Below are 57,671 nucleotides of genomic sequence, written 5' to 3'. Positions count from 1 at the left end.
AACTAAGTTTATAATATAAGAATAAACATAGTATAGAAAAGAATGCTGAAATTAGGTGAGCTATTTGAAAACAATTACTTGGAATCAACAAGTAGTCAAGAAAAACAATACATCTCTTGTCTTTCGTACTGTTACTCAACAAGAACCGATTTCAAGAGCTGATATTGCACAAGCATCAGGTTTAAATAAAGCAACCGTTTCCTCCCTAGTCAATGAATTGCTAGATAAACAACTTGTATATGAATCTGGTCCAGGGGAATCAAGTGGTGGTCGCCGTCCTGTCCTCTTACATTACAATCATGCTGCTGGCTATTCAATCGGGATTGATGTGGGTGTAAATTACATTTTAGGGGTTGTAACAGATCTAAAAGGAAAAATCATAGCTGAACATCATGTAAATATGAAAAATTCTTCTTTCGAATTTGTTATGGAACAAGTAAAAGCTACAATTCAAACTTTAATGAAGGATCTCCCAAACAGTCCTTACGGAGTTGTTGGAATTGGCATAGGAATACCAGGTATTGTTGATAAGCAAGGAAAAGTATTACTTGCCCCAAATTTAGGCTGGAAAAACTGTGATATTAAACAGCCTATTGAAAAAGAATTCGAGCTTCCAGTTATCATAGAAAATGAAGCAAACGCTGGTGCATACGGTGAAAAACAATTCGGGGTTGGCAAAAAGTCCAACGATATAATTTATGTAAGCGCAGGTATCGGAATTGGTGTAGGATTAATTTTAAATAATAATTTGTACCAAGGTTTAAGTGGGTTTTCTGGTGAGATGGGCCATATGGTCATTCAAATGAATGGTGCACCTTGCAGCTGTGGCAGCAAAGGTTGTTGGGAAGCATATGCATCTGAACATGCGCTTCTTAACAAAGCCGGAGTAGAAAAGGATGCTACCCTTGAATTATTGATAGAATTAGCCACAAAAAATGATGTAAATGCAATTGAGTTATTCAAAGAAATCGGACAATATTTAGGTTATGGTATTAACAATATCATCAATACCTTTAATCCTGAACAAATCATCATCGGAAATCGTCTAGCAATGGCAAAAGAATGGATTGAGCAACCGCTATTAGATATCGTGTATTCTCATGCTCTTTCCTTTCAACAAAAGGACTTACAAATAAATTTCTCAGAGCATTCAACCCATTCAGCTGCTTTAGGAGTAGCCGCATTTACTGCTGAGAGCTTTATTAATCGAGAATTAAAAGAATATTAATTTTTATTGCTGGTTTGTATCGTACAAGCCAGCTTTTTATTTTTGGCTGTTTTCGCAAACTTTGTTGCTATATAACAAGTATTGGTGAAGGTTGATTTCTGCTCCAGGATGCTCGCTTTCCGCGGGGCGGGCGGTGAGCCTCCTCGGCGTAAACGCCTGCGGGGTCTCACCTGTCCCGCTATTCCCGCTGGAGTCTCGCACCTTCCGCGCCAATCAACCTAAAACGTTTTTTCTTCAGGAAACTATTAAAAAAACAACAATCTTTTAGAAAAGAGCCTTATTTTTAGATTGGATTTTGTTAATTAATCCTTATGGAAGCATTTCATTGCAAAGTCGTATAACTCCTCAAATTATTGAGGATAAAAAACAAAAATCCGGCTTCCAAAAGGAAACCGGATTGATTGGTAAAATAAGGTGCCGCGATTGCCGCATCAACATTATAGAGTTTTAAACCACCACTCCTAAAAGTGGGTGTTTGCAGAAGGTTTCATATCTTCCTCTACGCAATGAAGGCTTGATATTCCGACTTCAATATAAAACTCCCTATATCAGCTTAAAGGTTAAAACTTTATAAAAAATGCGAACAGCGCAGCTTGTATTGTTATAATACTAGATTTGCTAGATGAATGCAAGAGTATTTTTATCAAATAGCTAATTTGCCTTTTTACCATCTAGATCCACTTGGATTTGGACATCTCTTAATTGAAAACTTCGCTCTGTATTCTACAAGGCATCCACTATGCGTGCATGTTGTACCATAAATTAAAGATGGACAAGACTTACATAAAGTCATTCTTTGTTCAAACAATTCATTTGAAACCATTTGGCTTTCATGTACCTTGCTTTTTGAAAGGATTTGATCAATTTCTTGTTTTTTTATGATGACGTTTCTTGTACAACTTTTACAAACATTGGTAGCCATCAGATCAACTCTTCCTTTATTGATTATCCAATTGTTAACAAAACTACTGACATTGGCGGTAAAGTAACATCTAATTGGTCATTTTCAATTGAAGCTTGAGTAAACTCAGTTGGTATAACCACTTCTGGTTGCTCGAATGTATTGTGAGCATCAATCGTATCAGCTGTAAGGATTGTACCTGTTAGGCTTGAAATTTGCTCAGCAATTCCACGAAGCTGAATTGATAATGATGCAGATTCCTTGTGATCGATATTACATAAGCTAATATTTACTTTTCCATCTTTATCTTTAGATGCTGAAACCGTTACTTGTGGCACTTCCTGGTCATTGTATTTATAGCTACCAACTGTAGCGTCAACTGATAGAAGTGTTGCATCCTGATGAACCTTGTACATATCGAACACATGATAGGTCGGTGTCAGAATCATTTTATCCCCTTCAGTTAACACCATTGCTTGTAGAACGTTTACAGTTTGCGCAATATTTGTCATTTGGACGCGATCACTATGCTTTTGGAAGATATGGAAGTGAACTGCAGCAACTAATGCATCACGAATGGTATTTTGCTGATAAAGGAATCCTGGATTTGTTCCTTGTTCAACATCAAACCATGTTCCCCATTCATCGATAATCATCCCAACACGTTTTTCTGGATCATATTTATCCATGATTGTACCGTGTTTCGTAATTAATTCGTCCATATGAAGTGCTTTTTGCATCGTAATGAACCATTCATCTTCAGGGAAGTTAGTTGCGGAGCCCTTTCCTGTCCAGAATTCACCTGGAATTGTATAATAGTGCAGGCTTAAGCCATCCATTAGACGACCAGCTTCCCGCATTAATACCTCTGTCCAATTATAATCATCTACATTTGCTCCACCAGCAATTTTATAGATTTTATTATCACCATAGTTTCTTACATATGTTTGATAACGGCGGTAAAGGTCAGCGTAATACTCAGGGCGCATATTCCCACCACAACCCCAGTTCTCATTACCTACACCAAAATATTTTACATTCCAAGGCTCTTGTCTACCATTTTCTCCACGCCAGTTTGCCATTGGAGATTCACCATCGAATGTCATATACTCTACCCATTCAGACATTTCTTGAACAGTACCACTACCTACGTTTCCACAAATATATGGTTCACAATCTAGCAATTCACATAACAGCATGAATTCATGTGTTCCAAAATGGTTATTTTCAACCACACCACCCCAGTGAGTGTTAACCATACGTTTACGTTCACTTCTAGGACCGATTCCATCCTTCCAGTGATATTCATCGGCAAAACAGCCACCAGGCCAACGAAGCACTGGAATGTTAATTTGTTTTAGTGCTTCCAAAACATCATTTCGTATTCCTTTAGTATTTGGAATCGGTGAATCTTCTCCAACCCAAATCCCTTCATAAATACACCGACCTAAATGTTCTGCAAAATGACCATATATATTACGGTTTATCGTTCCTTTTTCTACATCTGCATTAATAACGATTGAATTTTTCATCTATTAGACCTCATCTTTCTTTTATAATGTTATGAAAGTAAAGAAAGCAACGAGATTGGATAATTAATTGAAGAATGAAAGTCAATCTCGTTACACTTTTTCTGTTCTAATTATTTAAAAATAACATCGTTCCAGCGTAATTCATTTTTAAATGCATGTTTATTTGTATCATTATTTATTAGTACACATTCAATTCCAACAAGTTCAGCCCAATCTCTTAATTGTTCCGTTGTTACTTTATAAGAGAATACAGTATGGTGTGCACCACCAGCGATAATCCAATTCTCAGTACCTTCACTTAGTGATGGTTGTGGAGACCAAAGGACTCTTGCAACTGGTAGGTTTGGCAATTCAATTTCAGGTTGCACAGCATCAACTTCATTGACAACTAGACGGAAACGATGTCCTAAATCAATAATTGATGCGTTTAATGCTGCACCAGTTTTCCCATCAAAGATCATGCGAGCTGGGTCTTCTTTCCCACCAATTCCTAATGGATATACGGCAATTTTCGGTTTTGTAGCTGAAATGGTTGGACAAACTTCAAGCATATGTGAACCTAATACAAGCTCATTACCTGGTTCAAAGTGATATGTGTAATCTTCCATGAATGACGTGTCTTCATTATCTGCAACGATTTTCAATGTACGAAGCAATGCAGCTGTTTTCCAGTCGCCTTCTCCGGCAAATCCATATCCTTGTGCCATTAAGCGTTGAACAGCAAGTCCTGGTAATTGCTTCATACCATGCAAGTCTTCAAAGGTAGTTGTGAATGCTGTATAATTTCCTTCCTCTAAAAATGCTTTCATTCCTAACTCAATTCTTGCTTGGTAACGAATGGATTCACGAACAGCAGATCCTTCAACCAATCCTTCAGGTACAATGTCGTATTCTCTTTCATAATCTACCATTAGCTGATCTACTTCATGTTCCGTTACATCATTCATTCGTTGAACTAGATCACCGATCCCAAAGCCATCAACTGTCCAGCCAAGTTTAATTTGTGCTTCAACTTTATCGCCTTCAGTTACAGCCACATTGCGCATGTTATCCCCGAAGCGTGCAACTTTTAGGTGTTGACCTTCAGAAAATGCAACAGAAGTGCGCATCCAGCTACCGATTTTGCTTCTTACATCACTGTTTTCCCAATGACCAACAACAACTTTTCTTTTAACATTCAGTCTGCTGCCCATAAAACCAAATTCACGGTCACCATGTGCAGATTGGTTTGTGTTCATGAAATCCATATCAATGCTATCCCAAGGGATATCACGATTAAATTGAGTATGAAGATGTAGCATTGGTTTTTGAAGAGCTGTAAGTCCAGCGATCCACATTTTTGCAGGAGAGAATGTATGCATCCATGTGATAATGCCAGCACAATTCTCATCTGTATTTGCTTGTAAACATAATCTACGGATTGAATCTGCTTCTTTTAATACTGATTTAAATACAAGTTTATATGTAACCGAAGGGTCACGATCAAGCGCCTCTGTAATAACTCTTGAATTTGCCTCTACTTCTCTGATAGTTTCCTCTCCGTATAAGTCTTGACTTCCTGTTACAAACCAGAATTCATATGGTTTAACTGTTAACATGTTCATTTCCCCCTAGTCGATTGGATTATTGATTTACTTTTGAATCTTTTTGACCATAATACGCATTTGCACCATGCTTGCGTAGATAATGCTTATCTAGTAAGAATTGATCAATTGGATCAATTCCAGGATTCAATTGATATGTGTGTAAGGCCATTTTTGCTACTTCCTCTAACACAACAGCATTGTGCACCGCTTGCATAGCATCTTTTCCCCAACAAAATGGTGCATGTCCTGAAACTAATACACCCGGCATCGCTACTGGGTCAATTCCACCTGTTTCAAAGGTTTCAATAATGACATTTCCTGTTTCTAGCTCATATGCACGTGTAATTTCATCCTTTGTTAATGTTCTTGTACAAGGGATTTCTCCATAATAATAATCTGCATGTGTTGTTCCTAACGCTGGAATGGAGCGGCCTGCCTGTGCCCAACTTGTTGCCCAAGGTGAATGTGTATGAACAACTCCACCAATTGTAGGAAATGCTTTATAGAGTGCTAGATGTGTTGCAGTATCTGAAGAAGGACGCATGTCACCATCGACAATTTCTCCTTCTTGATTCACAACTACCAAATCTTCTACTTTAAGCTCATCGTAAGGAATACCACTCGGTTTTATGACGACAAGACCTTTTTCACGATCAATGCCACTTACATTTCCCCACGTAAACGTTACCATTTGATACTTAGGTAAAAGTAAATTTGCTTCAAGTACTTGTTGTTTTAAAGCTTCAAGCATCTTAATCTCTCCCCTCTTTTTAGAAGGGTGGAGCAGCTGGGTAAACTAGTCCACCACAAATTGGTTTGATTTATTTTTTGATTATTGTGTAATTTCAGTTTTAGCTTGAGATACGCTTGCTTTCTTGATTTTTTTCAAGTTCTTCATTACGTTGTTTTCACCACGGCCAAAGTAATCGTACAGACGTGCGTATTCCGTAAACAACTGATCATAAATTTGCGCATTTTGTTGTTTTGGTTGATAAATATCGTCTTTTAATCTAGCCATTTCTTTTGCAGCGTCTTTTATATCATCATATCCACCGCGCTCTTTCCCAGCAGCAACAGCTCCAAACATTGCTGATCCCAATGCTGGTGTTTGAGATGATGCAGATATTTTAATGTCCATTTTTAATACGTCAGAGTAAATTTGCATCATTAGTGCATTTTTCTCAGCAATACCACCACATGCATATACTTCATTTATTGGAACACCGCTATTTCTAAAAGCTTCAACAATTGTACGTGTTCCATATGCAGTAGCTTCGATAAGAGCGCGATAGATTTCTTCAGGCTTTGTAAGCAAGGTTGCCCCTAATAAAACACCTGTTAAATCGGCATCAACCAGTGTTGAACGGTTACCATTCCACCAGTCTAATGCAATTAAACCGCTTTCACCTACTTGAAGCTGAGCTGCTTTTTCCGTTAATAACACGTGAATGTTAACGCCCTTTGCTTCGGCTTCCTCATAATAGCTTGCAGGAACACAATTTTCAGTAAACCATTCAAAGTGATCCCCTACACAGGACTGACCTGCTTCATAGCCCATTAACCCAGGAATTACGCCATCTTCAACAACTCCACACATACCCGGAACAACCTTCTCCTCATCACCTAGTAAAATATGACATGTACTTGTTCCCATAATCATTAATAGTTTACCAGGCTCAGTGATCCCAACAGCTGGTACAGCAACATGTGCATCAACGTTTGCAATGGCAACTGCTGTTCCTGGATTAAGACCGATTAATTTTGCCGCTTGTTCTGTAAGCTCTCCTGCTTTCGATCCAATCGGAACAATCTCACTAGCTAATTTTTCTTCAATTACATTTTCTAAACGATCATCAAGTGCTTTAAAGAATTCTTGAGATGGATATCCGTCTTGCTTATGCCAGATTGCTTTATATCCAGCTGTACAGCTATTTCTTTTCAAATCACCAGTTAATTGATAAATAACCCAATCAGTAGCCTCAACGAATTGATCTGTTGCTGCATATATTTCAGGTGCTTCATTTAAAATCTGCCAAAGCTTTGGTACTAACCACTCAGAGGAAATTTTCCCACCATATCTTTGCAGGAATTTTTCGCCTCTTGCTTCAGCGATTTCATTTAAACGATTTGCTTCATCTTGTGCTGCATGATGTTTCCACAGCTTTACAAAACTATGTGGGTGATCCTTAAATTCTTCTGTCAAACATAAAGGTGTTCCATACGTGTTAATTGGTAAAACTGTACATGCTGTAAAATCAATTCCAATTCCAATCACATCATCAGCAGAAATTTTTGCTTGATTTAGAACATCTGGAATTGTTGTCTCCAACACTTCTATATAATCAGTTGGATGTTGCAGGGCCCAGTCGTTTTCAAGCTTTGTTTTGCCATTCGGTAAAAATTCATCCATTACTCCATGTGTATACGGTTTCACCGCAGTTGCAATTTCTTTACCAGTACCTATTTCAACCAGTACTGCTCTTCCGGATTGTGTACCATAATCAACACCAATCGAATATTTAGCCATTTGTATCCCCCCAGCCTCTTTCTATTAAACAATTAATTTTAAAATTATAAGATTAACAAGTTCATGTTTACATCATACGTACAAGTTTTGACAAAAAACGTATATTTTTTATTATAATTACGCTTACATATACTAAACTTCCCTCTAAAAACTCAACTTATACGTATAACCTTAAACTAATTTTAGCACTTATCTAAATAATTTCAATACAAATTTAACAATTCTTTTATATTTTCACCAAATTTGTACTTTTATTATGATTTTACACACAAACTCATCCTTACAAGTTAACAAAAAGCTTTACTATTAATATTTTTATTTACTTATCTATCCTTTTACCGATCATTACTTGTCCGCTTTCATCCTTACCTGTAAAAACAAGAGTTGGATTCCAGTTGCTCCAATCCCATGCCGGTAAAATAATCACGTCTCTTTTGAGTTTATAATGACTAATAAAAAACTCGTATAGATTATTGTTTAGATGCCTCCAATATCCTTTTTCATCATTAGCAATTTTTCCATTTGCAAGTAATTCAAAGGAACTGGACGAGACTTGATTATTTTCATGCTTATCTAATAAAATAACTTCCCACTTTCCTGCAACAGCCTCCTGATCGATAGCCCGCTCTTGTTCTCCTGCATAACGCTCAGGTGATACAAGCGGCCACCCGTCTTCCGTCCAAACAATTTTTCTTATATGTAAAGCGTGATGTTTTTCCGTTCTCTCACCTCTTGCATGATGGCATATGAAATATTGCTCTCCATCTTTCAATACAGAATTATGGCCTGGTCCGATCCATCCTTCTGTTTGACCAAACTTATAACCACCAAGTACTTTTATACCTGTTTCATTTGGATGGATTTCTAGATTTGTCATCACATTCCCGTTAAAATCGAGATATGGACCCTCAATTCGATCAGCCCGTGCGACGCGAATATTATAGTCTCTAAAAAGTGAATCATAAGAAACAAATAAATAGTATTTTTTCAACTCTGGATGGAAGACGATATATGGACCTTCTACTGCTGCTTCAACACTATGTGGTCGCCTAGCAATTAATTCCCCCTCGTCTGGTTCAACTAACTTTCCCGTTGTTGGGTCAATTTTAGAAAGATAAATCCCTCCAAAAAAAGAACCGTAAACCATCCAAGGTGTCCCTTCTTCGTCAAAGGTAATATTCGGATCGATCGCATTCGGTGTGTCTATACCATGTTCTGTTTTGAAAACCTCGCCCTGATCTGTCCAAGGTCCTTCAATATGCTTGCTTGTAGCTACCCCAATAAACGATTGATTTCTGCCAAATTGTGAGGCTGCATAGTACAAATAGTAGGTATCACCGTATTTTGCTACATCTGGTGCCCACAATCCTTTTGCACCCGTCCAGGCAAATGCTTCCTCTGGGATTTCCTCAAAAGCATGTCCTACCCATTGCCATTCAATTAAATCCTTCGATTTTCTAATTTGGATACCACCTGTAGGTTCACCACCAACCTTGGCATCTGTCGAAAAGACATAGTAAGTATCTCCATCTTTAATGAGAGCTGGATCATGTACATTATGAATCGTCCATCGTTCTTCTTGATTGGCTATCTCTTCATCATACAAGTTATATTTAATTGGTTCTTTTGGATAAATCATCTCAATACTCCTTCTCATTCGATAGTAATCTCATTTTCTATTCAGTCTTGCGTTTGAAGAGCATTACAGAATTTTTTTCCATCATTAAAATATATACTTTCTTAAGGGTTACTTTTTTTATTTATTATTACTAATTCAATAAGTCGACAAGCTTAATCACTTATCGACTCATGAAATAGTAGAAAATTATTAGAGAAAAATTAGTAGTGCTAACTAAATAATTGGTTCTTTTAAATTTGATTGTTGATTTCCGCTGCATACTTTCGATCCAATCAACATAGTGCCGAGCTTTTACAGATCCAAATAGTCAAGAAAATTGACTACATTATTACAAATCTAAAGAGATATTTTTAGAAGTTTAGCAGAGTGTGGTGATAGCTCATAGCTTATTTCATTACTTACCGAACCTAGATGCTTACACTTCCATAAATCCCTTAAATGCACTTGCTTTGATGAAGGCAAGTCTAATTGATTCAAATTAACAGTAACCTTCTGTTTTTCATTTCCAATATTAAATAATGCAACGTAGAGGTTTTCTTCATCTCCTTTTGCTGTCCATACAACTTTGTCATCTTGCCTATACACTTGGCGAGCACTATGGCTATTTTTATGCATATCTAGTACTTCTTCATTTGTTAATAGCGATAATGTCCACTCATCGTTATCTCTTAGTTCACCACCAAACATCAATGGTGAACGAAAGATTGACCATAACGTCATCATCGTTACCTGCTCATCCCTCGTAAATCTTGTGTAACGATCACTCGCTCCTCCATCAACCGATCGAATTCCTATATGCCCTAATGGCAGCATGTCTGCATCTGGCCAATAACCCGGTCCTATATTTTTACTCCATTTATAACAACGATCAAACATGTTATAAAGCAATTCCCAAAGATCCCAAAAATCATCGGTCATTCGCCACATATTTGCATTTTCTTCTAATAAACTTGCTTGTTCTAGTGGTGCAGGTCCTGGTGAAAGGCTTAACACCATTGGGCGACCACAACAATCAATGGCTTTCCGAATCATTTTAATTTCATCTGTATGTGCGCCGTAAAGCTTTGAATCTGCTATATCATCAACCTTAACAAAATCCACTTCCCACTCTGCATAAAGTTTGAATATAGAATCATAGTATTCTTGAGCGCCTTTTTTTGAACAATCTACACCATACATATCTGTATTCCATGGACATATCGAATTAGGTTTAGCAATGTCCCTTGCTGTTACTTCTGTTCCGAGTATTTTTGTATTTTGATGGACTGCTTGACGAGGAACTCCTCTCATAATATGAATTCCAAATTTTAAGCCAAGCCCATGTATATAATCAGCTAATGGTTTAAAACCTTTTCCATCCTTTGCTGAAGGAAACCGATTTACAGCCGGAATTAATCTTGAGTATTCATCCATCTCCAATGGAACAAAGGGACGGTATGCCGAAGAAATTGCCCCTGGTTCTGACCATTGAATATCAACAACAACATATTCCCAACCATATTTTTTCAAATTTGTTGCCATATAATCTGCGTTGCCTTTTACTTCATCTTCTCTTACTGTTGCTCCATAGCAATCCCAACTATTCCACCCCATTGGAGGCGTTAAAGCATATTGATGATGTTTCATGTTTTTCCCTTCCCTTCAGTTAAATAGGTTGTAAAAAGCTTTCATTTAGTTTGATAGGTTCTTTCCATGAAAGACTATACTTAAAGTTTAAATCTTCCAATCTATTCGCTGCCCAAAAAGATAAAACGCTTTCAAAATTGTGTGTTATTCAATGTTGGAACCTTGAATCCAATCAGTTGAACAAATAGTGTTTTGCACTAATATTATTTGTACGTACATTTAGATTAAGGAAATTCTTTTTGTTTGTCAAGATTGTATCTAGAAATTCAAACTTAACATATATTTATACGTCTCTACTAATGAATTAATAGAAAAGTTATAATGACAAGTTTTTATATTTATGAAGGAAATTCATTTACGAATTCAAAAAATTAGTGTATTCTTGCCTTATACTTCATTTTGAAGTAACTTGATGAAATCACTTTAATTTTTACTAATAATATTCAATTTAATAGCGTTTACAAAAAAATATCGGAGGACTAGTAGATATGAAAAGTGTAACAAGTTGGTATATTCGTATTGGGGAATGGGCCTTTAATTTATTTTTATTAAATATTTTATGGCTTTTCTTTTCTTTATTAGGGCTTTTTGTACTTGGAATTTTTCCGGCCACAGTAGCTTTATTTGCTGTAATGAGAAAGTTAATAATGTCAACAGAAAACGTATCTATACTTAAATTATTCTGGAAAACATTTAAAGTCGAGTTTATCAAAGCAAATATTATTGGGTATATATTTTTAATTGTAGGAGTTCTTTTGTATATCGATTTAAGAGTATTACAGCAATTAGATACCAACTTTTTCAACTTACTCATAACTATTATTACTTATATTATAGGACTACTTTATCTATTAACTTTGTTACATGTATTTCCTATTTTTGTTCATTTCAATCTTAAAACTAGAGATTATATCAAATATGCCTTTATCTTATCGATAGGTAGACCATTACAATCCTTACTTATGATCATAATATTAGGTATTATGATCGTGCTATTAATTCAAGTACCTGGATTGATCCCTGTTTTCGGGGTAAGTTTAACCAGTCTCATTATTATGAAAGTATCTTCTGGCTCTTTCCCAGAAATTAACGCAGCTTCCCCTAGCCTCAATCGTGATTAAAATAATTTATCGTTTAATAAAGATGTGTAGTTTTGCTTGATAATTAACATAGAAAACGCAATTGGAATTTACTATCAGATTCCAATTGCGTTTTTCTTTTTAGAAGTCTTATTAATCTTTTAAAGGCAAATTAAATAGCTTTTATACTATTAAAAAGTGAAAACATCAAATAGCCATTAATTTAACGATTGATGGCTATTTGATCCTGCTTTGATAGAAGATAACAATACAATTAAAAACTACATCATTCTATTTCTTTATCCCTTAACAGATCCGATCATAACGCCCTTCTCAAAATATTTCTGTAAAAATGGGTACACGACTAAAATCGGTAATGTTGAAACAATGATAACCCCATATTTGACTTGATCTGCATATCTTTGTGCATAACCACTTCCGGTACTACCTGCACCTTCAGCGAATACTTGATTTGAAATAAGGATATCTCTCAACACGATTTGTAATGGTTGTAAACTATAATCTCTAATATAAATCAAACCAGTAAAGAAATCGTTCCAATGCCAAACTAAGTAATAAAGTCCAATTACTGATATTACCGCTTTAGACAAAGGCAAAACTATTTTTGTGAAAAATTTAAAGTGATTACAGCCATCCATAATGGCAGCTTCATACATTTCATTTGGAATTGTACTTTCAAAAAACGTTCTTGTAATAATAAGGTTAAATACATTTACTGTAACTGGGTTAAAGATAAAGACCCACATTGTATCGATCATCGATAAATCTTTCATTAATAAATACGTAGGTATTAAACCACCATTAAAAAACATGGTGAATACAAAGAAAAACATTAAAGGACGTCTTGCTCTAAACTCTTGTCTTGATAGTGCATATGCTGCTGGTAATGTGAATAATAGATTTACAAACGTACCACCTAATGCGTAGATCATTGTATTTCTATATCCGATCCATATTCTTGAATCCTGAAAAATCTCTTGATATCCAAAGAGACTAAAACCTTTTGGGAATAATAACACTTTCCCTGTGGAAACAAGAGTTGAATCACTAACAGATGCAATAATGACAAAATACAAAGGATAGGCAATGACTAAGAATACCAAAGCACATACTGTGTAGATAATAATATCGAAAATCAATTCTGACTTATTTTTCGTTTTTAAAAAGCCCATGACCTTCCCTCCTTGCAAAGTATAATGAACATCTCATAATAACAGCATTTAGTAACCGATATCCGATTACCAAAGACTAATTTTTGAAGTTCTTTTTGCAATATAATTCATTAATAGCAATAAAGTGAAATTAATTAGTGTATTAAATAAACCAATAGCTGCCGCATAGCTAAACTGATTCGAAATAATACCGATTTTATAAACATACGTTTCAATTACTTCTGAAACTGGAAGGTTTAATGAATTTTGCATTAAAAATATCTTTTCGAATCCTGTACTGATGATATGACCCATATTGAGAATGAGAAGGATAATAATTGTAGGAATAATCGCTGGGATTTCTACATTCCGAATAATTTGCCACCTATTCGCCCCATCAATTTTTGCAGCGTCATATAATTGTGGATCAACGCTAGAGAGCGCTGCCAAATAAATAATACTATTCCACCCAACATGCTGCCATACATCAGATAACACGTAAACCGGTACAAATGATTTTGTAGACGCTAATAAATTTAAATCCTCAAAACCTAATTTATTGACTAAGAGACCGAGAATACCAGTATTTGGTGATAAAAGTACATTTAACAACCCAACCAATACCACGATTGAAATAAAGTGTGGTAAATAGACTGTTGTTTGGAGGATTTTTTTTCCTCGCTTCCATCTAATTTGGTTAATTAACAAAGCCAGTATTATTGGAGCTGGAAAACCTATAAGAATCGTTGTTAAACTTAGCACAACTGTGTTTTTCAATAAGTCTATAAACATATGACTATTAATAAATTGTTCGAAGTATTTTAGCCCTACCCATTCTCCACCAGTAAGTCCAGCAGTAAAGTCATATTCACGAAAGGCTAATTGAATTCCGTACATCGGAATGTAGTTAAATATAATCACACAAACAATTGCAGGAAGAATTAATAACCATAATTGATAATCACGTTTAAACGTATTAAAAATTGTCTTCTTTTTTTGCAAAGGAATGATAGGAATGTTATCCGCTTTATTGGTTTGAGAGTTTATAAAGGGCATAAAAAATTCTCCTTTATTTTTAGAAGATGCTATACCAGATAAAAAAAACGGTATAGCATCTTCCAAATTTTTATTAAACATTATGTTGATTGCATTAACTTATTATTTCAGTTTATTCCATCTTAGATTTGTAATCATCATAGTATTTTTGAGTGATTTCTAGGTTTCCTGGAAGTCCAATTTGATTCATTTTTTCAACGTAGGCATCCCACTCTTTATCAATCCCACCTTTTGTTACCCATTTAGAGAAGTTAGCCATTGCTAGATTCATTAATTCTGTATTGACTAGACTCATTGCATTATTATCTTCTTCCGTATACTTTAAGAATGTATCAGGTAATACATCATTTTCAGTATCAACCGCATCAAGTGCACTCTGAAGGGCCTCTGTTTGCTTACCAACTGATTGCATATCAGTACCTAATGTCAATTTTAATGAATCTGAAATATACAACGGACCATTATCTGCCCATGTAGATGTCCATTTCCATGTACCTGGATCCATTTTTTCATCTTCTGGAGGAAGTACAGTGTATGTATCGTCTCCATTATCTTTGATATTCGTTCCTAGTGAACCAAATAGTACCTGCATACTTACCTTTGGATCATACAATTCATTAATAAACTTCATTGCTGCATCTTTGTTTTTCGTTTTTGATGACATTTGAACCATATTAACTCCATAGTTTAATACATTATAATCGTAGGTCCATGATGGCTGTACTGTTGAGCTTGCATCTACTTTTAATGGAGCAATTGAGGCATATTGTGGTGCTAATTCATTACCAAATCTATCTGTAAGTTCCCAACCATACGTATATCCAACTGTTGCAGTTTCTCCTTCACCACGAGCAACTGATTGATATTTCGTATAATCCTGAGTAAATGCCTCAGCACTTATTAATTTCTCTTTATAAAGCTTGTTCAAAAATGTAACAACTTGTTTATAACGATCATCTACAAAGAAGTTTTTCACTTCACCATCTTCAGCGAAATAGCCTTGGCCACCGCCACCAACGATCGTCATACCTGTACTACCCAATAGAACAGTTGGTTGGAAGAAACCAAATCCACCTGTGCCTACAGGAGCAAAGTCCATTGGAATCTCATCATTTGGATCACCATTACCATTTGCATCCTCTTCTTTAAACGCTTTCAAAACTTCGTATAATTCATCCCAATTTGTTGGTTGTTTTAAACCTAAATTGTCTAACCATTGTTGATTGATAAATTGTCTTGTTCCAGTATTAGGCCAATACCTTTGATATTTAGGTAAACCGTAAATTTCGCCATTCAACTGTGTTGAAATGACTTTTAATTCAGACTTTTCATCAAACATTTTCTGAACATTTGGTGCATGCTCCTCGATTAATGGTGTTAAATCTTCAAACAATCCTTTGAATTTCGAAAAGTCTGCATCTGTAATAGCGTTAGGTCCAACGATTATATCTGGAATATCACCACCAGCAAGCATTGCACCTTTTTTCTGATCCCAGTCTGCAGATACCTCTTCCCATTTTATGTCTACACCTGCACGTTTCTCTGCTTCTTCTAACCATTCCATTTTGTTAACATCTTTTGTTAGCGGGTGTTTAGTAATAAGTCCAGTTAATACTACTCTTCCATCTTCTGTTTTCTCTGGTTCCTTACTTGTCTTATCGCTACATGCCACCAATGTAGTTGTAGCTAGACAAGTTGTTAATAACAATGATAATAACTTTTTCTTTTTCATTGTAATTTCCCCCTACTTTACTTTTTCAAATATAACTTCAGACAAAAAATTACCTGTGATCGTTCATCATATTTTTTATTTTTGTTGAGTCCATGGTGAAATTTGATAGATGTAGGTTTTAAAGAAGACTTAAAGAATAAGTGAATCAAATCGTTGACGAGATGATTAAATCAATATTGCTTTTTGGGAGTTCATTTGATGTTGATGTTCTATTTAATTCATGAACAGCATTAAAAGGAATGTAATAACCAGTTTATTATGCTCCCCTCCTTCAAAATAGTTAATCAATATATTGTACTAACAACTTAAAAAATTAACATTAGCACACTCCACTCTTGTTAACGCTTACAAACTAGCTATTTATTAATATAGTTTGTATTAAGTAGTTAGTCTTGCTACTAAACTAATAGATAATATTACTATTTTTTAACTCGTATCAGATGTTGTACGAATGTATATTATAAAAGGTAACATCCGCCTCAATTCATCCGTATAAGTTTATTGTAAATAATTACTTTGCTTTTTTCAATAATTATTTTTTTATTTTTCTGATAAATGAAATCAACTTATCCGTATATGTTAACAGACTGGGACTTTCAAGCTAAAACCTGTATTATATAATTAACGCATTCAGCTAACCTTAATGCCATATAAAAAACCTCAATCGGACTTGAGGTTTTTTATATGGCATATACAATTCAAGAGTCTCTTTTTACTAGTACATATGTACTTCATTTATTTTTAAAGGACTGATAAATAAGCATAGAATCATATGCTTTAAAGCATGACAAACTTACTCTTTATCCTCTAAAGGTAGTTGTTTACCCCATACCGCGGTCCCATCTTGACTTAATCCAGTAAATACAAGAGTTGGTTGCCAATTTTCCCAATCCCATTGTGGTAAAACAGTTACTGTGTCAATCCAATAATCGTTTGGTGCACCACCTGGTTCATACCAATAGAGCTTTAAAGAATCACCTTTTAATTCCCAATAATCTTCTCCATTTTCATCATCAATTTTTCCATTTTCATATAGATGAAGAGTGGTAGAAGTAGCCTTACTATCATCAATCCTACTTAAGACAATTTGCTCCCATTGCCCTACAATATTCTCTGTCTTTATTGATTCAATAGGTTTTTTCATTTTTCCAGCATAACGCTCAGGTGAGACAACAGGCCAACCATCCTCCGTCCAGATAATTTCTCTAACGTGGAGATGTGACCAATATAGATCCTCCCCAACTCTAGCATTATGTGTTAAATAGTAGTCATCACCTTCTTGCAGCAATCCGTTATGACCTGTTCCTAACCAACCACTGTCATTATTAAAAGCATATGAACTGACAAGTTTAGTTCCAGTGTCAAAAGATCCATCTGAGATATCAATCATATTTTTACCGTTATAATCTAAATATGGCCCTTGTATACTTTCAGATCTTGCTACTCTAACATTATATGTATCTTCAAGCCAACCATAAGAAACAGTTAAATAATACATGTCTGTATCTGGATTATACATAATTGCTGGTCCTTCAATCGCATAATCATTATTTTGTCTTTGTGCGATGAGTGTTCCTTCTTCATCAGTATTTTTCAGCTTACCTGTCGCTTTATCGAGCTCTGTTATAAAAATTCCACCAAAATAAGAACCATAAGCCATCCAAGACCTACCGTCCTTATCGATGATAATTCCAGGATCGATGGCATTAACGGTGAACGTATCGCCTTCTTTTGTCTTAATAACAGATCCTTGATTATCCCATGGCCCTTCAATCGATGTACTTGTCGCTAATCCAATATAAGAGTTTCTTGTACCTAGTTCAGAAACTGAGTAGTATAAATAAAAGATACCATTGATTTCTACTACATCTGGGGCCCAGTAGGTAGATCCACCATTTGTCCAAATTTTAGCTTCTGCTGTCACGTTATCAAACACTCGTCCCACAAACGTCCAATTAATCATATCCTTGGATTTTCTGATTTGAATACCTGGCAGAGGTGTACCAGCTACTTTATAATCGGTTGAAAAGGTGTAATACCAATCATCAACCTTTATGATTTCAGCATCATGGGTATTATTTGTTGTCCATTTTGATTCATCATGAATGATTTCAGTAGTAACTTTTTCAATCGGTGTTTCTGCAGGAGGAGAAGGATATTGTGATGCCTGAAGTGTCTTTGGCTTTTGATCGTTGTTAAAATAGAACATTATTGCAAAAGCTGAAAGAAGTAAGAGTATAATTGAAGAAAGCAATATCATTATTTTTTTATTTAACAAAGTCCCCACCCTTAAACTATTTTTAATGTTAAAAAAAAGGCTGACAATCACTAATCAGCCTTAAAATGATTATTTACTATTTAAAACAGGTTTCGTATCTGGAACCGGTACGCCAAAATTAGGTGTTCCATCTTCGTTCCATACAATGGCTTGAACACGTGTATGTCGGTTAGGATCATACAATGGATCACCCTCAATTTCTTTGTAATTACGTGCATGATAAACAATAATATCTTGTGACCCATCTTCAGATACAGTGAAACTGTTATGACCTGGTCCATATTGACCTGTTTCCTCATTCGTTGTAAATACAGGGTCAGTGGATTTATTCCAGGATCTCGGATCTAATAAATTACTGTCTTCATCAGCAGTTAAGAGTCCCATACAATAATTGAAGTCAGTTGCACTTGCTGAAAATGAAATGAAAATTCTCCCATTACGCTTTAAAACAGCTGCACCCTCATTCACTAAAAAGCCGATCTTTTCCCACTCATATTCTGGTGTTGTAATACATACTTGCTCACCTTTAAGTGTCCATGGATTTTCCATTTCAGCGATATACAGGTTGGAATTCCCTACTATTTCTGGATCCTTCTGTGCCCAAACGTAATATCTAATCCCTTTATGCTCAAAGGTTGTTGCATCTAAAGCAAATGATTCCCATTTCGTTTTCACTTGGCCTTTTTCAATCCAGTCCCCCTCTAAAGGATTAGCGGATGAATTTTCAAGCACAAACATACGGTGATCAAATAATCCGTCTTTTGTTTCAGATGTTCTTGCCGCTGCAAAATAGACGTACCATTTTCCATCAATAAAATGAATTTCAGGTGCCCATATATTTGCACTCATTAAACCTGTTTCATGCCTCACCCAAATCGTTTTTGCATCAGCATCTGTTAAACCTTGGATAGTTGATGCTCGACGAAGCTCGATTCTATCATATTCAGGAACAGAAGCAGTAAAATAATAATATCCATCAGTATGCTTATAAATCCAAGGATCTGCACGTTGTTCAATAAGTGGATTATTTACATTAAATTCAGTCATAATGACACTCCTCAAAAAATAGTTTTATTTTTCTTACTTGTTATTTATGGTTCCTTCCGGCGAATCAAATCATATCAGTGATTACTTTCAACAAAGAAAAAGTGGCAGGAGTTGGTAAACTAGCTAGCCTAATCTAGTCTAGCTTTATAAGCAGATTAGGCTAGCTAGTTTACCCGTTAACACCGCCACTGACTTTTAGTTTGTTTAATATTCCGACTATTCATTCTAAATTTACAGAGTTGAAAGTAGTACGTATAACTACATTGTTTATACCTTTATCCCTTAACCCCTGAGATTGCAACAGATTCGATAATCTGCTTCTGGAAGATAATAAATACAATTAACATTGGTAGCAAAGATACTACAGATGCAGCCATGATTAATGGATAATCACTTTGAATCGCATAAGTTGAGTTAAAATTTGCGATAACAAGTTGTAATGTTTGTTTCTCAGGAGAATTCAAGTATAAAATCGGCCCAAGATAATCATTCCAAATAGCCATAAACCATAAAATTAACTGTGCAGCAACTGCTGGTCTAACTAACGGAAAGATAATTTTATAGAATATTTTAAAGTAAGAACAACCATCGATTTTCGCTGCTTCAATAATTGAGTTTGGAACACTCGATAAATATTGTCTTAGGAAGAAAATCATGATAATGTTTCCAAACAAGCCAGGAACAATTAATGGTAATAACGTATCAACCCAACCAATTTGTGAGAAAATCATAAATTGTGGAATCATCACAACTGGATATGGAATCATCATTGCCGTTAATAATAATAGGAACAATTGATTTTTATATGGGAAATTCATTTTCCCAAAAGCAAATGCTGCTAAAGCAGAAGTAAATGTTCCAATAACTGTTACGGAAACTGCGACGATTAAACTATTAAAAATCCCGTTTAATAGTGGACCCTTTTCCCAGATTTCCTTGTATTTAATAAAATCAAATGACTCAGGAATCCATATAGGAGGAAGTGCATACACTTCTTGAATATCTTTAAAGGATGTAGAAACCATCCACAAAAGTGGTGCCACCATAAAAATAGCCCCGATTGATAATAAGATGAAAATAATGATATTTGTTATTTTCTTGTTTTGCTTTTCTGATCTATATTTCACCTTAGTCTCTGCTTTTTTTTCTAAAACAACCTCCATTACTTCCACTCCTTTCTAAGCTGAGCATAACAAAAATTAATCAAGATCATATGATGACTTTTCATTCACTTTAAATTGAATGTAAGTGAATGCAAAAATAAAAAGACCTAGTACGACAGCCATTGCAGAACCATAACCCATTTCAAAGTTTCCAAAAGCCTTCTGCCAAATATAAAATACAACAGTTGCTGATGAATATTCCGGACCACCTGTTGGTGTCATGACATTGATTTCTGTAAAGATTTGCGCACCACCAATTATCGATGTTACAACGATGAAAAATGTAACTGGTTTAACCATTGGCAATGTAATATTTTTGAAGACTTGAAAAGCATTTGCTCCATCTAGCCTTGCTGCTTCGTAGTATGTTTTCGGTACACTTTGCAGAGCTGCTAAATATAAAAGCATGCTATATCCTAAGCCCTTCCAAACCGTCATAAGGATTAACGCAGGTTTTACTGTATCCTTATTCATTAACCAGCTTGGACCGTCTATACCAAAGATTCCTAAAAACTGGTTAACTAATCCATAATCTCCATTGTAAGCCCACTGCCATAGAATCGATATCGCAGCTAAAGATGAGATTACAGGAACATAGTAAAGGACTCTAAATACTTGGGTTCCAATGATCGCTCTATTTAACCCTAGCGCAAGCAAAAGTGCCAATACTAATCCAATCGGAATGCCTAACATCATAAACAATGTGTTATACATTGTTTTATGGAAAGATTCATCTGTTAATAAGTCGATATAGTTTTGTATACCGATAAAATTCATTTGCCCTAAACCATTCCAGTTTGTAAATGACCCATAAAGAGAGTATAGCGTTGGAGCTAATGTAAATATTAAAAATCCTATGACAGGTGCAGCGACAAATAAGTAAGCATTTCGTCTTTCGCTTTGATAAAGCTTAGAAGTAGTTTTCATCTTTTCTCCCCATTTCTCTTAAAAGGTTACATGATAAACCTTAATCTACCATTAGAGAGTTTATTAAGTTAATAGGGTGCTAGCCTATTTCTCTAGCACCACTTGGAATTGTCTGATTTATTTTAGTCTTATTTCTTTGCTTGCTCTTCTTGCTTAATTGCTTTATCTAATAATTCTTGCATTTTAGGTTGTGCTTCTTTTACATATTCCTCAGCAGTCTTCTTACCATCTATAACTGGTTGGATATTTTTAAAGAATTCATCATACCACTCGCCAGTATACGTAAAGTTTGTCGGTAAATCGCGACCATGTTCACCAATGATATCTAAGAATTCTTGTTTATTTGCTGGTTTGATTGATGTATCTGCAGCCCATTTTTCTGCAACATCCGTATTATTAGGTAATTGAACTTGTTGATCAACTAATGCTTGTTGTCCCTCTTCATCAGATGATAAATATAAGGCAAGTTCTGCTGCAAGTTCCGCATGTTTCGTTTTACTAGATACACCAATACCTAATGAACCAATCCAAGCTTGTGTTTCACCTGTAGAACCAACTGGCCATGGTAATAAATCATATTCAAATTTTAAATCTTTGTAAGCTCCCATATCCCAAGGACCAACTGGGAAGAAACCAATTTGACCTTGCATCCATCTTTGGTACGTATCAAGTGTTTGACCTTCTGCAATGGAAGGAGTTACTTTATGAACGTTTTGCAAATCAGCAAAGTATTGTAACGCCTCAATAAATTTTGGATCATCAACCGTAACTTTTGTATGTGTTTCATCTAACCAATCTGCACCATTACTCCAAACAAATGGTTGTAATGACCAGTTAACATTAAGTCCTGTTCCCCATTGATCTAGTTTGCCGTCGCCATCTTTATCCTTCGTTAACTGTTTATTTACTTCTAAAAATTCTTCTAAAGTATAAGGCTTGTCTGGATCTGGTAATGGAATACCAGCTTCTTCAAACATAGTCTTGTTATAACCAAATGCGAAAGGCCCTAAATCTTTTGGTAAACCGTAAATCGCACCTTGTCCAGCAACTTCGCCGTCATATCGGTATTTATTAACACCTGATTCCCAAATTTTTGTTAAGTCAGCACCTTCAGCATTTTCAACTAAATCAGTAATATCCATTAAAACACCTGAATTAACATACGCTTTTAGATTACCAGGATTATAGAAGAATACATCCGGAACACTTTTCCCAGCAATTGCTGCCTGTAATTTAGTATCATATTGATCACCAGCTGTTACAACTGTTTTTACTTTCACATCTGGATGTGCCTCTTCAAATTTTTTCACAACATTTTTGTAAGCTGTTTGTTCTTGAGGTTGTCCACTAAACATAAATGTAAGATTAACATTCCCATCTTCGCTACCACCTGAACTACCACTGCTACATGCACTTAGTGCACCAGTAATAACTACAACCAACATAGCCATTAACATCATTCTGCTAAGTTTCTTTTTTGACTTTTTAAACAATTTAATCCCCCCAAAACTGTTTGATAGAAGGGCTACTTACTTAACAATTGTTGTTTATTCGACAAAACTACCTTTATTTAATGTTTCGTCATGTAAGCGCTTCTCTATGATAATAGTATTATACCTGTTCGTACATGTCAATCATTTTTTAAGAAAAGTAGTACATGTTAAATCCGAAACCATTTTATATGTACGTACATTTATTGAAATTATGTTTTATTTTTCCTTATTTTCTAATGGTTACCGGTAAAGTTAAAGTAAGAGTGAATTATAGTTTTATCTTAGTTAAATAAAATTAAGCAAATAAAAAGGCCAGTTTTCTCAATGGAAATCTGACCTTTACGTATATTACTCATTTATTACCCCTGATAATCCCTGTACGGTAAAGCTCTTTAAAAGAATTGATTAAGGTAACTTAAGCATAAAGTTATCATAACTCATAATGGTCTCAAGCGGAATATGGTTGGATTGAGGTTTCCTTTTTCGATGATTAAACCAAATACTAGTCCAACCTGCTTCAATTGGTGGCACAACATCATTTTCCCAAGTGTCACCAATATAACAGCATTTATTTGACTCTATGTTTATCTGTCTTTGAACGTACTCAAACACCCTTTTATCAGGCTTTGCTATACCGATTCCATCAGAGATAAAAATCCTTTCTGGTGGAATAATTTGATCAATTTGAAGTGATTTGATTTTATTCATTTGGTGCTGAACAGGGCCATTCGTTAAGACACCAACAATTAATTTCCTTGATTGTAAATCCTTTATTATTGTAAGCACTTCGGGAAAGGGGTTTATTTGCTGTTGCTCAAATTCATAGCGTTCCTGTACTTCACTTGCTCGTTGATTTGATAACGAAAGACCGAAATCGTTAAAAGCGCATCTGATCCTCTCGATCCTTAGGAGATCAAGACTAATTTCTCCCCTTATATGTACTTTCCAAAGAACATCACTGAAATATCGTACCTTTTTGAATACATCCTCTACTTTAGTGTTTGCTAAATCGATACGACAATGCTCTAATGCCAATTGAAAAGGAGTTAATTGATCATATAATGTATCGTCAAGATCAAAAAAAACTGCCTCAGTTTCTCTTAAGCTATGCATATTGATGAATCCCGACGTGCTCATTCCAAAATTTAAGCATTGTATAGCGATTTCTAAGAAGGTGTGCCTCATGCAAACTGTTTCGTACAAGTTCAGTACTAATTCCAAGTTCAGTTGGACGTACAATACCTTCTAATTTTTGTAATAAATTTGCTAATATGCTTGCGTCAGGTAATGAGTTTAATACTTCAACAACTTCTTTCTGTCTTGCTATGACATTATCAAGTTTATCCTCAGTATTAACATCTAACTCTTCTAAACGCTTTGTAGAAGATACTAGCTGAAGGACCTCTTTTTTATATAAATCTAAAATAAGTTGTGCTGAAACGCCAACCTTTGCTCCATGAAGTACTTGTGCTTTTCCCTGTTTAAGGAACTCCATTTCCCAATAATGGGATAAATGATGTTCTCCACCAGAAGCTGGAGAAGAATGACCTACTAAAAGCATCGCCATTCCAGATTGTATAAGTGCTTCGATTAGGATCTTAATTCCTTCTTCGTCGGCTTCGGAAATTTTATCAACTTGCTTTACACATTCCTCTAACGCTTCCTCTGTTAGCTGTGCAGAAAGAGGACAATAGGACTCACCTGCAATAAGATGCGAAAACTTCCAGTCTGCTAGTGATGTATATTTGCCGATCATATCACCAAAGCCTGCAGCTATCATTTCCTTCGGAGCCTCTTGTAAAATGGAAATATCAGCAAATAACGCAATTGGAGATTGCATTTGATATGTAGTTTTTACCCCTTTTATCACAACAGGTGCCCCCATTGAATTAAAACCATCTACAGATGGAGCGGTTGGGACTGATATAAAAGGCTTCCCCATTTTAAAGCTTGCAAATCTAGCAATATCATGTATTGTTCCTGATCCTACCGCAATGACAACATCTGTATTCTGAGAGATTCCTAGCATTGCCTCAATTAAAGAAACTTCATCCGCGATCACATCATTTATTTCATTTGCTTCAATGATGACTACTTCATGGTTTACATTTGCTTCCTTATACAGGTTTGCCAATCTCTCTCCTGCTACTTTAAATGTTGTCTGATCAGCAATAATAGCAATGTTTTGAAACGATTGGTCTATTGTATAAGAGACAGCTTGCTTTAACGCTTCATGGCTAATAACAATTTTATCAATCGTAATCTCATAATGCTGGTTACCACACGTACATGCTTTGGACAGGTTCGAAAGTTCGTTTAAAGCGATCATATTATTTCCCCCTATTCGACTGAGAACTACTAAAAGGCTGTTATATATAATTATTTTTTTCGCTTAGATTGCTTTGACAAAAGGCTACAGCAACCCCCTCAGACTAAGTATTTTATATTAATTGTTGAGGGGGTTAGTCCTTAAATAACATGTTTGTTTTCAGAATGATTCCTTTTAACAGCACTTGTTGAGTTTCTAATAATTAATTCAGGATCATAGATCTTCTGCCATTTTTCAATAGATTCTTTATCTCTTTTTTCTACAGCTGCAACAATCCATTTTGCTGCCTCAATTCCCATATCCATTTTCGGGTGGGTAACAGAGGTAATCTTCGTTTCAGACGCTTCAGTTAAATAAGAATCATCATAACCAACGATAGAGATGTCATCAGGAACTTTAATTTCAAGCTCCCTTAATAAATTCAATACATTAATCGCGATTTCATCATTGTAACAAACGATTCCAGTTGGTCTATTTTCTTCAGACAAAAGGATTTCTTTTAATCTATGGGGCAATGTTTCCTCTTTTTCTTCCGTTGTATAGGTTACTATCATCTCTGAAAAAAACGGAATATTATTTTCTCTAAATGCTCTAATAAATCCTTGCATCCGATTTAATCCTTGAATATCATCGCTTTTGAATAAACCAATTACTTTTTGATGACCTAGCTTAATTAAATGGTCAGTTGCAACAAATCCACCTTTTTCATCATTTAAAATAATATTTGGAGGATTTAATTGTGGATAGTATTGGTTGATCATTAAATAAGGAGTATTATTCTGTTCCATTTCTAGGTAATAGTGAAGATTTGGATTATAACTACTACTTCTTGTAGGTTCTACGATTAATCCATCTATATTACGGTTTATCATCGCTTCCAAGCATTGCTTTTCTTTTTCAGGATCATTATCCGTGCAAGCAAATGTTAATGAATAGCCATGTGCCGACAAGTACGATTCTATCCCTTTAATAATGGACGGGAATATATAATCAGATATATAGGTTGTAATAACTCCTATATTTTTCCCAGTTAAACTAACGGGCTGACTTTGAGCTTGAGCGGGTTTATTTGAGACAAACGTACCTGCTCCCTGCTCTCTATACAACCATCCTTCATGAACAAGGTCCCCAACAGCTTGGCGGACGGTATGCCTACTAACCTCAAACATCTTAACTAGCTCATTTTCTGAATATATTTTTTCACCTGGCAAAACTTTTCCTTCGATAATCCAGGCCTTAATTTTTTGCTTCACCATGCTGGCTTTCGTTTGTTGAGCCATTATGTCACCACTTTCAGCTTGTATGCTACCGAATTAACTCATTCGTACAACTACATTAATTATACACTATGAACATACAATTTTAAAATGCTCTTTCAGCTTCTTTATAAAATATTGATATATATTTTATTAGTAATTCCTTGGAAACTATATATTACATCTAATTTTATGTAAAAGTTTACTTTTTTCTCTTATCTTAAAATTTAATACTTACTCTAAATATTGTGCGAACAAGTTACATTACATACTTTTCTCCATTAGCTCTCTCATTAACTGTTCAGCTGAAATCGTTCGTTCACCACCACCTTGAGCAAACGAATCATTTCCTCCACCTCTCCCATTTATAACAGGCAACACACCTTTTAGTAGTTGATTCATATTTCCATTTACCTCTTTACTTTTAGAGCAGACAAGTTGTAGTTTGTCTTCATTTTCACTTATTAATAGAACTAGAACATCATTGGTAAGGCTTGTAATTGATCGTGCTAACTGTTGCAATTCTGAAATCAGACGGTTTTTAAAAATGGCTTGAACTACTTTTTGATCTTGAATGATTTGTATATTTGCTATATGAGACCTAGCCTCATACTGAAGAAGCTCGGTCTTTAATTCTACAACTGTTTTTTCAAGATCTTTAGACTGCTGTATTAGCCGGTTTGCAGCATCCTTCATTTGCCCTTGTGGAGAATTTAATATGGAAGTCAATCTTTGAATAACGCTCTGTTTTTCATGAAGCTGCTTAAGTACTCTGTTACCACAAACAAAATATAGTCGAATATAGTTCTTATGTTTCTCCCAATTTAAAATTTTAATGACACTTACCTGTCCGGTTGAGTTCGGGTGCGTTCCCCCACAACCGTTGTAATCAAAATTAGGGATGATGACAAGACGAATATTTTCGGATACAGACAACTCTTTTCTTAACGAATAGTGTGAGAGCTCAGCTTCTGTTATCCACTTCGTTTCAATTGAACGATTTTCAAGAATGATCTTATTTGCCAATGCCTCTGTTCGATTCGCCTCTTCCTCATTAAGATTCTTAATTTCAAGGTCAATCGTACACAGTTCTTTTCCTAAGTGAAAACTAACTGTTTTATAGCCATAAACTTCTTCAAAAGCTGCTGATAATATATGTTGCCCAGAGTGTTGCTGATGTGGTCAAAACGACGATCCCAGTCAATTTCTCCAACGATTTTATTATGTATTTCAATAGGTTGCTCAACATAATGACGAATTTCTCCATCAATTTCCTCTACTTCATACACATGAACACCATTAATAGTTCCTGTATCATGTGGTTGTCCTCCACCTGTTGGGTAAAAGATTGTTTCTTCTAATACAACATAAAAACGGCCGATTTCATCTTGAGCTTGCAAGACAAGCTTTGTTGTTATAGTTTGTTTGTATGGCTCTTGGTAATAAACTTTTCTCTTTGACATTGTACCTACACTCACCTTTGCACTCATTATTTGCTTTTACTATAGCATATCCATTTAAAAAATATCGTAGAGTTGACCGTTTCATATAAATGGCTAATTTTGAAGAAACTATGATTAAAGGAGGGATAAATCATGGCCAATAGAAATAAATTGCTTGTTCCTAGTGCCAAGCAAGGAGTAAACCAATTAAAAGCAAAGGTTGCTAATACTCAAAAACCTGAGGAAGCCAAATATGAAATAGCAAAAGAGCTAGGTGTACCTCTTAAAAAAGGCTACAATGGTAGCTTAACCTCTCGACAAGCCGGAAAAATCGGTGGAAATCTCGGTGGAAACATGGTACGTGAAATGGTAAAAATGGCTGAGCAACAATTGAAAAAATGAACAGTGGGCTGACTCATTTGGAGTCAGCCCACTCTTATTTTAAGAAGTTAAGAAGCTTTATTCTTATTATAAATATCAAATGCAACAGCAGCTAATAAGACTAACCCTTTTATTCCTTGCTGCCAGTCAATTCCTAAGCCTAGTAAAGACATACCGTTATTCATAATACCCATAACTAATCCACCGATTATCGCACCTGGAACTGTGCCAATTCCACCATACGCTGAAGCTCCACCAATGAAACAAGCAGCAATTGCGTCAAGCTCAAATAAATTACCTGCTTTCGGTGTTGCAGCATTTAAACGTGCTGCGAAGAGAAGTCCAGATAAGGCAGATAGAACGCCCATATTAACAAATATCCAAAATGTCATTCGTTTCGTTTTAATACCAGATAATTGTGCTGCTTTCTCATTTCCTCCGATTGCATAAACATGTCGTCCTGCTTTCGTCTTATTTGTGACAAATGTATAGATCACAATTAATACTGCAAGAATGATTAATATATTCGGAATTCCTTCATACGTAGCAAGGATATACGTAAATACATTAAGCAACGCAACCATACCAATTAGTTTTAGAACAAACATGCCCACAGACTGGACTTCAAAGTTGAACTTTAATTTTGTTCGTCTATTTTTCAGCTCAGTAAAAATAATTATGACTGATAAGGCAAGACCAATAATGATTGTTAATAAATGGAGTGAACCACTACTTGAAACGTCAGGAATGAAACCAGAACTAATTTTTTGGAAAGATTCTGGGAAGGGTGCAATTGATTTCCCTTCTAGGACGATCATTGTTAACCCTCTAAAAAGAAGCATTCCTGCTAATGTAACAATAAAAGCTGGGATTTTCACGTAGGCAACCCAGAATCCTTGCCATGCTCCGATTATTGCACCTACTAGTAACGAGATAATAACCGCAAGAAAGGTTGGAATTTCATAATTAACCATTAAGATCGCTGATATTGCTCCGACAAATGCTGCTATAGACCCTACTGATAGATCAATATGTCCGGTAATGATGACTAACACCATACCGATTGCTAAAACTAATATATAACTATTCTGCAAAATTAAATTTGTAATATTTAAAGGCTGCAACAATAGACCATTTGTTAATATTTGAAATAGCACCATAATAAAGATAAGTGCAATGACCATACTATATTGACGCATATTGTTTCGTATCATTGATTTCAATGCAGATTCTTTGTTCAGACTAGATTGACTATTTTTTAGTTGTGTTTGCATTATAATTACCTCCTTACCTTACTTTTTGTCATGTATGTCATCAGTTTTTCTTGGTTAGCTTCCGCTTTCGTTACCTCACCTGTGATGCTACCTTCATTCAGACAATAGATTCTGTCACACATTCCTAATAGCTCTGGAAGCTCTGATGAAATAATTAAGATTCCTTTTCCATCCATCGCTAAATCGTTAATAATCGAGTAAATTTCATATTTCGCTCCTACATCAATCCCACGTGTTGGTTCATCTAAGATTAAAATATCAGGTTCAGAGAATATCCATTTACTTAAGACAATCTTCTGCTGGTTCCCTCCACTTAGATTCCCAGCTTTTTGAAAGATACTTGGTGTTTTGATCCTTAACTTTTTGCGATATTCTTCTGCTACAATGATTTCTTTGTTTTTATCTAAAATCGATTGCTTTGAAATTTTATTTAAGCTTGCTAAGGTAATATTTTGTTTAATATCTTCCATTAAAATGAGACCGTTTCCTTTTCTATCCTCGGAAACATAGGCTATTCCTTGATCAATTGCAGAGGTTACATCATTAAATTGAACCTCAATCGCATCCTTCATAATTTGACCGCTAATTTTCTTCCCGTACGATTTACCAAAAATACTCATCGCAAGCTCGGTTCGACCCGCACCCATTAAACCGGCGATACCGACAATTTCACCTTTGCGAATATGAAAATTAACATCATCGATTACTTTTCGATCTGAATGCAATGGATGGTAAACATTCCAATTTTTCACCGCAAAAATGGTTTGGCCAATTTTGGGAGTTCTTGCTGGATAACGATTTGTGAGATCACGACCTACCATACCCTTAATGATTCGATCCTCTGTCACATTGTCTTTTTTCATATTTAAAGTTTCAATTGTTTGGCCATCTCGTAAAATCGTAATCGAATCTGCAACCTTTTCAATTTCATTTAATTTATGTGAGATAATAATAGCTGACATTCCTTGTTTTTTAAATTCTAATAGAAGATTTAATAAGTTTTCGCTGTCATCTTCATTTAAGGAAGCTGTTGGTTCATCTAAAATAAGAAGCTTCACTTTCTTTGATAGTGCTTTCGCAATTTCGACTAATTGCTGTTTCCCTACCCCAATATTATCAACCTTCATATTTGGAGATTCAGTAAGACCTACCTTTTTAAGTAAATCCATCGTCTTCATTGTCGTCATATTCCAATTGATCACACCGCTATTAGATATTTCATTGCCTAAAAAAATGTTCTCAGCTATTGATAATTCAGGAATAAGGGCTAGTTCTTGATGGATAATAACAATCCCTAATTCTTCACTTTGTTTAATATTTTTAAAGCTACAAACCTGTTTTTGAAACAGAATGTCACCTGTATAGGAGCCATGTGGATATACACCACTTAACACCTTCATTAGCGTAGATTTACCTGCCCCATTTTCACCACATAAGGCATGAATCTCTCCTTCTTTGACCTGTAAGTTTACGTTTTCAAGTGCTTTAACACCTGGAAATTCTTTCGTAATATTCCGCATTTCTAGGATTATATTTGACATTTTTCACCACACCTACATTCGTCTTTTTCACTAGAATTCTAGAATTTTCTAATTTATTGTCCAAGCTGATCTTTCGTGTAATAGCCGCTTTCTACTAATACAGTGTCATAGTTTGTCTTATCAACAGACACTGGATTTAATAAATACGCCGGGACAATTTTTTTGCCATTGTTATATGTCTTTGTATCATTTACCTCAGCTTTTTCTCCATTGATGAGAGCGTCAGCCATTTCTACAGCCTTCTTAGCTAGCTCCCTTGTATCCTTAAACACGGTTTGTGTTTGTCGATCGTTAATGATTGATTTTATCGAAGCAAGCTCAGCATCTTGACCGGTGATGACTGGCATCGGTTTATCTCCACTGCCATATCCAACCCCTCTTAAGGAAGAAATAATTCCAATACTTATACCGTCATATGGTGAAAGAACCGCATCAACCCGTTCTGATGAATAATAAGCACTTAGTAAATTATCCATTCTTGATTGAGCAAGTGCTCCATCCCATCTTAATGTGGCTCCTTGATTAAACTTCATTTGATTACTTCTTACAACCAACTTACCAGAATCAATATAAGGCATTAGAATCGACATCGCCCCGTCAAAGAAGAAGTATGCATTATTATCATCTGGTGAACCAGCAAAGATTTCGATATTAAAAGGGCCTTTTGCTTCCTTTAACCCTAATTTTTCTTCAATATATGTTCCTTGTAAAACCCCTACCTTGAAATTATCAAAGGTTGCATAGTAATCAACATATTCACTATGCTGAATCAAACGATCATATGAGATGACCTTTATCCCACGTTTGTTTGCTCTTTCTAGTACACTTGTTAACCCAGATCGGTCATCAATTGGAGCAATAACTAGCACATCAACACCCTTAGTAATCATATTTTCAATTTGGGCAGTTTGATTTTCAATAATATCTTCTGCATATTGCAAATCAGTTTCATAGCCAAGCTCTTCAAATTGCTTTTTCATATTTTCTCCATCATTAACCCATCTTTCAGACGACTTTGTTGGCATTGAAATCCCAATAAACCCTTTTGATTCCCCACTTGTTTCTTTGACTCCACATCCTGTCATAGTCAAAGTCAATACAATTAAGAATACTAACATTATAGTAAGCGATTTCTTTTTCATGTGGGCTTCCCCCTTTCTTTATTCTCATGTGGCATATTTTCTTAAATGGTTGGTTAGAAAAACGTAGGGTCGCCAATTTCGGATGGCGGAGCCCTATTTTTCTTACGCTATCTTTTCGAAAACTCTGATAATACTTAAAATATATCACCTATCAATAGGACGGTCTTTTTAATAAAACAACTATTTTTATAAAAATTTAACTTTATTTAAACCGCTTTCATTTTTCGCAACATAAAAGAAGCCTGCTTTTATGAAAGCAGACATCTAAACTAATCTCAACCTGATACCTTCTTCTTATTAGCTAGATTTAGAACTAGTAATTTTCTTTTATATAATGCTGCAATAAAATTCAAAAGAAATTCAGGTAATCTTTTTGGAAAGAAGCGATGCTTATAATAGCGATCATAAGCATTCTTTAGATCTTCCCATTGAGTACAATGCTTTTGTTGTTTAAATCTGGCAACATCAATCATTTTTATTTTGTTGTCTGGGGTAATAATGATATTTCGCAAGTGAATGTCAGAAGGGTTTAACCCTGTTTTTCTAACAAGTTCTAATATATGTTCAACTTCTTTAATATGGTTCTCATTAATAGGAATACCTTTGTTTAAGCAAGAAAAAAGAGTATCTCCTTTAATATAGTCCATTGTAAGAAAATTTGGACCTGTTTCATATACGGTTGGAAAATAGTCGATGTGTGTTAACAATCTATAAATATCAGATTCTACTTGGGCAATATGAATAAATTGTGGTGGAAATATTTTTATTACTTTTTTCGTACCCTTTATTCTAAATACACAGGCACTTCTACCTGTTCCGATTAATTCAAGGTCTGTGTGATGCTGCTTTACTCGTATGCTTCCCTTTTTAAATACAAATACAATGCTATGTGCATAATCATGACTATTCATCGAATCATCTCCTTTCTCAAATCTATCATTGTTATATGTTAACAAGATGTTTAATTTAAAAAGAAAGTATAAAAAAAGACCTCACCAAATAGTGGTAAAGGTCTCGCAAACAACTCCCGTTGCCAACATAGCCGAGGTTAAACCTGTATTGACGACTTTGCTGTACAGCTACTCCCCTTTAAAAGGAAAAAGGAATGAAATTTATGACTATTATAATTTCTATTCACCTGCAGGTCAATTAATAACTATTGTCCCACTTAATTTCACCTGAATTTTTCCGATACTTAATCGGCGAAACCCCCATCACCTTTTTAAATGCTGTGCTAAAATAATGTTGAGTATCATATCCAACCTGTTCAGCAATTTCTACAATTGGTAGATCAGTAGAGTTTAACAGCTGGATCGCTTTTTTCATTTTCATATTGGTTACTAAACTAACGAAAGACATTCCGAGTTCCTGCTTAATCATCCTACTTAAATAGACAGGTGATACTTGTAAAGTTTTTGCAACTAATTCAAGCGTAATTGTCGGTTCTGCAAAATGTGTTTCAATATATTGTCTGGCACGTCGGACAATTGGAGAGATGGTTAACTCATTTTTCATTAGATCCTTGCATTGTCTATATACGACTGAAACTTCTTCCAACTCTCCCTCAACTAGTTCAACATACATGTTTATTGTCATTTTTAAATACTCTTGTATAACTTTTTCAATTCTTTTAAACATTTCATCAGGTACATATTTCCATAAAATAATTATAATTAGCCCGGTTTCATCGCGAAAAATCACTTTATTGTATGGATCAAGTAATTCTGAAACGATATTTTCAATTGAAAACATAAACATCTGTTTTTCTTTTTCTTTCATTAACGGTTTATTTGCAAAGTATTCTGGGCATTGTAGGACAGCAAAAAGTTCGGGACTTCTTAATGGCAGCTCCAAAAATTGTAATTGCTTTTGTATATCAGCAATTTCTAAACGTCCCTCTATCCAGTCTCGACAAAATTGCTCTCGTAACATAGAAAGGTTTTTAGAAATTTGGTTAGACGCCATTTCTATATACTGATCCTGCTTGACAGACGTTTCGAGCTCTAGTCGAACACTATCTAATACTTGTTTTAATTGATTAGGATCAGCTGGTTTTAAGATGTAATCTGTCACATTTAATCTTACTGCTTCCTGAGCATATGTGAATTCATCGTGGCCAGTAATAATGACTATTTTACATTGGGGTAGTTTTTCTCTAATCTGTTTTATTAAAGCAATTCCATCCATTATCGGCATATTTAAGTCTGCTAATAAAATATCAATTGAGTGTTCCAATGCTAGCTCCAAAGCTTCCTCTCCGTCTTCAGCTTCAGCTTTTACTTCCATCTGCAGAGAAGACCAATTTACCGAATCTCTGATTCCTTCCCGTATCACTGGCTCATCATCAGCAATTAACACTTTCCAAAATGGATTATTCACATTATCCCCCCTTAAGACTTATCAGCATTGATACTATTCCTTTGGATAGGAAGATGAATCGTGACGGTTGTCCCTTCGCCTAATTGACTATCAATGCTTAAGCTATATTGGTCCCCATATGTTAATTTAATTCTTGCCTGAACATTCATCATCCCATAACCAAAGTCCACTGGTTTTCCTTTTTCTACATCTAGATTGTATAGGGTATCCATCTTTTCTCTAAGAAGTTCAAGTTTATCACTAGGTATTCCTTTGCCATCATCTGTTACGGTAATAATTATAAATTCTTGGTTACCTTTTACTTGTATAGAAATAAAGCCTGGTCCTTTTCTTTCTTTTATTCCATGGTATATTGCGTTTTCTACAATTGGCTGTAATACAAGCTTTAAAATCATTACATCATGAATCTCTGGTTCAATATTAATTGAATAATTTAGTTTATCGCGATACCTAGCTTTTTGGATGCTTAAATAACTTTGTATATGTGTTATTTCGTCAGTCAAAAGGATGATATCATTACCTTTACTTAAACCAATACGAAACAATCTTGATAAGGAAGCAACCACTTCTGCAACATCGTCTGCTCCTCTTTTCCTTGCCATCCAGCTAATAGTGTCTAACGTATTGTATAAAAAATGTGGTTTTATATGTGCTTGAAGACTTCGGAGTTCAGCTTCTCTCTTTTGACGTTCGTGTCTCTCTGCCAGAGATATAAGACGATTTATTTTTACAATCATCTTATTAAAACTACGCCCAAGCATCCCTATTTCATCTTTTCGAACACCTTTATAGCGGATAGTTAGATTGCCAGATTCTACTTTTTTCATAAATGACATCAGCTGAACAATTGGCTTTGACATTGAATTTGAAAGATAATAGGATGCTGTTACACCAAATAAACAGACAAAAAAGACAAAGCATATGACATATAAATGGATTGTTCTTACCTCAATGACAGATTCTCTTGTTAAAAAGATCCCTACAGTTGTCCAATTTGTAAACGGCTGCTTTTGGTAGATAAATTGCAGCGTATTTCCATCAACCTTCTCAGAAAATGAACCTGAATCACCACTTTTCAGTATTCTCTTTGGGATTTCGTTAATTAGTGGTTTTGCAGGAGCATAGATCTCTTCTCCATTTTCATCGATTACCATCAAGTACCCAGACTTGCCTAGTGTTACATTTTTTGTTGCTTCTGCGATTACGCGTAGTTTTAAGTCAATTAAAACTACACCCGTAACCTTCTGTGTTTCAGGCTCTAAGATTGCTCGAACAACTGTAACCACTTCATTATTTTTATAATTTACATGACTTGTAATTTTTCGATTAGTAGGATGACCAAGAATTTTAAATATCCCTTCATTTTTTACCGCTTCTTTGTACCAGGATTCTTCAGTCAGATTTGTTTCAGACCTTGAGTACAGTTCATTACTTAGGTAATCTCCTTGGCTATTTACGACTAAAATCCCTGCAACTTCTGGATACAACGTTGAAAGCCCTTGCATAAATTGGCGGATTGAATATAATTCTTCCTCTGTTTGATTGCTCCCTATCTCTTGTTGGCTGAGGAAATTTTCTATTTCTGGATCCATTGAAAGTAAATAGCTTATATTCTGCATATTACTTGCATAGGATTCCAATGTTTTATTAACTTGTCCGATTAGTTGAAGTGTATGTTGGGTTGCTTGTTTATCGATAATACGATCAACCGTAAATCCAGTCAGTAAGCCTAAACCAATGGAAGGTAAAATACTTATTAATAGCAATAAAGTAATGATTTTATGCCTAATCGGAAAGTTATTTAATTTTAAGATTGGTTGCTTCATCATATTTCATCTCTCGTTCTCGGGTAGATTCAGTCTGCATAATAATCTTCGACATTTTCATCAGTTACAATTGAAATTCCTGTATCAACATACTTTGGTAAAATAGCCGATTGGACACTCTGTTGCTGAGTAGATGTTTCTTGATTATGCTGAAACAGGAATTGTAAGGACCAATACCCCATGTTCCAACTACCTTGAGCTAATGTAGCAGAAATAACGCCTTCCTTTATCTTATCAAGTGTTTGTTTGTCAGTATCAAAGCTAATAATTTTGATCGCTTTTTCCTTTTTCAATGACCGGGTTGCATCTGCAATTCCAACTCCACCGTTTGCTTCTGTTGCAAATACCCCTTTTAAATCTGGATAGAGCTTTATTATTTCTGTAGCAGCTTGTTCCGAAAGGAGCTGGTCACCTTTCCCATCTTTTATGGCTACAACTTCCATGTCAGGATATTCATTACGAATTGTTTCAACAAAGCCATCGGTTCTTTCTTTATGGTTAAGTTGATTAGGCAATGTGACAACGGCAATTTTTCCTTTATGATCAAGTAAAGCTGCCATTTTATGTGCACCTGTTACACCTGCTTCATAATTGTTTGTTCCCAAAAATGAGTAAGCCTTACTTGCAGGGGCATCAGAATCAAATAATACAACGGGAATACCTGCTTCAATTGCCTTATTTATCGTAGTTTTTAATTCATATGGATTGATCGCAGATAATGCAATGCCAGCTGGGTTCTTAGCGATCACTTGCTCTAAAACTGTAATTTGTTCATGGGAATCATACTGAGTTGCACCACGGTATTCAACTGAAACGTTTAGTTCACTAGCCGCATCCTCAAAACCTTTAATGGCACTCTTCCAATAATCGATTCCAGCCTGAAATGTAACCAAGACATATTTTTCTCCAATTTCACCTTGTAATCGCTCTTCATTCTGACCAAATGGACTTGAATGAGGCTCCTTTAAGTGATAGTTATACAAGTAAATGAAAAAGATTGAAAATAAGAAGACATAAACAATTAAAAGTTTTTTCACTTGCAAATCACCTCTAGTTGGGAAATTCAGTATAAAGTAAGCTATTATTTTAGTAAGTTCAACTTATTATACTCTTGTACGTACAATCTTGCATCTGGAATTTACAGTGTCCAAGATTGTACCACTCATATGTAATCTTTTTGCTTACCAATGATATGAATATCATACATTTTAGAAACGAGCTAAATAAAATGAGCTTGGAGAAAAAGACTCTAAGCTCATTGTTTATATTGAATTGTCTTGTGATTTTGATCGTCAATACCTTGTAAATTTCATTTTGACCCTAAAAAAGTAACTATTAAATCTTATCGTCTTCCTATTTTACTAAAAAATAAATCACTCATTATTTATGATAAATAAACCGCTCACCAGGAACCATCATATGAAATTTCTGTGCTGGATATTGATGAAACAAATAGTCGACAAAATAAGCTGGGTTCTCCCGGTTAGTAGGAAACATATCAAAATGGATGGGGACCACCAGATCTACTCCGACTGCTACAGAAAAGTCAGCAGCTTCTCGGAAGCTCATGTTTCCGATTATACCTCTGGAGGTCCGGAAAAAGTCACCACCATTAATTGGAAGGAAAGCTACATCCGGTTTAAACGCTTTCACTTTTTCTATTAGTAATGGGGTGATCACCGTATCTCCGCTGTGATAGATCCTTATGCCATTAACTTCAATAAAATAACCTAAATACAGATGGTCGTTTTTTTCATCTACTTCGTAAGTTGTATGTGCTGCTGGTACTGGGCTAATGTTAAACCCTTTGACAGAAAAAGCTTGATTTGCTTTAGCTAAATGAATTTCTGCATTACTTAACCCATGTCCTATTAAAGGATCACTTGGTGCCGGCAAAATAAATGTCGTATCCGTTGACACCTGTGCTAGTTCTTTTATTGTTGCTAAGTCAAGATGATCATCATGTTCATGAGTTACTAGAATACCATCAATATCCTTTAACATAGCTGGTTTTAACAGTGGTGAGAATGCTCTCTTAAACTCTGATTGTGGATTAGTTTCTTCAATACTTGAAGTCAGATATGGGTCTATGCAAATCCACCCATCATCCAGTTTACCCTTGAGTAGGATTCCAGACTGACCTAAATTCCAAAAAGCAACGACATTTGTAGGTACTTGTGTTTGATAAACCTCATTTAGTAAAGGCTCTCCACTTCTATAGAGCTTTTGCATGGACTATCCACCAACCTTTCTTTTTATACAAACCCTTATTAAAAAAGATAGATTGATACACTAAGCGTGTCAACCTATCTTTTTTTTTAGGATTATGCTTGTAACTGCTTCACCCTAATTAATTCACCCTTTTAACTAATTAACTCTATAAAGCTTTCCTAAGTAAATAGCCATTCGAATATTTTTTGCATTTATAGAGAATTAAGGAAATATAAGGACATAATACACTTAATATGGTATTAATGTTTGAACGTAGTCTATCCGGGTATCACCAATAAAAGTAATTTGCTAAATTGTTATAAATTTGTTTAAAAGTAAACTGCATTTTATGTTATCATTTGAATTCAGGTCTTTTTTGCATTCTTATACACTTAAATTGCATATTCAATGCTTAAAACATGACTTTATTAATAAATGACGAGGTATATACTATGGAAAAACCACAGCAACACATTGCGAAAAGAGAACAAGGAAAGCCTTATAGTATAACAGACTATTTACAATTTATGATTCCTTCATTAATCGGAATTTTTCTATTTGTTATCCCACTTTCTATTAATGGGAAGTTTACAATTCCAGTTGCGATTTTGGCAAATTTTGTAGAAGGTCTTTTGTCAGGTTATTTACCTTATATCGCGACAATCATTATGACTGTCACCGCTTTATTATCTTTACAGGCCAAATTAGTGAAACCGGAATATATTGTTAACTCTCCTTTTCTTGATAAATTATTTCGCGTAACATGGGTTTGGCAAATTGCACGGATTTTCGGAATGATCTTCTCAATTTTGGCTTTATTTAAAATTGGGCCAGAAACAATTTGGTCTGAAAACACAGCTGGATTATTACTTTATGACTTAATTCCAGTGCTATTTTCAGTGTTCCTTTTTGCAGGACTATTTTTACCTTTACTACTTGATTTTGGTCTACTTGAATTATGCGGAGCTTTATTTACAAAGGTAATGAGACCATTGTTTAAACTTCCTGGTCGATCTTCTATTGATTGTCTTGCTTCATGGCTTGGCGACGGAACAATTGGCGTGTTATTAACAAACAAACAATACGAAGATGGCTATTATACAAAGCGCGAAGCAGCGATTATCGGTACAACATTTTCAGTTGTTTCCATCACATTTACAATCGTTATTATTAGTTATTTAAAACTTGATAACTACTTTGCTCCCTTTTATTTAACAATTGTATTATCAGGTCTTGCGTGTGCATTTATTAGCCCACGAATTCCTCCGCTGTCAAGAAAACCTGATACCTATTATGGTGATAAAGAAGCAATTGATGAGGTAGTACCTACTAATGTTTCTGCCTTCAAATGGGGACTTACGAATGCAGTAAAGCAGGCGAAAAAGAATAATAACTATGCGAATATGCTAAAAAGTGGTATGCAGAATGTATTCGATATGTGGCTGGGCGTACTTCCAATCGTAATGGCTATTGGAACGATCGCATTAATTATCGCGGAATACACACCAGTTTTCAAAATACTAGGTGCACCATTTATTCCAATCTTAGAATTTATGCAAATACCGGAAGCAAATGAAGCTGCGCAAACAATGGTAGTAGGCTTTGCTGACATGTTCCTACCAGCCATTATCGGAAGTGGAATCGAAAGTGACATGACCCGTTTTGTCATTGGCTGTATTTCAATCTCACAGCTAATCTACATGTCAGAGGTTGGTGGTTTACTACTAGGATCAAAATTACCAGTTTCCTTTATTGATTTAGTCGTAATCTTTTTACAACGTACGATCATATCACTACCGATTATAGTTTTAATGGCACATCTTATTTTTTAGGTGACTAGTTAATTTTTGATTAAAAAGAACTTTACTGATTTTTTAAAAAAGTCTTAGGAGAATCCTAAGCCTTTTTTTTGAATTTGAATTTGAATTTGTTACAAGGATGAGCTAAATAAATGAGGTTTTTTTCAGGTTTGATTCATTTATATACCTGTTGAACAGTTTCATTAAGTAAATGACCCACATTTCTTTCTATTGAATAATTTACCTCTTGAATTGAACCACTTATCTTATGAATTGAACATCTTCCTTAATTTATTTAACCTATTCCTCTAATAATTGAACCAATACAAACAATTCCCGAAAAACACGCACAAAAAAAGTGCCTAGGAATACCTCCTAAGCAGTATTTCTATCAATTCACCACTTCAAATAACAGCGCAACTCCAATTCCTCCGCCACTTCCAATCGCAGCGACTACATATTTGAGTTTCTTTCTTCTCTGAACCTCATGGAATAAGCGAGTTACCAAGATTGCACCTGATGCTCCGTATGGGTGTCCAATGGTTAGTGCACCTCCTTGGACATTTAATTTACGATAAGGAATCTTGAGCTGTTGCGCACAAGCAACAATCTTGGCAGCAAACGCTTCATTTATTTCAATTAGATCAAGATCCTCAATTGTTAGTTTATTTCTTTCTATTAAATGTTGAATGGCTGGAACAGGAGCAATGCCTGGATACCAAGGGTTTACTCCACATACCTCACTATCAATAAACCGCAATACAGGTTTAAGACCTTGTTCGACTGCCGTATTTTCTTCCATAACTAGTAATGCAGAGGCTCCATCATTAATGCCACAGCTATTGGCTGCTGTAACTGTTCCATTTTCTTTAAAGGCTGGTCTAGCTCGTTTTACAAGCTTATCTATAGGACGATCTTTAAAAAATTCTTCATCTTGATTAACTTCCTCTAAAGCAAAGATCTCTTGATCATACAGCCCTTTTCTAAAGGCATTTACACTACGTTCGTAGCTTAATAATGTATATTCATCCTGCATTTCTCTTGTAATTCGGTATTTACTGGCTACAGATTCGGCTGCTACACCCATATCGGGATCTCCAATACTTTTTGGTGAGAATTGTGCTCTAGCTTTAAAGGGAGAGGTGCTTGTACTTTCTACCCCACCGGCTATATAGCACTTACCCGCTTCCCCTTGAATAAGATAGCACGCCATTCGTACCGCTTCTAAACCAGCGCTGCATTGCCGATCAAGCGTGAGGCCAGGAATTGTATCGGGAAGATTTGCCTCTAATGCTGCTAAGCGAGCTACATTCCCTCCAGGTCCAACCACATTTCCCATTATCACATCATCAACCTCATATTCTGTCATACTTGCTGCTTGTTGAAGTAGAGGTGCTAACAATTCGTGTGGACCAAACCTTTGTAGGATCCCATTTTTCCTGCCTATAGGAGAACGCTTCGCTTGGACGATCACCGCTCTTTTAATGACCATTCACCTTGCTTTCTACCATTTCTTGTATTTTCGGACGAGCTATTTTTCCACTTGTCGTAAGTGGGATTTCTTTCATAAAATGCCATTTACGTGGGATCTTATATGATGCCAATATCATTTTACACAGCTTTCTTAATTCCATTTTAGAAGCATTCCCCTCAATAACAGCAGTAACAATTTGTCCCCAATACTTGTCATATGTCCCTATAACAGCTGCTGCATGAACATCTGGATGTGAAGTTAAAACCGCTTCAACCTCTTCGGCGTAAATATTAATTCCCCCGTATAAGATCATGTTCTTTTCACGACCAACAATATATAGAAATCCCTCATTATCTACAAATCCCATATCATCAACCGTGATCCAACCTTCTTTATCCCGAGTAGATCGAATCATTTGAGTATCATTACTTACATAACCCATAAAAATCATTTTACTTCTTACAAATATTTTGCCAACTTCATTTACCTTTGCTAATTCATGATTTGAATTTCGTATCTGAATTTCCACACTGTAACAAGGCTTGCCAACTGATCCAGGCCTTTGCTTGTTTTCACGATCAGATAAAACCGTAACAAAACTAAGCTCACTAGCTCCATAATATTCATACATGGTTGAGTGATAAAACATATCTCTAATCTTTGTTTTAGAATGTGCTTCCCACTTCGCGCCTGACGAAATTAATTTTAATTTTTTTCCTATCTTACATTTCTCTTTCAGCACAGCTTCGATCATAGTTGGGACAACATAGACCACCGAAATAGGTTGTGTTTGTATAGATGTTAATGCTTGTAGCGAAGAGAACTTTTCTAAAAGATATAAAGTCCCTCCCAGAAACAATGTACTGATCGCACCGTATAGAAAATGAGAATGAATAAGCAAACCTGGTATTAGTACATGATCTTTTTCATTCATGAGAAAATCAAAACGATTGCAGTCAAAGCTGTTAATCCAAGAATGTTGACCACGAATAAATGCCTTCGGTTCGCCAGTTGAACCTGAGGTAAATCCTATATAAAACGGAAGATCTGTATCTATGATTCTACCCTGTTCAACTGGTTGATTGCTTATTCCCTCTAAACAATCCTCCCATATTAATACATTTTGATAGAGTTCTTTAATCATAGGGTATTTATCTTTCGTTGTAATCAAAATAGACGGTTTGGAAAGGGCAAGTCTTTTTTGAAGCTCTGATTCCTTCCACCTTAAATCTAGCGGTACACAAATCCAGCCTGCAGTAGAAGCTCCCGTAAATAGTTGCAGAAAATGGATACCATTTGGAAGTAAAATCCCCAGCGTGTTAGTAGAACAGTCGAAAGAATCCAACCAATTTGCAGTCTTCGTAACCCGTTCATACCAATTACGATATGTTATATTTTCTTTTTTAGTATAGATAGCAATTTTTTCAGGGAAATCACTCACGTGTTGACTATATGTTTTTGTAATAGTTGCCATGAATTTACTCCTTTCTCTAAGTGAGTCTACCTCAGTGGCATTTTACTTCCGTTAAGACTGAGATTAAAAGAGTTCTAGGCTATTTTCGATAACCCGCGAGCAATTACAGGTGACCTTCGTAAACGATAAACTAGATAAGAAGCTAATATCGCCTTCAACACATCACCCGGAAAATACACTGCACTCAATTTTATCGCTTCAATTAGTGGAATATTCATCATAAAAGCTTGTACAGGTATGCCAATTAAGTAAATGAAAAAAATCCCTACAGTAAGGTTGATTAGTAAGATCTTTCGTAATGTTAAAGTTTGTATACGTGACAAGAAATAGCCAATACAATAGGCTGTTATCGGATAAGCAATTAAGTAGCCTGCACTTGGTCCTACAAACACACCGATTCCACCTCGGCCTCCAGATAAAAGTGGCATTCCTGCAGCAACGATTAATAAAAAAACAACTTGGCTAATGCAGCCTCGTCTTGCTCCTAGAACTCCGCCTGCAAGTAATACACCCAATGTCTGTAAAGTAATTGGAACAGGTGTAAAAGATAACATGATAGGTGGGACCAACCCTAGCACTCCCATAACCGCAGTAAAAATTGCTATGTACGTTATTTCCTGGATTTTCATCATTTGCCTCCAATAGGTTACATATTTTTATTTTCTATTTTAGCTATGAAAACAAAAATATGTCAACCTATTATTAAACAAAGTTGACATATATAATAAAATCATCTTAGCAATTTTAGACAAAAACAAGAGGCATTACGATAAAAGTAATGCCTCCAGGATTAATAAGCTCCAATAAACAATTTAAACTTCTAAATAATCTTTTTCCACAGTAACGGAATGAAGGGCATTGGTAACCACGCCATACTCACTTGCATGTGGTCGGTCTTCACCATCTCCATATCCATAATCAAACATTCGATTACGGTTTAACGTTAGTTTTGTAAATGTCGGTCGTAATAAATCAAATAGTTCAAATCGGTCTTTTAATTGGGGAAATCTCGATTGATACGAAATGATTTCTTCACGAACAATCTCCCAAAAATAAAACTCAGAAAATCGCTCCTCCTCTTCAAGAATATTACTTAAATATCTGAAGTGACAAATAAACAAGCCTGTTAAGATAAATTGAGTTAATCCCTCAGGAGCCTCACTTCTTAAAACTTTCTTTAACTCATCAGAGAGAACTGACAGCTCAGGAAATGGCTGATCACTAATATTTACATCATCTACAAAATCCTTCATGATCGTACGTTCTGGTGCATAATCCTTCAGCACAAGCACTGTGTTTTGCCCATGTGGTGAAAAGACTGTTCCATATTGATATAAGTAATGGAGCAATGGTGGTAGAATGGCCTTTACAAGTTGCTTTACCCAATCTTCTACAGATAGCCCAGACTTTTCAATCAGTTTTGTAACAAAGGGCGTCCCTTCATGATCTACATGCAAGAGAGCTGCTAGTGTGATTGCACGTTCTTCGTTTTGTAATTCTTTATAAATGCTTTCTCGCCAAACAACACCAAGTAGTTCAAGATATTGATAGGGTGATCCGGCGATATTTTTAAACGTGGGATGATCAACATTCATCGTTGCAACCTCCCCTAATAATCCAAGACGACATTCATCTTTTAAAAATGAATCATTTTCAAGAATGTTCTTCATAAATGTTGTGACTTCAGGAGCAATGACTGTTCTCTCACCAGGTAAACCACGGTAGACCAGTGTATTTAATATGCTCATTGGTAATTTCACATGAAACTTTTCTTTATTGGTCACATTCACGAAAGTACGGATTGATTGCTGTGGAAGGTATAGATCCTCTTCTTCTCCCAACGGAAAGATCTCTTTTCTAGCAATCTCTGCGGCATACATCGTCACAATCGAATGATTCCATTGCCATAGGTGGATTGGCATGAATAAATACTGCTCAGATGGTAAGTTCATTGCCTTCAACCGATTAGTAAAACGTTGACGCGTATCCTCACCAAGTTCTTGCTTAATTACCTGATCAAAATCCAGCCCTTCTATCGCATGAAAGGTCGCTAATTTTTTATGAACAGCTATCCAAGATATCTTTACAGCTTTCTTTTGTTCTGGAGCAAATTGAACATAATCATCATACCCGAAACCAATCCGTCCTTTATTATAGGTAATCCATGGATGTCCTGTCATTTCTCCCTCTAGCTCTGCATAATCCAAATCAACAAGCTCTTCAGAACGTTTTGAGCGTTCTTTTAAATGAGTGTCTGCCACCAATGTATGTAAATACTCCCTCACTAAATGTCCTGCTGTAGACCCCGACATCCCCCCTTCTTCTTGGATACTTTGTAATAGAGTAAGTGACAATGGCATATTATTTTCGTCCTTCGTATCAATTTCAATCATATCAAAAACAACTGAAACACTATCGAAAAGCCGTTTCTTTGCTTGAAATTTGTATACCGTTCCTTTCTTATCTGTCCATTTATACTCATAAATTCCATTTGCTTCAGTAATCAGTTCAGGTACCAAAATTTCTTCATAAATAAATTCTTGAAGCATTTTAGCAACTAATTGTTTATCTGCAAGCTTCCAATTCTCTTCTGTTAACATCGTTAGTGGTGTTTCACATATTTTCAAGTTTCCCAACTCCCTTTAATTGTAATTTTCTTACATTCCAAATTGCTGGAACACATTATTTTGGTCATATATTTTGTACACTTCTTTTCCTGCTAGTTGGTTGATAATTGTTGCACTTCTAAATGCGCCAAGACCTAAATCAGGGGCACCAATCCCATGTGTATGTAGTTCACCATTTTGGACAAATAGATGGTGTTCACTATCCGTTTTTGTTTTCACTTTATAATCTTCTTGGATCATTAACTGCCCATTCTCATCCCACTCAATTAAGCCTTCAATTCCTTTTAAACAATCAGGAATAAACGGATGATAGCCTGTAGCAAGAATCACAACATCACTGTCTACCTGCTTACTTGATTCTTGCTCGTGCTGATAGAGTGACAAGCGTAATTGATCATTCCATTCTTCTATGGAAACAAGCTCGGTTAATGCTTGGAGATGTACATTTGGTTTACAGTTTCCTACCGACCGCTCATATAATAAGTCATAAATATCGGCAATCGTTGTAAAGCTAATTCCTTTATAAAGTAAGGCCTGATTTTTTAGGGCGGTCCTTTTCTTTTCATTTGGTAACTGATAAAAATACTTCGTATAGTCTGGTGAGAAATGCTCTAATCCTAGCTTTGAATATTCCATCGGATAAAAGCCTTTTGACCTAGTAAACCAAGACAATTGAAAGGAATGATCTGGCTGCATTGATAAAAGATCATAGAATATTTCTGCAGCACTTTGACCAGAGCCTATAATCGTAACTGATTTAGCTTGTAAAGCATCGTCTCGTTTATTTCTGTATTGTGATGAATGGAAGATTCGATCACTTTCATAATTAAATTTCTCCGGGAGAAATGGCCTTGTTCCAATCCCAAGCACAACATGCTTTGTTTCATAGATTTTACGCTCACCAGTCTCTACAGATAAAACCGTTACACAGTAATACCCTTGTTCCGTTCGTTCAATATTCTCTACTTCAAAACCAAATTGAAGCTGTGGAAGCTGTTCGGCTATCCACCTACAATAGTGATTGTATTCATTTCGTGGAATTTGAAACTTTTCAAGAAAGTAAAAATGATACAATCGCTTTTGCATATGCAAATAATTTAAGTAGCTAAACCGACTTGTAGGATCAACCATTGTTACGGCATCAGCCAAAAACGGGACTTGTAGTGTCGTTCCTTCGAGTAGCATTCCAGGGTGCCAATCAAATTGTGGCTTTTTATCAAAGAATAAAGAGCTACACTCCGTTTTTTCTAGCAGTGCTGCTAATCCTAAATTAAACGGACCAATGCCTACACCAATGACATCTAAAATTTGTTTTACTGCCAATCAGTCCACCTCCTTTCAAATGTGCTCCGTTCACAAAACATGAGAAGCCCTGTTTTATCAGGGAGTTCCACCTCTTTAATAGGTGTAAAACCACACTTTTTAAACACATGGATCATTTTTTCATTCCGAACATCTGGTTCTGCAATCACTTTTTCAGTTAGTGAAACTTGAAATTTTTGAGACAAGATCGTCATTAGTAACGGATAAATCAACCCTTTACCAAGATAGTCTTTATCCCCAATAAGCAAGTGAACACCTTGATCATATTCATTGAATTCATAATAGTTTTCAATAATATCGCCTTTTACCCAATATGACTCCCAATAACTAATCGGTACTCCATCTATTTCACCAATCAAAAGTGTTTGATGCTCATCATTCAGAAAATTCCGTAAATGAATGCCATAATCAGTTAATGAAAGATCTAATTTCCAATATGGGACAACATGATTTTCATTCATCCATGAATGAAGTAATTTGACATCGCGGTCAAAATCAACCTCACGGAACGAAATCGTTTTATTTATATTTGAATCGTATATTTGAAAAGGATAGGTCTGCTTTATGAAAAGTTTAGACACCATGTAATTCACCTACTAGTTTGTACAAAGGATTGCTAACATGAGTGTAAACTGATTGTGTTTCAAGAGAGCCGACAAGTTCATCCATATCATGTACTCTTGTCAGCAGGTTGGCCTTACAAGGGAGTGTTTCTGCAGTTAATAAAGAGTTTAATAAATTCGTTGAATCACCATATTGTTCCTGTAATCGCCTCAATTCATCTTTAAGGACGAACAGTAATTGCTGCTCATCGATAAGATGGTTAACACCAAATGAATTTATTAATCCAAATAAATGGTTGTAAAAGAAATAATAACGAAAGCGTTCTTCTGCAACTGTATCAGCACAAATGGTGTCACTTTTTTCATTTAAATTTGGGATAATCTGTTTTAGAATCTCTGCTTTTGATTCCATAAAATAATAGCCTTGATTATCACGGTAATAAAATGTTTGAGGGTATCCTTTCTCATCTAATTTAATAATTGAGTTTTGTTGGTGCGCTTCGAGAGCTATCCCATATGTTGCATACATCCAGTAAAGTGGTTGTAGACTTACCTTTAGGTAACGGCGAAACCACTCCTCACTTACTTGTCTAATCGAGAGCTTCTCGATTTTTGCCAGATTATGAATGATGTTTGCTAGATGGGACGTACCGCCTGCTATATGATCCTGGCACAGACCTGCAAGTAATGTTGTCCGTTCTGTTTCTCCTTGTTGGAACGGATTTTCTCGAATCACTACTTCAAACCCAGATTCTTCTCCATCTAGTTTTAATGTGATATAGGCAGGATCTTGAATGATTTTAAATCCCTGTTGGACGTTTAGCTTGTCATTTAGTACACATTCCAATAAACGGCTCACCTCAACACCCCGATCAAGCTCTTTACGTTTATTTATCCGTAATGAATTGGTGATTTTCACTGGAATCGAGAATTTATACATAAACCTTGTATCCTGACTATAGACCGTTCTAACAGAAGAGGTTGGGGAAAATTTTCGTCCATGTGGACCAAGATATGAAAGCTTTCCAGATTGAATAAGCTGGCATACTTTTTCCTTGCCAAGCAGCTTTCTCGCCTGTAATGGATGAACAGGGATCAAGGAATAGCTATCATCTTGACAATACGTATCTTTAAAATATTTAGAAACTGAAGAGTCCTTATTAACTTCTTCTTTTATAAGGGCTGCAGCACTTTGGGATAGAATCGAATCTTCCTCAACAATGTCATTATTTGCATAAAAATAATGAAGCTGAAATGATCCTTTTCTCTCAGGGGCAAAAATATGCTCTTCATCCTCATCTATTCCTTGTCTACTTTTTGGAGTTGGATGAACTTGATGACCAATTAACAAAGACTGCTCAGATTGCAAAAATGTTTTATTCGTTTGATAGCATTCATCAAGATCATTACTACGGTTTAAAAGAATTCCTTTAATTGTTTGATAGCTTAAGATTGTTCTAAGGATAAGTTCTTCGGCATGAACAGATTTATTTAATGTTTCGGCTAACTCCTTTTGCAAATACGTAATTAATGTCAAATAATCTAGCGCCTTAACTTCCTCGTTTTTCACTTGATAGTACATTGAAGATGAAAATATATGCCGCTCTGTTATCGATATGTAACGAACTGGAGCGAACAATGTCACAGACTGACTCTTTAAAGTAATGACATATACTTCCTTGCAATTCTCATTATCTAATTTAAAGTCTATTTCGTTAGCGTCTTTCAGCACACCTTGCCTCGTTTCCTTTATGTAACAATTAAGTAGATTTTGCATGGTAAGATGATTAGAAATGAACGGAATATTCATAGCTATTCTCTCCTTTCTCACTCGCTATTTTTTCACCAATCTGTTTGATTTTTTTAATATGAGCTTCCATGTTACTGATCGAATTTAGCGGATTAAGCATCGTAAATTTCAAATACACTTTCCCATTTTGCTTTGTTTTAGCCATAATAAGGTCACCGCTTTGATAAAAATAACGCTGGAGTTCAAGGTTTAATTCATCAACAAAGCTATGATCTTCTACCTTGTTTATAGGAAGGTATCGGAACAATACAGCGTTAAGGGTTGGTTCGTTTAGAACTTCGAACTGTGTGTCACGATTTAATAGCTGTGCCGTATTTTTTGCAAGCTGAATGGTATAGTCAACCATTTCTCCAAAAACATTTGTACCCACTAATTTAAAGGTCATTAACAGCTTTAGCGCATCAAATCGTTTTGTCGTTTGGACACTTTTTTCAACAAGGTTAATAATTCCGTCCTTCTGATCTTCTTCAGGGTTTAAGTAATCAGCATGGTAAGCAATATGTTGAAAAGATTGCTTACGTTTCACAAAAAATGCTCCACAGCTAATCGATTGGTAATAAAGCTTATGGAAATCAATTGTGATCGAATCAGCTAAGCAAATATTTTTAAGCAGATGGCTATAGTTATGGGAAAATAACAAGGCTCCTCCATATGCAGCATCTACATGCAGCCATAAATGATATTCGTTTGCTAGGTTTGCAAGTTCAGTTAAATCGTCTATACTCCCAAAGTCAGTTGTTCCAGCTGTAGCAACAATCATAAAGGGAAGTAGTCCTTGCTTGAGAAGTTCATTCACCTTGTACTTTGCATCCTTGAGACACATTTGTTGAGATTCATTTGTTTTCACTTTTATAACAGAATTGATGCCAAGCCCAAGTTGTGCCGCTGATTGCTGGACAGTAAAATGCGCATGTTCTGAGCATAGTATTCGCAATTTATTTGCCTCAGCAGGAAGACCATCTTCTTGTACTTGAACAGAGAATAATGTTTGGCAAGCTTTATTTCGTGCAAGCAAAAGCCCCATGTAATTGGATTGTGTCCCACCGCTTGTAAAAACTCCATCTGCTTCAGATGAATAGCCAATATTTTTTGTGAAATACTTAATGACCTCTTCCTCAACATAAGTAGCGGCTGGACTTTGATCCCATGAATCCATTGATTGATTACTTGCACTGATTAGTATCTCTGCTGCAACCGATGGCAGCAATGGCGGACAATGAAGATGTGCCATTGCTGCAGGGTGAGAAATCTGTAACGAGTTTCTTACGATCACCTCTTGAATTTCTTTCATAACAACATCCAGCTCTTGGCCAATACCCGTGAAGTTGGTTATCTTTTTCACAATGGATTGGATGTTTTTGCGAGTTTCACCAGAAAACGGTTTGTTTGTTCTTTTCGTTTCCTCTGCAATTAACGTTAAGGTTGTATTCATTAGTTCAAAGAACGTTTTTTCACTTTGATCATTTGGTTGCAAAAACCATTGGTTAAAATTAGCATTCATACTTTTCACCTTAATCGCAATCCTAGTTGAGTTTCTGCGCTTTTAATCGCTTCATTGAAACGTTGCAGGACATCATCGATTTGCTCTTTCGTTATAATGAGTGGAGGTAGTAAGCGAATAACTGTACTAAATCGACCACCAACCTCTAAAATTACGCCCCGCTTAAAGCATTCTTGCTGAATCAAGCTCGCAAGCTCCGGATATGCCGGAAAGCTTCCAAGGTGATTTGAATGTTTAGTCGGATTGATTATTTCAATCCCTAGCATTAGTCCTCGACCTCTTATATCACCTATTGAGGACATCTCCCTTTGCAAGGAATGTAATTGTTTCTTTAAGTATGAACCGATTTTTTCTACATGATTTGGTAGTTTATTTTCTTTCACATAACGTAATGTTGCACGACCAGTAGCCATAGCCATTTGATTTCCTCTAAAGGTTCCAATATGTGCACCTGGTTCCCAATGATCAAGACTTCGGTCATAAAGCATAACTGAAAGTGGAAGACTGCCTCCAACAGCTTTTGATAAGACAAGAACATCTGGTTCAATTCCCGCATGCTCAAAGGCAAACATTTTGCCTGTACGACCAATTCCTGTTTGAACTTCATCAATGATTAACGGAATCTTTCTTTCTTTCGTGATCCGGCGAAGCTCTTTTAACCACTCAACTGGAGCAGGTATTGATCCACCTTCACCTTGAACAACTTCAACTATGATCGCTGCCGGAGATACAATTCCGCTTTCAGGATCATCTAGTAAATTCTCAATATATGTACTACTTATTTGATGTCCTTCCTTTCCAATTCCGAATGGACAACGATATTCATAGGGGTATGGAAGAAAGTGTGTATCTGGAACAAGTGCATGGATTTTCTTTTTCGGACCTATTGTTCCGCTTATACTCAAAGTCCCATGAGTTGACCCATGATAGCCACCTTGAAAGGATAAAATAGCTCGATTACCCGTTGCTGTTTTTACTAGTTTTAAAGCTGCCTCGATCGCATCACCACCGGTCGGGCCGCAAAATTGGATTTTTGCTTTTTTGGCAAAAGCTTGTGGCAATGAGTCGAATAGTTCATCCACAAAGGCCTCCTTCATTGGTGTTGTTAAATCAAGAGTGTGCAACGGTAAGTATGAATGGAGAACATCTTCAATTGCTTCACGAACAACGGGATGGTTATGCCCTAAAGCCAGTGTTCCTGCACCAGCAAGGCAATCAATATAGCTTTTACCATCCATATCTGTAACATAAACACCTTCTGCGCGTTCAATGGCTAAAGGCAATCTTCTTGGATACGACCTCGCATTAGATTCTCTCCTCTCTTGCAAAGCCAATAACGTTTGATTCTTTGATTGAGTCGGTATAATTGCTTCCATATTGTTCACTCCTTTATGATCATTTGAAAAATCACATCTGAATTTTTAATTGATAATGATTTTCAATTAATTTCATAACGTCATCATAGTTGATAATGATTATCAAAGTCAATTATATTCTGTGAAATTAATTACAAGTGCCTAAGAAAAAGAACCGTTGTTTTAAAATGATTGGTTCAAATGATCTAAGGAATGGGTCTTATGAATTGTTAAAACGATTTCCCTATAAATGAAAAAAGGCCACACACATTGTGCATGGCCTCTCAACTGAATTTTTTCATTGTTTTAAAGAGTCGTTGTTTCCCCTTCATCACGTTTAGAAATTACGATAAAACGCGTTTAATCCGTTCTATTGCCCAGTCCAATTCTGTTTCCGTAATAACGAGAGGTGGGGCAAATCGAATGACAGTGTCATGTGTTTCCTTACACAATAATCCGTTTTCTTTCAGTCTTTCGCAATAAGGTCTTGCAGCTTCAGTAAGCTCAACACCAATAAATAAGCCTCGTCCTCTTATATCTTTAATGATTGGATTTTTGATTTGTTTTAAGCGTTCAACAAAATATTCTCCCAGTTTTAGTGAACGTTCTACAAGGTTTTCCTCTTCAATTACTTCAAGTGAAGCAATTGATACGGCGCATGCTAGTGGATTTCCGCCAAAAGTTGAACCATGTGATCCTGGATTAAAAACGCCTAGAATATCACTATTTGCTACAACACATGAAAGCGGGAACACACCGCCACCAAGTGCTTTTCCTAAAATATACATATCAGGAATGACATTCTCCCAGTCACAGGCAAACATTTTTCCCGCCCGACCAAGTCCTGCTTGGATTTCATCAGCAACGAAAAGAACTTGATTTGCTTTACATAAATCAAACGCTTCTTTTAAGAACCCTTCAGGCGGTATCAATATACCTGCTTCACCTTGAATCGGTTCAATAAGAAATCCAGCAGTGTGTGGTGTAATCGCTGATTTTAATGCTTCAATATTACCATATGGAATTAATTTTATTCCTGGCAGCATAGGACCGAATCCTTTGCGATACTCTTCATCAGATGAAAGTGAGACCGCTGTCATTGTCCGACCATGAAAGTTGCCAACACAGGCAATAATTTCCGCTTGATTATCAGGAATTCCTTTTACTTGGTAGCCCCAACGTCTAACCGCTTTGATTGCCGTTTCAACTGCCTCTGCACCTGTATTCATCGGTAATGCCATGTCTTTCTTCGTAATTCGAGCAATTTTTTCGTACCATGGTCCTAACTGATCATTATGAAAAGCACGTGATGTTAGGGTTACTCGATCTGCTTGATTTTTGAGCGCTTGAATAATTTTCGGATGACGATGTCCTTGATTGACCGCTGAATAAGCACTTAGCATATCCATATATTTATTTCCTTCGGGATCCTCCACCCAAATCCCTTCAGCTTTTGAGATCACAATTGGGAGTGGATGATAATTTTTTGCACCGTATTTTTCAGTTAGGTTAATCACTTTTGCTGATTCATTAATCATCTATTAACCTCCTAATTATTGTTATATATACATAATCAAATAGGCTATCTAATCTTATTCATAAACCTCTAACAATTTACTATAATAACTTTTCCCCAAAAAGTGATCCCATTAACGCTACTGCAACAGTTGCTGTTTTATTTCTTTCATCCAAAATTGGATTAACCTCTACAAATTCAGCGGAAGTAATAAGTTTTGACTCCTCAAGGATTTCCATTGCTAAATGGCTTTCTCGATAACTAATCCCACCTAATACAGGAGTTCCAACACCAGGAGCATCACCTGGATCAAGCCCATCTAAATCAAGGGATAAATGAACGCCATCTGTTTTATCCTTTAAATAAGCAACAGATTCCTCCATCACCTTCGTCATACCAAGTCGATCAATTTCATGCATCGTATACACCTTGATTCCTTTTTCTCGAATCAACTCTTTTTCTCCCTCGTCTAATGAACGAGCTCCAATTATGACGATGTTTTCTGGTTTTACCTTTGGAGTGTAATCCGCAATATTAGTTAATGCAGAATGTCCTACACCTATACTTACAGCTAGTGGCATCCCATGAATATTGCCTGAAGGTGATGTTTCACTAGTATTTAAATCCCCATGGGCATCATACCAAATCACACCGAGGTTTTTGTAATGCTTAGATACTCCAGCGAGTGTTCCTATCGCAATACTATGATCGCCTCCAAAAATAAGTGGAAATGAATTAGACTCTATAACTTTATTAACCGCAGAGGCAAGTTCTTCACTAGCCTTCGATACCGCTTTCAAATATTTTAAATTCCCTTCAGAAACTTCTTCCTCTTTACCAGGTCTACCAATCTCTATATCACCTTTATCATGAATCTCGTAATCTAGCTTTTCTAAGCGCTCAACAACACCAGCATATCGAATCGCACTAGGTCCCATATCAACCCCACGTCTTGATTGTCCTAAATCCATTGGAACTCCAATTATTGAAATATGTTTTTTCACCTGAGATACTCCCCCTTTGCTAGTTGCCCCAATTGTATCTTAGGATAGGGAGATGATTCAACTCGACATAACCATGTATAAATATACACAAGTATACAATTATAAGTATATTACCATTATATTTATATATATATATAACAAATATAAATACTTAATTAATACTTAATTAGATAAATTTTTAATTTTTAAATATAATTTCATTCGAACAAAAAAGTTCATCTTTCATCTTTTATATAGAAAATTTTTTTCAAGCCTCCTTATTTAGTGACATTCATCACGGTTAATTTATCACATTCTAAATAAAATAATAGATATGAAACACATCATGGAGTGTGAGAAACGTTGGAAAATGAAGCTTTAATTCTTGTTGAGGAATTAGCATTAAAGAAACAAAAAATATATCGTCAGAGTCCATTTATTTTCATTTTACGATCTATGCTTGCCAGCATGTTTATAGGTTTTGGTGTGATCGTCGCATTTAAAGCAGGTAATTTCTTTTTTATCGAGCATTCCCCGTTCGCTTATCCAATAGCAGCGTTGACATTTGGTGCAGCGATTATTTTAATCGCATATGGTGGAGGAGATCTATTTACAGGAAACACCTTCTATTTTTCCTATACAGCATTTCGGAAAAAGATTAGTTGGTTTGAAGTGTTAAAGCTTTGGTTGATAAGTTATGCTGGGAATATTTTAGGAGCTTGCTTCTTTGCTCTATTTATACTTTCCACCGGTTTGTTTGCTGATGATTCATCAACTAGCTTTTTATTAAGTGTGGCTGATAAAAAGGTTCATCTTTCAACATCAGAATTATTTTTCAGAGGAATTCTTTGTAATTGGCTCGTTTGTCTTGCTTTTTTTATTCCGATGAGGCTTCAAGGTGATGGGCCAAAATTGTTTACAATGATGCTGTTTGTATTTTGCTTTTTTATTTCTGGTTACGAGCACAGTATTGCAAATATGTGTACCTTCGCCATTGCATTTGTTTCAAATCCTCCAGATAGTTTTACAATTGCAGGAGTGATTCATAATCTCATTCCCGTTACATTAGGAAACTTAATAGGTGGTGGTATTTTAATGGGATGGATGTATTACTATGTGAATAAGCCATTTATCAATGAATGAATACTATCTATAAACGATGATGACTCAGCTCGGGCAGTCCCTACTTAGTCATCATCATTTTTTAAGGAGAAATGTTAAAAATAAGCATTACTTACTCGTTTCCCTACGTACAACAGGAGCTATCTCTGTTGCTAAAAGTTCGATCCCTTCTGCAACTTTATGAAATGGTATTGCGCCAATATCAATCTGTGCAATAAAGCGATGATGACCAAACAATTCGTATTGATGGAGAATCTTTTCAATAATTTGTTGTGGACTTCCTACGAATAATGGTGTTTCTGAGCTTGACATTCCTTCAAAATCAGCGCGAGACATCTTTGTCGTACTGCCACCTAGCTGACTGCTAACATATTGTTTATAATTTGAATAATAAGGGTAGAACTCATCTTTTGCTTGTTGAGTTGTTTTAGCGATATAACCATGACCTGTGACAGCAATTTTAAGTTCATTCAAGTTATGACCTGCCTCAATACCTGCTTTTCGATAGATGTCAACAAGTGGTTTAAATCGAGAGGGATTCCCTCCTAAAATTGCAAGTGCCATTCCTGTCCCTAAACGGCCAGCTCTTTCTGCACTTTCAGGTGTACCACCAACCCCAATCCATATTGGAAGTGTTTCTTGAGAAGGACGAGGGGCAATATCTGCATTTTGTAGTGTTGAACGATAATGACCTGTCCAAGAGATCTTATCGTTTTGGTTGAGCTTTTGAAATAGTTCAATATTTTCTAGAAAAAGGTCGTCATAGTCATCAAGGTTATACCCGAAAAGTGGAAAGGATTCTAGAAACGCTCCACGACCAGCGATTATTTCTGAACGTCCGTTTGACAGCAAATCCAATGTAGCAAAGTCTTCAAACAATCTTACCGGATCCACTGTACTTAAAACAGTAGTTGCACTTGTAAGCTTAATTTGTTTTGTGACTTGGGCTATTGCAGCTAAGACAACAGGTGTTGCAGATACAGCATAGTCTAAACGATGATGCTCACCAACTCCAAACACATCTAGTCCCGCTTCATCAGCCAGCTTTGCTGCTGCTATTATTTCTTGTAATCGTTGTTGTGCAGAAATGACTTTTCCTGTATGCGGATCAGAACCTATATCGCCAAGTGTGTAAATCCCTATCTCGAATCTTGATTTCTTTATGTCTGTGTTGTCTATCATAGGATTTTTCCTCCAAATTACTTGTTGGTGCTTGATTTACTAAAAGGATATTTTTACCGGACCACTTACTTGGTCATCAATATTCCCAAAATACCTTTTGTAAATTCCTTTACCTATATACTTTACTATATTAACAAATCAGTTACTTTATGTAAGTGATTATATTTTAGTAAAC

At 35.7% G+C, this 57,671-nt stretch carries 45 protein-coding genes and 1 other RNA gene; 5 read left to right on the top strand and 41 right to left on the bottom strand.

The features are described from left to right. Window positions 1-64: 64 nt before the first annotated feature. On the top strand, window positions 65-1,228 hold the full coding sequence (locus HUW50_RS17680; RefSeq protein WP_066331297.1) for an ROK family transcriptional regulator: 1,164 nt from the start codon (window positions 65-67) through the stop codon (window positions 1,226-1,228). A gap of 410 nt (window positions 1,229-1,638) precedes the next feature. Here HUW50_RS17680 and ssrS read toward each other — a convergent pair. The 8 genes from ssrS to HUW50_RS17640 all read right to left on the bottom strand — a co-directional run bounded on the left by ssrS (window position 1,639) and on the right by HUW50_RS17640 (window position 11,039). After that, a non-coding RNA gene (gene ssrS / locus HUW50_RS17675) (6S RNA) lies at window positions 1,639-1,826 on the bottom strand. 66 nt (window positions 1,827-1,892) lie between these two features. After that, entirely contained in the window at window positions 1,893-2,150 is a 258-nt protein-coding gene (locus HUW50_RS17670; protein WP_066331300.1) for a DUF6171 family protein, read from the bottom strand. A 23-nt stretch (window positions 2,151-2,173) separates the two neighbouring features. After that, the gene (locus tag HUW50_RS17665; RefSeq protein ID WP_066331302.1) at window positions 2,174-3,661 is read right to left on the bottom strand and encodes an alpha-N-arabinofuranosidase; all 1,488 of its coding nucleotides are present in this window, start codon (window positions 3,659-3,661) and stop codon (window positions 2,174-2,176) included. A gap of 110 nt (window positions 3,662-3,771) precedes the next feature. Next, window positions 3,772-5,259: an L-arabinose isomerase gene (araA, locus tag HUW50_RS17660; RefSeq protein WP_066331304.1), complete on the bottom strand. Its 1,488-nt coding sequence runs from the start codon at window positions 5,257-5,259 to the stop codon at window positions 3,772-3,774. 25 nt (window positions 5,260-5,284) lie between these two features. Continuing rightward, window positions 5,285-5,998 carry an L-ribulose-5-phosphate 4-epimerase gene (araD, locus tag HUW50_RS17655; protein WP_185653077.1) on the bottom strand — a complete coding sequence of 238 codons (714 nt, stop codon included), beginning with the start codon at window positions 5,996-5,998 and terminating at the stop codon, window positions 5,285-5,287. Window positions 5,999-6,079: 81 nt separating this feature from the next. Beyond that, window positions 6,080-7,774 (bottom strand): ribulokinase, encoded by a 1,695-nt coding sequence (gene araB, locus HUW50_RS17650; RefSeq protein ID WP_066331309.1) that lies wholly within the window; start codon window positions 7,772-7,774, stop codon window positions 6,080-6,082. Between the two features lie 319 nt (window positions 7,775-8,093). Then, entirely contained in the window at window positions 8,094-9,413 is a 1,320-nt protein-coding gene (locus HUW50_RS17645) for an arabinan endo-1,5-alpha-L-arabinosidase (RefSeq protein ID WP_066331311.1), read from the bottom strand. Window positions 9,414-9,749: 336 nt separating this feature from the next. Continuing rightward, the gene (locus HUW50_RS17640; protein ID WP_066331313.1) at window positions 9,750-11,039 is read right to left on the bottom strand and encodes a glycoside hydrolase family 27 protein; all 1,290 of its coding nucleotides are present in this window, start codon (window positions 11,037-11,039) and stop codon (window positions 9,750-9,752) included. Between the two features lie 488 nt (window positions 11,040-11,527). Here HUW50_RS17640 and HUW50_RS17635 point away from each other — a divergent pair, with 488 nt between their 5' ends. Beyond that, a complete protein-coding gene (locus HUW50_RS17635; RefSeq protein WP_066331315.1) occupies window positions 11,528-12,160 on the top strand; it encodes a YesL family protein in 633 nt (210 codons plus the stop codon). 257 nt (window positions 12,161-12,417) lie between these two features. Here HUW50_RS17635 and HUW50_RS17630 read toward each other — a convergent pair whose 3' ends face one another. From HUW50_RS17630 to HUW50_RS27400, 13 genes are all read right to left on the bottom strand, one after another. Beyond that, a complete protein-coding gene (locus HUW50_RS17630; RefSeq protein WP_185653076.1) occupies window positions 12,418-13,311 on the bottom strand; it encodes a carbohydrate ABC transporter permease in 894 nt (297 codons plus the stop codon). A 66-nt stretch (window positions 13,312-13,377) separates the two neighbouring features. Next, the gene (locus tag HUW50_RS17625) at window positions 13,378-14,346 is read right to left on the bottom strand and encodes an ABC transporter permease (RefSeq protein ID WP_083964591.1); all 969 of its coding nucleotides are present in this window, start codon (window positions 14,344-14,346) and stop codon (window positions 13,378-13,380) included. Between the two features lie 112 nt (window positions 14,347-14,458). Then, window positions 14,459-16,078, bottom strand: coding sequence for an extracellular solute-binding protein (locus HUW50_RS17620; protein WP_185653075.1), 1,620 nt, complete (start codon window positions 16,076-16,078; stop codon window positions 14,459-14,461). 793 nt (window positions 16,079-16,871) lie between these two features. Beyond that, entirely contained in the window at window positions 16,872-18,356 is a 1,485-nt protein-coding gene (locus HUW50_RS17615) for an arabinan endo-1,5-alpha-L-arabinosidase (protein ID WP_083964592.1), read from the bottom strand. Between the two features lie 69 nt (window positions 18,357-18,425). Next, on the bottom strand, window positions 18,426-19,403 hold the full coding sequence (locus HUW50_RS17610) for a glycoside hydrolase family 43 protein (RefSeq protein WP_066331321.1): 978 nt from the start codon (window positions 19,401-19,403) through the stop codon (window positions 18,426-18,428). A gap of 275 nt (window positions 19,404-19,678) precedes the next feature. Continuing rightward, window positions 19,679-20,566: a carbohydrate ABC transporter permease gene (locus HUW50_RS17605; RefSeq protein WP_066331323.1), complete on the bottom strand. Its 888-nt coding sequence runs from the start codon at window positions 20,564-20,566 to the stop codon at window positions 19,679-19,681. 36 nt (window positions 20,567-20,602) lie between these two features. Next, complete coding sequence (locus HUW50_RS17600; protein ID WP_185653074.1) at window positions 20,603-21,493, bottom strand: carbohydrate ABC transporter permease; 891 nt, start codon at window positions 21,491-21,493, stop codon at window positions 20,603-20,605. A 128-nt stretch (window positions 21,494-21,621) separates the two neighbouring features. Continuing rightward, on the bottom strand, window positions 21,622-22,953 hold the full coding sequence (locus HUW50_RS17595) for an ABC transporter substrate-binding protein (protein WP_066331669.1): 1,332 nt from the start codon (window positions 22,951-22,953) through the stop codon (window positions 21,622-21,624). A gap of 438 nt (window positions 22,954-23,391) precedes the next feature. Then, window positions 23,392-24,099: an HAD family hydrolase gene (locus HUW50_RS17590; protein ID WP_066331328.1), complete on the bottom strand. Its 708-nt coding sequence runs from the start codon at window positions 24,097-24,099 to the stop codon at window positions 23,392-23,394. Beyond that, entirely contained in the window at window positions 24,092-25,315 is a 1,224-nt protein-coding gene (locus HUW50_RS17585) for a sn-glycerol-1-phosphate dehydrogenase (RefSeq protein ID WP_185653073.1), read from the bottom strand. The genes HUW50_RS17590 and HUW50_RS17585 overlap by 8 nt, the downstream gene beginning before the upstream one ends. Before the next feature lie 140 nt (window positions 25,316-25,455). Then, window positions 25,456-26,595 (bottom strand): GntR family transcriptional regulator, encoded by a 1,140-nt coding sequence (locus HUW50_RS17580; RefSeq protein ID WP_066331338.1) that lies wholly within the window; start codon window positions 26,593-26,595, stop codon window positions 25,456-25,458. A 240-nt stretch (window positions 26,596-26,835) separates the two neighbouring features. After that, entirely contained in the window at window positions 26,836-27,597 is a 762-nt protein-coding gene (locus HUW50_RS27405) for an alanine--tRNA ligase (protein WP_311773990.1), read from the bottom strand. Between the two features lie 71 nt (window positions 27,598-27,668). Then, complete coding sequence (locus HUW50_RS27400) at window positions 27,669-28,034, bottom strand: alanine--tRNA ligase-related protein (protein ID WP_311773989.1); 366 nt, start codon at window positions 28,032-28,034, stop codon at window positions 27,669-27,671. A gap of 132 nt (window positions 28,035-28,166) precedes the next feature. On the opposite strand from HUW50_RS27400, the gene HUW50_RS17570 reads away from it, so the two are divergent. Further along, complete coding sequence (locus tag HUW50_RS17570) at window positions 28,167-28,415, top strand: alpha/beta-type small acid-soluble spore protein (protein ID WP_066331344.1); 249 nt, start codon at window positions 28,167-28,169, stop codon at window positions 28,413-28,415. Window positions 28,416-28,462: 47 nt separating this feature from the next. Here HUW50_RS17570 and mmsB read toward each other — a convergent pair whose 3' ends face one another. The 8 genes from mmsB to HUW50_RS17530 form a co-directional block, all read right to left on the bottom strand. Beyond that, entirely contained in the window at window positions 28,463-29,608 is a 1,146-nt protein-coding gene (mmsB, locus tag HUW50_RS17565) for a multiple monosaccharide ABC transporter permease (protein ID WP_157094381.1), read from the bottom strand. Window positions 29,609-29,673: 65 nt separating this feature from the next. Beyond that, on the bottom strand, window positions 29,674-31,209 hold the full coding sequence (gene mmsA, locus HUW50_RS17560) for a multiple monosaccharide ABC transporter ATP-binding protein (RefSeq protein ID WP_066331350.1): 1,536 nt from the start codon (window positions 31,207-31,209) through the stop codon (window positions 29,674-29,676). A gap of 53 nt (window positions 31,210-31,262) precedes the next feature. After that, window positions 31,263-32,351: a multiple monosaccharide ABC transporter substrate-binding protein gene (gene chvE, locus HUW50_RS17555; RefSeq protein ID WP_066331352.1), complete on the bottom strand. Its 1,089-nt coding sequence runs from the start codon at window positions 32,349-32,351 to the stop codon at window positions 31,263-31,265. A gap of 275 nt (window positions 32,352-32,626) precedes the next feature. Further along, complete coding sequence (locus HUW50_RS17550; RefSeq protein WP_066331356.1) at window positions 32,627-33,262, bottom strand: AarF/UbiB family protein; 636 nt, start codon at window positions 33,260-33,262, stop codon at window positions 32,627-32,629. A gap of 238 nt (window positions 33,263-33,500) precedes the next feature. Beyond that, the gene (locus tag HUW50_RS17545; RefSeq protein WP_066331359.1) at window positions 33,501-34,730 is read right to left on the bottom strand and encodes a response regulator transcription factor; all 1,230 of its coding nucleotides are present in this window, start codon (window positions 34,728-34,730) and stop codon (window positions 33,501-33,503) included. Window positions 34,731-34,741: 11 nt separating this feature from the next. After that, window positions 34,742-36,559, bottom strand: coding sequence for a cache domain-containing sensor histidine kinase (locus tag HUW50_RS17540; protein WP_311773988.1), 1,818 nt, complete (start codon window positions 36,557-36,559; stop codon window positions 34,742-34,744). A 26-nt stretch (window positions 36,560-36,585) separates the two neighbouring features. Beyond that, window positions 36,586-37,593 (bottom strand): substrate-binding domain-containing protein, encoded by a 1,008-nt coding sequence (locus HUW50_RS17535; protein ID WP_066331363.1) that lies wholly within the window; start codon window positions 37,591-37,593, stop codon window positions 36,586-36,588. 343 nt (window positions 37,594-37,936) lie between these two features. Then, entirely contained in the window at window positions 37,937-38,788 is an 852-nt protein-coding gene (locus tag HUW50_RS17530; protein WP_066331369.1) for an MBL fold metallo-hydrolase, read from the bottom strand. A gap of 431 nt (window positions 38,789-39,219) precedes the next feature. On the opposite strand from HUW50_RS17530, the gene HUW50_RS17525 reads away from it, so the two are divergent. Further along, complete coding sequence (locus tag HUW50_RS17525; protein ID WP_066331371.1) at window positions 39,220-40,599, top strand: YjiH family protein; 1,380 nt, start codon at window positions 39,220-39,222, stop codon at window positions 40,597-40,599. 358 nt (window positions 40,600-40,957) lie between these two features. Here HUW50_RS17525 and HUW50_RS17520 read toward each other — a convergent pair whose 3' ends face one another. The 11 genes from HUW50_RS17520 to rocF all read right to left on the bottom strand — a co-directional run bounded on the left by HUW50_RS17520 (window position 40,958) and on the right by rocF (window position 55,180). Continuing rightward, complete coding sequence (locus tag HUW50_RS17520) at window positions 40,958-42,052, bottom strand: acetyl-CoA C-acyltransferase (RefSeq protein WP_185654073.1); 1,095 nt, start codon at window positions 42,050-42,052, stop codon at window positions 40,958-40,960. Beyond that, on the bottom strand, window positions 42,048-43,514 hold the full coding sequence (locus tag HUW50_RS17515; RefSeq protein WP_185653072.1) for an AMP-binding protein: 1,467 nt from the start codon (window positions 43,512-43,514) through the stop codon (window positions 42,048-42,050). Before HUW50_RS17515 ends, HUW50_RS17520 begins: the two co-directional genes overlap by 5 nt. A gap of 74 nt (window positions 43,515-43,588) precedes the next feature. Continuing rightward, the gene (locus HUW50_RS17510; RefSeq protein ID WP_066331392.1) at window positions 43,589-44,143 is read right to left on the bottom strand and encodes a biotin transporter BioY; all 555 of its coding nucleotides are present in this window, start codon (window positions 44,141-44,143) and stop codon (window positions 43,589-43,591) included. Between the two features lie 183 nt (window positions 44,144-44,326). Then, entirely contained in the window at window positions 44,327-46,141 is a 1,815-nt protein-coding gene (locus tag HUW50_RS17505) for an IucA/IucC family protein (protein ID WP_083964594.1), read from the bottom strand. 30 nt (window positions 46,142-46,171) lie between these two features. Next, complete coding sequence (locus tag HUW50_RS17500; protein WP_066331400.1) at window positions 46,172-47,464, bottom strand: lysine N(6)-hydroxylase/L-ornithine N(5)-oxygenase family protein; 1,293 nt, start codon at window positions 47,462-47,464, stop codon at window positions 46,172-46,174. Continuing rightward, window positions 47,455-47,991: a GNAT family N-acetyltransferase gene (locus HUW50_RS17495; protein WP_396652646.1), complete on the bottom strand. Its 537-nt coding sequence runs from the start codon at window positions 47,989-47,991 to the stop codon at window positions 47,455-47,457. The genes HUW50_RS17500 and HUW50_RS17495 overlap by 10 nt, the downstream gene beginning before the upstream one ends. Window positions 47,992-48,037: 46 nt before the next feature. Continuing rightward, window positions 48,038-49,837, bottom strand: coding sequence for an IucA/IucC family protein (locus HUW50_RS17490; RefSeq protein ID WP_066331407.1), 1,800 nt, complete (start codon window positions 49,835-49,837; stop codon window positions 48,038-48,040). Next, complete coding sequence (locus HUW50_RS17485) at window positions 49,815-51,338, bottom strand: pyridoxal phosphate-dependent decarboxylase family protein (RefSeq protein WP_066331409.1); 1,524 nt, start codon at window positions 51,336-51,338, stop codon at window positions 49,815-49,817. Before HUW50_RS17485 ends, HUW50_RS17490 begins: the two co-directional genes overlap by 23 nt. Before the next feature lie 5 nt (window positions 51,339-51,343). Next, entirely contained in the window at window positions 51,344-52,714 is a 1,371-nt protein-coding gene (locus tag HUW50_RS17480) for an aspartate aminotransferase family protein (protein WP_066331413.1), read from the bottom strand. Between the two features lie 323 nt (window positions 52,715-53,037). Then, window positions 53,038-54,231, bottom strand: coding sequence for an ornithine--oxo-acid transaminase (locus HUW50_RS17475; RefSeq protein ID WP_157094374.1), 1,194 nt, complete (start codon window positions 54,229-54,231; stop codon window positions 53,038-53,040). A gap of 79 nt (window positions 54,232-54,310) precedes the next feature. Continuing rightward, window positions 54,311-55,180, bottom strand: coding sequence for an arginase (gene rocF, locus HUW50_RS17470; protein WP_066331689.1), 870 nt, complete (start codon window positions 55,178-55,180; stop codon window positions 54,311-54,313). 375 nt (window positions 55,181-55,555) lie between these two features. On the opposite strand from rocF, the gene HUW50_RS17465 reads away from it, so the two are divergent. Next, window positions 55,556-56,335 carry a formate/nitrite transporter family protein gene (locus tag HUW50_RS17465; protein ID WP_066331414.1) on the top strand — a complete coding sequence of 260 codons (780 nt, stop codon included), beginning with the start codon at window positions 55,556-55,558 and terminating at the stop codon, window positions 56,333-56,335. Between the two features lie 87 nt (window positions 56,336-56,422). Here the strand turns inward: HUW50_RS17465 and HUW50_RS17460 are convergent, their stop codons facing one another. Then, complete coding sequence (locus tag HUW50_RS17460; RefSeq protein WP_066331415.1) at window positions 56,423-57,496, bottom strand: LLM class flavin-dependent oxidoreductase; 1,074 nt, start codon at window positions 57,494-57,496, stop codon at window positions 56,423-56,425. Window positions 57,497-57,671 lie beyond the last annotated feature (175 nt).

This window comes from Metabacillus sp. KUDC1714 (assembly GCF_014217835.1).
Lineage (GTDB): Bacteria > Bacillota > Bacilli > Bacillales > Bacillaceae > Metabacillus > Metabacillus rhizosphaerae.
Note: the sequence above shows the minus strand (reverse complement) of the source record. Positions and strands in the feature narration are given on the sequence as shown.

Bases quoted from the DNA above. Each gene is read 5' to 3' on its own strand.
- HUW50_RS17670 (WP_066331300.1), bottom strand. From the start codon at position 2,150: ATGGCTACCAATGTTTGTAAAAGTTGTACAAGAAACGTCATCATAAAA.
- HUW50_RS17665 (WP_066331302.1), bottom strand. From the start codon at position 3,661: ATGAAAAATTCAATCGTTATTAATGCAGATGTAGAAAAAGGAACGATA.
- araA (WP_066331304.1), bottom strand. From the start codon at position 5,259: ATGTTAACAGTTAAACCATATGAATTCTGGTTTGTAACAGGAAGTCAA.
- araD (WP_185653077.1), bottom strand. From the start codon at position 5,998: ATGCTTGAAGCTTTAAAACAACAAGTACTTGAAGCAAATTTACTTTTA.
- araB (WP_066331309.1), bottom strand. From the start codon at position 7,774: ATGGCTAAATATTCGATTGGTGTTGATTATGGTACACAATCCGGAAGA.
- HUW50_RS17645 (WP_066331311.1), bottom strand. From the start codon at position 9,413: ATGATTTATCCAAAAGAACCAATTAAATATAACTTGTATGATGAAGAG.
- HUW50_RS17640 (WP_066331313.1), bottom strand. From the start codon at position 11,039: ATGAAACATCATCAATATGCTTTAACGCCTCCAATGGGGTGGAATAGT.
- HUW50_RS17635 (WP_066331315.1), top strand. From the start codon at position 11,528: ATGAAAAGTGTAACAAGTTGGTATATTCGTATTGGGGAATGGGCCTTT.
- HUW50_RS17630 (WP_185653076.1), bottom strand. From the start codon at position 13,311: ATGGGCTTTTTAAAAACGAAAAATAAGTCAGAATTGATTTTCGATATT.
- HUW50_RS17625 (WP_083964591.1), bottom strand. From the start codon at position 14,346: ATGCCCTTTATAAACTCTCAAACCAATAAAGCGGATAACATTCCTATC.
- HUW50_RS17620 (WP_185653075.1), bottom strand. From the start codon at position 16,078: ATGAAAAAGAAAAAGTTATTATCATTGTTATTAACAACTTGTCTAGCT.
- HUW50_RS17610 (WP_066331321.1), bottom strand. From the start codon at position 19,403: ATGACTGAATTTAATGTAAATAATCCACTTATTGAACAACGTGCAGAT.
- HUW50_RS17605 (WP_066331323.1), bottom strand. From the start codon at position 20,566: ATGGAGGTTGTTTTAGAAAAAAAAGCAGAGACTAAGGTGAAATATAGA.
- HUW50_RS17600 (WP_185653074.1), bottom strand. From the start codon at position 21,493: ATGAAAACTACTTCTAAGCTTTATCAAAGCGAAAGACGAAATGCTTAC.
- HUW50_RS17595 (WP_066331669.1), bottom strand. From the start codon at position 22,953: ATGATGTTAATGGCTATGTTGGTTGTAGTTATTACTGGTGCACTAAGT.
- HUW50_RS17590 (WP_066331328.1), bottom strand. From the start codon at position 24,099: ATGCATAGCTTAAGAGAAACTGAGGCAGTTTTTTTTGATCTTGACGAT.
- HUW50_RS17585 (WP_185653073.1), bottom strand. From the start codon at position 25,315: ATGATCGCTTTAAACGAACTTTCGAACCTGTCCAAAGCATGTACGTGT.
- HUW50_RS17580 (WP_066331338.1), bottom strand. From the start codon at position 26,595: ATGGCTCAACAAACGAAAGCCAGCATGGTGAAGCAAAAAATTAAGGCC.
- HUW50_RS27400 (WP_311773989.1), bottom strand. From the start codon at position 28,034: ATGTCAAAGAGAAAAGTTTATTACCAAGAGCCATACAAACAAACTATA.
- HUW50_RS17570 (WP_066331344.1), top strand. From the start codon at position 28,167: ATGGCCAATAGAAATAAATTGCTTGTTCCTAGTGCCAAGCAAGGAGTA.
- mmsB (WP_157094381.1), bottom strand. From the start codon at position 29,608: ATGATACGAAACAATATGCGTCAATATAGTATGGTCATTGCACTTATC.
- mmsA (WP_066331350.1), bottom strand. From the start codon at position 31,209: ATGTCAAATATAATCCTAGAAATGCGGAATATTACGAAAGAATTTCCA.
- chvE (WP_066331352.1), bottom strand. From the start codon at position 32,351: ATGAAAAAGAAATCGCTTACTATAATGTTAGTATTCTTAATTGTATTG.
- HUW50_RS17550 (WP_066331356.1), bottom strand. From the start codon at position 33,262: ATGAATAGTCATGATTATGCACATAGCATTGTATTTGTATTTAAAAAG.
- HUW50_RS17540 (WP_311773988.1), bottom strand. From the start codon at position 36,559: ATGATGAAGCAACCAATCTTAAAATTAAATAACTTTCCGATTAGGCAT.
- HUW50_RS17530 (WP_066331369.1), bottom strand. From the start codon at position 38,788: ATGCAAAAGCTCTATAGAAGTGGAGAGCCTTTACTAAATGAGGTTTAT.
- HUW50_RS17525 (WP_066331371.1), top strand. From the start codon at position 39,220: ATGGAAAAACCACAGCAACACATTGCGAAAAGAGAACAAGGAAAGCCT.
- HUW50_RS17515 (WP_185653072.1), bottom strand. From the start codon at position 43,514: ATGGCAACTATTACAAAAACATATAGTCAACACGTGAGTGATTTCCCT.
- HUW50_RS17510 (WP_066331392.1), bottom strand. From the start codon at position 44,143: ATGAAAATCCAGGAAATAACGTACATAGCAATTTTTACTGCGGTTATG.
- HUW50_RS17490 (WP_066331407.1), bottom strand. From the start codon at position 49,837: ATGAATATTCCGTTCATTTCTAATCATCTTACCATGCAAAATCTACTT.
- HUW50_RS17485 (WP_066331409.1), bottom strand. From the start codon at position 51,338: ATGAATGCTAATTTTAACCAATGGTTTTTGCAACCAAATGATCAAAGT.
- HUW50_RS17480 (WP_066331413.1), bottom strand. From the start codon at position 52,714: ATGGAAGCAATTATACCGACTCAATCAAAGAATCAAACGTTATTGGCT.
- HUW50_RS17475 (WP_157094374.1), bottom strand. From the start codon at position 54,231: ATGATTAATGAATCAGCAAAAGTGATTAACCTAACTGAAAAATACGGT.
- rocF (WP_066331689.1), bottom strand. From the start codon at position 55,180: ATGGATTTAGGACAATCAAGACGTGGGGTTGATATGGGACCTAGTGCG.
- HUW50_RS17460 (WP_066331415.1), bottom strand. From the start codon at position 57,496: ATGATAGACAACACAGACATAAAGAAATCAAGATTCGAGATAGGGATT.